Raw genomic sequence first — 57,671 nt, 5'->3', positions numbered from 1 at the left:
TGCACCCGAGCGACATGTGTATTGCGTTGGTAGCATTGGATGCGACGGTTGTAGTGGCCGGTCCAAAAGGAGAAAGACGCATCCCGTTTGAAACATTTCACCGGCTTCCGGGAAACCAGCCCGAAAAGGACAATACGCTGCAAAGCAACGAAATGATCATTTCGGTTGAGATTCCGGATAATGCATTCAGCAAAAACAGCCACTATATGAAGATCCGCGACCGTGCTTCGTATGCTTTTGCATTGGTATCGGTGGCGGCGGCTTTGAACATGGACGGAAAGGTGATCAAGGATGCCCGGCTTGCAATGGGCGGTGTGGCGCACAAGCCCTGGCGGTTGAAAGAGGCGGAAAAAGCTTTGGTGGGCAAGCAAGCGACTGAGGAAACTTTCAGGCAGGTTGCGGAAATACCCATGCAAGGTGCGAAGGCTTACAAGCACAATGCATTTAAACTGAAACTTGGCCCGAATGTAATTGTGGAAGCATTGAAAAATGCGGCCGGCCTGGTGTAATTCCTAACCCTGAACGAAAAGATCATGAACGAAGCATTTTTTGATAAAAAAGAATATAAGCCGCTCGACCGCGTGGACGGCCGACTGAAAGTAACCGGGGCAGCCAGATACTCTGCGGAATATCCAATGCCCAATATGGCCTACGCCGTGCTGGTGGGCAGCCGGATTGCGAAAGGCACCATTAAAAGCATTGACTCCAAAGCAGCCGAGCGTGCGCCGGGTGTGCTCGCAGTAATTTCGCATTTGAATGCAATCAAAGTGCCTGGTTACCAGTCCAAAGGCGAGCACCCTTCTGAGCCGCCCACGAATGGTCAGCCGCTGCGGGTGTTTTTTGATAATAAAATTTATTCTAATGATCAGCCTGTTGTTGCAGTCGTTGCCACGAGCCTGGAAAAGGCTCAATACGGCGCGTCTTTGGTAAAAATTCAATATAACAAAGAGCAGCACCAAACGAATCTGGAAGCGAATGCGGGCAACGCGGTGCTGCCAGCAGCTGCAAAGAAAAATCCCAAATCGCCAACCGCGGATTATGATCGCGGGCAAAAAGATGCCTTTGAAAGCGCTCCGGTGAAGATTGAGGCAGAATATGTGCTGCCTACCGAAGTGCATAACCCCATGGAGTTGCAGGCGATCACCGCACACTGGGAAGCAGACGACCGGCTTATGGTGTATGACAAAGTGCAGGGCACGAAAATGGCTCAGAAAAATTTTGCAAAAGAGTGGAATATCCCTGAGCAGAATGTGAAGGTAATTTCCACTTTCGTTGGAGGTGCATTTGGGAACGGGCTGCATAACTGGCCGCACGAAACAGCGGCTATCATTGCCGCGAAACAGGTGAAAAGGCCTGTCAAACTGGTTTTGACACGGGAGCAAATGTTTACGATGGTGGGTTACAGGCCGCGGACCTGGCAAAAAATCCAAATGGGTGCGACCAAAGATGGAAAGCTCGTCGCGATTAACCACCAATCCATCGGCCAGACATCGAGCTATGAGGAGTTCACCGAATCGACCTTACAGCAGACGCGGATGATGTATGCCTCGCCGAGTATAAGCACGCGTTACCGTATTTTGCCGCTCGATGTAGCCACGCCGATCTGGATGCGCGGGCCGGGCGAGGCTACCGGCGCATTTGGGCTAGAATCCGCGATGGACGAGATGGCACATGCCATTGGCATGGACCCGGTTGATTTCCGGCTGGCAAATTATACCGAATCCGACCCGGACAAGAATGTGCCATGGTCGACCAAATACATGCGTGAATGTTACGAAGAAGGTAAAAAACGCATTGGCTGGGAAAACAGGAAGCTGAAACCGGGCGAAGTCCGTGACGGAGAATGGCTGGTCGGCTATGGAATGGGGACCGGCACATTTGGCGCAAACCGGAATTCGGCGACGGTTCACGCGGAGCTCGACAAGGAAGGCAATCTGGTAATGCATTGTGCGATCACCGATATTGGCCCCGGAACAGGAACGGCCATGGTGCAGATCGCGTCCAATACTACTGGAATCCCAACCGAGAAAATAACATTTCACCTCGGGAGTTCGGAGTTCCCGAATGCAGGCTTACAGGGAGGTTCGTCGACTGTGAATAGCGTGGGGCCTGCGGTGCAGGCAGCTTGTAATGCGTTGAAAGGACAGCTCATTACGATGGCAGCCGGTAAGGGGAATGCTGCTTTTACGTCTGCAAAGCCGGATGATTTAATGTTTGATAAGGCTGAAATACAGCTTGGAGGGAAGTCCTCGAAAACGACAATTGCTGATTTATTCAAACAAAATAACATTGAAAAAATAGAGACCACCAACGAATCAAAACCCGACGAAAACCGGAACAAATATTCGATGTATGCATTCTCGATGCATTTTGCCAAAGTGCATGTGCATCCGTTTACGGGGCAGGTGCGGGTGATGAAAATCGTTTGCTGCGCGGATGCCGGCACCATTGTAAGCCCGAAAACCGCAGCAAGTCAAATGATCGGCGGCGCAACGGGCGGAATTGGGATGGCATTAACGGAGGATGCAGTAATGGACCACCGGTTTGGCCGATATGTTACCAAAGACCTGGCGGATTACCACATGCCGGTGCATGCCGATGTGCCAGACATTGATGTCTATTTTGTAGATAAGCCCGATCTGTTGGCGGATCCGGTAGGAAGCAAGGGGTTGGGCGAAATTGCCATCATTGGCGTGGCGCCTGCGATAGCGAATGCCGTTTTTAATGCGACCGGAAAGCGGATTAGGGGGCTGCCGATTACGCCGGATAAGCTGATTTAAGCCGGCGCACATCATGGCTCATGCCATTAAACAATAACGGATATGCCCTAGCGCATATCCGTTATTGTTTAATGCTAACTGGTAAATCGGTTATGGTGCGATTCCAGGTAAGTATCCCTGCTCATTGCGATGGAATTGGCTTCATCCAATCTTATCGGCTCATATTTCCCTGTCTTTTTGTAAATGTTATCCATACCCACATCCAGCGATTTGCCGACATTATTAAACGAGCCGTGAACGTGGCCGTAAAACAATGGCACGTCGTGATGGGACTGATGCCAGATGGACATGGGGTAATGCGCACAGACGAACCGCAGTCCCTGAATGCTGTAAAACCCGATCTGGGTAAATTCCGTAAATAACCCTTCATATACCTGGTTTTGGGTGATCTTGTGATCGTGGTTGCCTTGCAGTAACATGATGTGCTCGCAGTTGATGCGGTATCTGAATTCAGCTATTTTGGGTTCTCCGCCGAAAGACCAATCCCCGCAATGGATGAGCAGATCCGTCTTTTTGACTTGCCGGTTGATGCCGTCAACAATGGCGTCATTCATTTCTTCCATCGTATCGAACTTTCTGCATCCTTCATTTTGCGGCGGCTCCCATTCGCTCGTTCCTGAACAAATATTTTTATGTCCATAATGCGTGTCAGAGGTGAGGAACACCTGGTCGATTTTGAATGGTAAGGCAGTAAATTTTATCATGTCCAGTGGGAACTACAAAGCAATTAAAAGTATAAAAGACCGGTCAACATTTAGTCGTTAGTCAGGCTTTAATAGATAACGAACTGTTTCCACAACGACGGATAGCAAGGCAAAAAGATTCGTTCATTTCCGTAAGCCAATGTCCGCTTTCGGACAAAATATCTTCTGAATTTGAGCTTTAATATATTGATTATCAGCTTGATAAATATGCAATGGTGTTTCGGCACATTATTTGTTTAGCAAATATTAATATAATCAACCTCTCTAAAATGGGAAGATCCTACTTGGGCGAATTTGAAGAGCTTGTCTTGCTCGCAGTAACCGTCCTCAACAGCGGCGCATACGGCGTGAGCATTGCAGAAGAGCTCCGTCAGCGCGCCAACCGCACCATCAGCCTCAGCGCCGTGCACATTGCATTGTACCGGCTCGAAGAAAAAGGCTACGTCACATCCGAAATGGGCGGGGCCACATTGAGCAGGGGAGGAAGAAGAAAACGACTTTTCAGCGTCACCATCGCTGGCCGTGAAATGCTGGCCGAAATACAACAGGTTCGTAACCAGTTCTGGAACGCAATCATAACCCCGGCGCAATCATGAAAAACGAAAAGCACATTTCGCCGCCACGCTGGGCAGATAAGTTGTTTAAAATCCTTTGCCCACCCGAGCTTTTCGAGGAACTGCAAGGTGATTTGCACGAACAGTTCGAGCTAGATGTAAAAAGAGTAGGAGTAAAGGCCGCAAAGAGCATATATGCATCAGAAACCCTAAAATTCGCCAAACCCTATTTCCTAAAAAAACGAATCCTAACCCCAAAAAAGGCCGACCGCCGACCGCTGACTGCCGACCGCCCAAAAATGCCGATTGCCGACAGCCGACAGCAGACAGCCAAACTCGCCATGCTCCAAAACTACCTCACCACCGCCCGGCGCACCCTTGCCCGCCACAAATCCTATACGCTCATCAACGTCCTTGGCTTGGTGTTGGGAATGAGCTGCGGGATACTTATTTTTTCACTTGTCAATTACCACCTTGGTTTTGACAGCTTTCACGAAAAAAGCGACCGCATTTACCGCGTCACTTCTGAGCTGCGCAATGAAACCGTCAGCAAATACGGCACTATTCCTCAGCCGATAGCAGCGGCCATGCGGAACGATTTTTCCTTCGTGGAAAAAGCATCAATGCTCATCAATTTTGGTGCGACTATTTCAATCCCTGCGGTCAGGAACAACCCCAAGTTCAGTGACGGTATTGCATATACGGAGCCTTCGTTTTTTGAGATCATGGATTTTCCCCTCGTCGCCGGAGACAAGAAAACCATGCTCTCGCAGCCCAACACTGCCGTTATTACCGAACAGCTCGCCGAGAAATATTTTCACAGCGAAGAGGCGATCGGTAAAACCTTCCGGGTAGATAACAAGACCGATTTCACCGTCACGGGCGTCATTAAAAACCTGCCCGAGAACACCGACATCCGCCAGGAAATCTTTCTTTCATACGTCACCATCAGCCAAACCCAGCCCTGGCTCAACAACTGGGGAGGTATTTATAGCGGCACCCAGGCTTTTGTCCTGCTGAAACCTGGCACAGACTTTGGTAAAGCCCAGGAAGCAATGGCTGGAATTTCAAAGAAATATTACGATGCGAAAGACGCAAAAGAATTTCGGTTCTTTTTACAGCCACTTCCGGACATGCATCTAAACGAAGAGCTGGGAGGCGCCATTGCGCAAAGTCAGCTCGTGGCGCTCTCACTTGTCGCCATTTTCCTGATCATTACCGCCTGCGTCAATTTCATCAACCTCGCCACCGCGCAGGCATTGGGCCGGAGCAAGGAAATCGGCGTTCGGAAAGTGATGGGAAGTATGAAATCACAGCTTTTCTGGCAGTTTATCATCGAAACGGCCCTCATTACCGTCATCGCGTTCGTCTTCGCGATCGCCCTGGCTTACATCGCGCTCCCGTATATGAACGAAATGCTGTCGACCCGGGTCACGCTGGATTTGTTGCAGGATTTCAATCAACCACTTTTCATTATCTGCCTGCTCGTCATAGTCACTTTCATTTCCGGCTCTTATCCGGGACTGGTACTCGCAGGTTTTCAGCCGATTACCGCGTTAAAAGGGAAGTTAACCCAAAATCAGATCGGCGGTTTTTCCATTCGCAAAGGTCTTGTTATTACGCAGTTCGCCATTTCGCAGACGCTCCTAATCGGTACCATTGTAGTGGCCAGCCAGATGCGGTTCAATAATGAGGCCGATATGGGTTTTAAAAAGGATGCCATCGTGATGCTGCCTGTACCCGAGACTTCACCTGCCAAAACCAGCGCGATGCGCGCCCGGCTTTCACAATTGCCCGAGGTAGAAAAGATCGCTTTCTGTGAAGCGCCGCCTGCCTCGCCAGATGGTAATTTTAATACCGGCATACGCTACGCATCGCGCGCCGAGGATGAGAAATTTACAATTTACCTCAAATCCGGCGATCCTGAATACATTTCCATGTTTGGGTTGCAACTGGTAGCGGGGCGAAATCTCGCGCAATCAGATACAGTTCGGGAATATCTGCTAAATGAAACGGCCGTGAAAAAGCTGGGTGTAAAACCGGAGGAGGCGATCGGTAAAAATGTGAATATCAATAACGCCGACGGCATCATTGTGGGTGTGATGAAAGACTTTCATAATTTCTCTTTCCGCTCCAAGATCGAGCCGGTTTGCCTCACCACCCGGTCCGACCATTATGGCCGCGTGGCGCTCAAAATCAGCGGACAAAATGTGCCCAAAGCCCTCGCTTCCCTCGAAAAGATCTGGAACGAAACCAATGCAGAGTACATCTATTCCTACCAGTTTCTGGACGATCACCTGACCTATTTTTACGGAAACGACGAGCTGATGCTGAAACTCATGTGGATCTTCGCCGCCATCGCGATCTTCATCGGCTGCCTCGGCCTGTACGGTCTGATTTCCTTCATGGCCGCCCAAAAAACCAAAGAAATTGGCGTTCGCAAAACCCTAGGCGCCGGCGTAGGAAGCATCGTCTGGCTCTTCGGCAAACAATTCGCCCAGCTCCTCGTCATCGCCTTCCTCATCGCCGCCCCCATCGGCTGGTGGCTGATGAACAAATACTTAGCTGATTTTCAGTATCACATCGATTTGAATGCTACTATTTTCTTAGCGGCGATTGGGATAACTTTTTTGATTGCGATTGTGACGGTTGGGTATCGGTCGATGAAGGCGGCGTTGATGAATCCGGTGAAGGCGCTTAGGAGTGAGTGAATGAGTGCCGCGGTGGAACCGAATGAGTGCCGCGGTGGAGCCGAATGATTGAATGATTGAATGAGTGCCGTGGTGGAACGGGATGAGTGCTGCGGTGGAATGGAATGAGTTGGGTGTATTAAATCTCTGCCTCAATCATCCAAATGTGCCCAAATGGGTCCCTAATCTTGCCCTGGCGGTAGCCGTAGTCATAATCCTGAGCGGGCGAAATGACTTCTCCGCCAGCGGCACTTGCCTGATTCATAACTGCATCCACATCCGCAACAAAGAGCCCGATCGTTACAGTGGTCCCATCGTGGCGTTTCGGGCAAAAAGCTTTCGGGTCAGCGGTTTCTTCATGTAGATGGAAAATAGCACCGCCGATTGACAACTCCGAAACGTGTATACTCCCGTCGCTGTTAGAGACTCTCCGCAGTTCAATAGCTCCGAACGCTTGTATGTAAAAATCAACATTCGTGATTCCATTCGGAATAACAAGTTGCGGCGCGAAGTAGTTTGAGCAGACATCTTACACCTTTGTTTTGATTGTTAAGTTAATCAATTTCGTGCAAGCTGGTTTGAATATAATTCTTACTCGCCTATCTGAATGCTTCTGCTAAATCTATGTAAGGATGGATTAAGATAGCTGATAAAGTACGGGTACCAGAGAGATTACAGAATATCTGCTCATATGTTTTTGAGGTCGCGGATGGAAGTCACTCTTCCAGCCTTAACATCCTCAATACCTTCCTTAGTGGCATTCAGAATTTGCGGGTTGGCGAAAAAGATGTCGGTTTCAGTATTTTCAATTGCTATGTTCAGGAGTTAAACGCTTTCTTGTAACAAAATTTCAGGCATTTCGTCATATGTTCTGCCGTTTAATAGTCTTCCACTCTCCTTTTTGTTCTTTCCGCCCCATTGTTTAAAGAAAAATGCTACATCGCTATCTTTACATTGTTGTTGTATATCCAAAACCCAATCTATATTCATTGCTCTAGGCTTGTGCCCGCTTTCACCGCCAACAATGACCCAATCAATCCCGGTAAGGTTTAAATTGGATAAAGGACCTAATAAAGGTTCGCAAGATAGAAATTTCACTTTTGCTCTTGTTTCCCGCAAATAATCGATCCTGCTCGTAACATTTTCATTTTCAACTGAAACTCCCATCCAAATGTTATGACTCCATTTCAATTCTTTATGAAGTTCTAACAACCTGTCCGCTCTTTTGGTTAAAACCTGAAATACGTGCTGCGGATTCTCGTTCATCACTTCAAAAACTTTCTTAATAAAATTGAGGGGAATTTCTTTGTGAAACAAGTCGCTCATTGAATTCACAAATACAACTTTCGAGTTTTTCCATGTGTATGGAGTCGAGAGAGAATCTTCATGCGTCCTAACTTCAAAATTGTCTTTATATTTTTCAATTCCCATTGCTTGCAATCTCTTGGACATGATTTCCGCATAACAAAATTTGCATCCAGTAGAGATTTTCGTGCATCCAGTTGTAGGATTCCAGGTCATTTCTGTCCATTCAATACTTGATTGTGCCATGTTATTTCAGTTTAACTTGTGTTAATGGAAACTTAGTTTTGCAAACCTCTGTCGTTAGGTTTAAGTTACATTTTTGTATCTTATCGTCCCTAATCATGCTTGAAACGACCTTCCTGGCATGGTATGGCAAAAAGCCATTAGACAATGTAAAAAGATAAATGTCTTTATCAGTTACAAGAATTTTTGTCATGATCTTCTCCCGCAATTCTCGTTCAAATAAATCTACTTTTTTTGGTTTTTGAATGTCGTTTGTGAAGATATTGTATTGCCCTTTTTGAATTTTGTCGTCATCGATATCAAAATTAGCTTCTCCACGTTCAGGATCTGCATTCCAACAAGTTTTAAGAAACTTTTCAAACCCAAGCACATGCCCACTTCCAAATATTAATCCATATAAACCTGCATTTTTTTCAACGAAAACGAAGCGAGATAATAATCCTTATTTCTTGGTATAAGGCTTTTATAGTATTCTAACACCAAACGATGTATCTTATGATACGGTGTTCTTTCAATGTCTTCACTACTTAGCTTTATGTACTGTGATATCGAAGGATGATCAACAAATCTTTTTATGGTAGAAGAGGATATAAAAAATAAAAAGTCTGTCTGCCTCAAATGAATAATCTTTGAGAAAACTTCTTCATTAATGTGCTTAACTCCGGTTTGATCCAGAAAGAGTAAATTAACACTTTTACTACGACACATAGTTGGGTACTCGAAGTCAAATGCGATTTTAAAATCCAGATTAGTAATCTTACAAGAATAAGGAGGCACCTCTCCGTTTTCAGTCAAAACAATATCGCGTAATGATTTGTATTTATCCTTATCATACTCGTTAAAATATAAGTTGACTATCAGTTGTTTATCAATTATCGTCTGAAAGTATGGACTAAGTTCGTCCAGTATTATCAATGGTGTTCCTTTGTTTCCATAGTTATCCGAACCGGGACCAGAAAAGAAATCATAAATATTAATGGTATGCCAAATAGTCTCTTTTCGAGCAAAAAAAACTGGTAACCACTCCCTCAGGTAATCTCGAAAAATTGCTAGTTTAGATCTTGTTCCTTCATCAAAGGGCTTTGCATGTAAATCTCTTTGCATTTTTTATGAGTAAGGTTTATTTGCTAGAATCATCTCTTTTTATCAGCGTTTGCAAGATTTGAGCGTAAGAAATTAGGTAACCCTCACCTTAGGATGAAATTTCCGAAAATGTCAAAATTTTCCTAGAATAAACCTAATCGCTTGAATAAATGGCATTATTTTAAACACTCACTTATTTAACGGCAACGGTTATGTTTTTATGAATTTACAAAGTGTCTGTAATGATGAACACAATCTCCTTCAAATTTGCATTTCTCCAAATTTCTTCCGAACCTTCAAGCTCCTAATCAAATGTAACATATGAAGAATCTTGCAAGAAATGCCCTGTTATGGTGGGGGTCGGCGAAAGCTCCCCGAGCGGTGTTACATCTGCTAGGACACCTAAAACAGGGCACCCCTGTTTTCCATCCTAATAATGTAACATTATGCAAACACAACCAAATTCCGACGAATCCCTGGATTCGAGGCACCTGTCTTATGGCCGGGAAGTCGCGGAGTTGCTTAGTCAAAGCAGCCCTGCTAGCTGGATGAATGACCTTTGGGACATTTACAGCGGTTACATGGCGGCGCAGACTGAGCTGGGCCACAGCCGCCGTGCGAATGACATTTTTACTTCCTTTAAGGAGTTGCTGTTCTTTTTTCAGCGGGTTGGAGAAATGAAGAAATGACCGGGTTGCCGGCGCGATGAATGGGTGACTTTTAAGCTGATTTCAACAACAAAGCCAGATAATTTAGATTGATTGTCTGGCTTTGTTGTTGATAATTACTAGAGTGATTGCATCAGCCGCAGAAACATGCTAGATGTTTTTATCAAACCTACTTTTTCCAGTTTGTCAAGAACCGCACATGCTGTTAGAGATGGTTTTCTCAAATTCCCGACCTGATTTTCAAATGCTTTCAAAGTATTATCCGGGTTTAATTCGATCAGGTTTGAAATAAAAACATCCGGGTGTTGTGGCTCAATATCAAATTGTTGCAGGTATTCCTTTGGAAAGTCTTTTATATTGGCAGTTACAAGGACATCGGCATTACAGCGCACAGCTGCGGCAAGGACATGTGCGTCATTGGGATCTGGCAACTCAAGCGATTTCATTAGCGACTGGTAGTTCAATACATTGGCATCGGGAAAGGCATTATGCATAGCGGCGATCGTTTTTCGCAGTTGTTCGGATGAAATATCCGACCTCTTCTTCAGCAAGCTCTGCGTCCATTCTTCGTGAATTTTGTCAGTCCATTTTGGAGTGTACAATTCCGCATCTGCAAGGTATAGCAGCAAGTCCCGTATTGGTGCTGGATAAAGCACGCAGGCGTCGAGGATTGCTACAAACCTCGCGGAATGAATCATTCGTAACCCAGATTTAAATCCTGCGCCTGTTCGACAAGAAATTTAAGGCTTTTTCTTGTTGTTTCTTTTTGCATTGCGGCATGTTTCATGAGGTCTTCCAGCAAAATCCTCCTGTGACTGCCTGCTTTTTTGAATGGAATAACTCCTTGTTCGAGCAGCTTCACAATATGTGGCCGGGACACATGGAGAATGTCGGCAGCTTGCTGCGTACTAAGTTCAGATTCAGATGGGAATACTGAAATCGCCTTCCCCTCTGCCATTATAGACAGGATATGTGAAAGAAATTCGAGCGCTCTCCTGGGTATCGTAAACAATTCCTCACTTTCCTGAATCCTAATGTTGACAGTATCGGACTTTCGCCTCGATATCGCAGAAGTAAAGTTTGTTACCGATTCGCTTGCCATTTTCTGTTCTCGTTTTGTTGGCCTTTCTAATACAGTTTCCATCTCGTGAGTAAATTTCCATAAAGGTAGCAAACGAAATAAACGAAACAAAGTTCTAACATAACTCACGCATCCCAATCGCTTTGAGCGAGATAATTACCCCCGTTACCGCAGAATTATAAAAATAAATCGCATAAACAGGGAAGCGAGGAGCAGGAGTATTCCGATGACGATGATGGCCCGGTCTAAATTTTTACTTGAAATATATTTATTGCTCAAATCGTAGAGTTGAAGTCCGAGAAATCCACCCAAAGTATTTGTGATTAAGTCGGTTATATCCGTTGCCCCAATTCCGAATATGTATTGAAGCAGCTCCACTATGAAGCTGAATGCAAGTATAAAACCGAGCTTTGGTAGGAATTTGGCTTTTTTAAAACTGGCGCTCAAAAGCAAACCGAATGGAATGAAGATCACACAATTCATAATCATTTCTCCATAATTGACTCGGCCATTTTTGATGGCAGGCGCAGCAAATGGAATCAGGTTGAGTGTTCTGTTTGCACCGGCAAGCAGGGACGGAATACTGAATGTCAACTTGAAGAGCACAAACCATATCAATATCACTAAATATATTACCAGCAATCCCCTGGATACTGTTTTTTCCATATAATCCTCTTTGGTTAACCGGCGTCTCCGCGATTTAGCGATTGCATTGTTTATCCCTTTAGCATAATCACGCCCGTCGCCGATTCATGCTCAGTCATTTCAACCTTACCAGCGGGTGGTTCAGGCCGTTTACATCATTTTTGACGATTTTATATTTCGCCAGACTTTTAAATAGTGAGGTCAATGTCTTGAATCCGTAGGTGCGGGAGTCGAAGCTGGGGTCGATTTTTCGAAGTGAGGTGCCGATTTTGGAAATGAATGCTTCTTCTTCCTCATTGGCCGAAATCTCGAATGCCCTATCGATAATGTTCATGTCGATCTTTGGGAACTTGTGTTTGGTTTCCGGCTTTTTTGGCTCCTTTTTTACAATTTCCTTTGGGGTAACATCCACTTTCAGCGGCTCAGGTTCCTCAACATTCGTTTCCAGCTCGGCCACGAGGTTTTCGCTGAATGTGAAGATCTCGCAGGAATTTACGAATGCAATGGGTGTATTTTTCCGCCCGATTCCCATCACGAAAAGCCCTTCTTCGCGGATTCTTTTGGCAAGCCCGGTGTAATCGCTGTCGCTCGACACAATGCAAAATCCTTCCACACTTTTGCTGTGCAGAATGTCCATGGCATCAATAATGAGCGAACTGTCGGTGGAGTTTTTGCCTGTCGTGTAAGAAAATTTCTGGATCGGACTGATCGAATGCTGGTTCACAATGTCCTTCCAGCTGTTCATTTGAGACGTGGTCCAGTCGCCATATATGCGTCGGATGGTCGCTTTTCCGTATTTGGAAACTTCTTCCAATGTTTCCTTCATCAATTTGGCCTGCGCATTGTCCCCGTCGATCAATACGGCAATGTTGAATTTGGTTTCACTCATGGTTGAATCGTTTTCGGATTCCAACTTACATAATATATTTCAACAGGTCGCAATGTGCGATTGCCGAAATGGTCGGCAAACGAGCGCCTGAACCTGCGCTATCCATGCATTACTGTCGGTCCATCTGCTTATCAATCTCTAACGCCGCACTGATTAAAGCCAAATGTGTAAATGCCTGCGGGAAATTTCCCAGGTGCTCGGCCTTGTGTCCGATCTGCTCGCTAAACAGGCCCAGGTGGTTGGCATATCCTATCATTTTTTCAAAACTATCCAGCGCTTTGGCTACTTCTCCACTTTTGGCAAGGGACTCTATATACCAGAACGAGCACATATTGAATGTGCCTTCTTCCCCTTCCAGGCCGTCGAATGACGTTTCGCCGTTTTTATAACGGTACAAAAGGACGTCCACACCCAATTGTTCTTCCACGACTTTCAATGTGGACAGCCAGCGCGGTTCGCGGGGTGCGATAAAATGCATCAGCGACATGAGTAACACACTGGCGTCAACACTTTTTGCGCCTTTGTGCTGCACCCAGGCCCCGATTTCGTCGTTCCAGAAATTGTCATAAATGTCTGTATAAATATCGTCGCGCACCTTTTTCCAGTCATTTTCCGGGAAAGGGAAGGAGCGGTGCTGGCCAATTTTGATTGCGCGGTCCATCGCCACCCAGCACATAAGCCGGCTGTGCAGAAAGTGCTTTTCGGTATTGCGTATCTCCCAAATTCCGTGATCGGCCGTTTTCCACTGTTTGATAACCACATTAACCTGTTTCACAATGGTTTCCCAGAACTCAAAAGTGATCGCGGAATGCTGCTTATTATAAATGTAAATGGTGTCGATCAGCTCACCGTAAATATCGAGCTGATACTGGTCCTGCGCCCCATTGCCGATCCTTACGGGTTTTGAATTCTGATAACCGCTCAAATGTTCAAGCGCTTGTTCCGTCATATCATGCCCGCCATCGATTGTGTACATGAGGTAAAGCTTGTCTTCCTGGCAGCGATCGTGGATCCATTCCAGAAATGCCGTGGCCTCATCTGTATAACCGAGCCGGAGGAATGCGTACATCGTGAAAGCCGCGTCCCTGATCCACATGAAACGGTAATCCCAGTTGCGCCCGCCACCGATCAACTCCGGCAAACTGAATGTCGGGGCCGCCACCATGGAACCCTGCTCGCGGGAAGTGAGCAATTTGAGTGTAATCGCCGAGCGGTTCACAGTGCCGGTCCAGCGACCTTTGTAACTGGATTTTTTGGACCATTTCCGCCAGAAGTCGACCGTATCCTGGTAAGTATTTTTCTTATAATCTTCAATCGGGTTTTCGTCTTCGACCTGCGTTTTGCCGCATTCCAGCACCAGGTAAGCAGTTTTACCCTGTTCAAGCGTAAACTCGGCGTAACCAGTGTTTTGCTTGATCTGCAAAGGGACATCTGCGATCAGGCGCATCACTGTCCCATCCGCATCATTTGCATTGAAATACACCCCTGCGTCACGCATCTCACACGTATGCGAAGCATTGGCGTAGTTAAAAGCAGGCGCACACTTCGCCCGGAAAGTGATATTCCCCCGAACCGTTTTCACCTGCCGCACAATCGCATTTGATTTATCCATCCGGTCATCGACCGGCATGTAGTCGGTGACTTCGGCTATGCCCTCTTCTGAGAAAAATCGGGTGAGCAGCACTGCTGTGGCCGGCAGGTAAAGCTGCTTGGTGTTGTATCCGTCCATTTGCGGAAAAATGGCAAAACTGCCGCCACTTTTGTTGTCCAGTAGTTTTGCAAAAACAGTCGGCGAATCGAAAGCGGGATAACACATAAAATCGATTGAGCCTTCCACGGAAACAAGGGCAACGGTTTTGAGGTTTCCAATTAGCCCATAATCCTCAATCCGGGCGTGTTCAGGGTTCTTTTTGGGCATTTTTCTTCTTTGTAAGTGTAAGCATTCAGAGGCGTAAATTATCACGCCAGGAAAAAAAATGGCGGCGTTGCCATCGGAAGCTGGTTGCCGTTAGAGCTCCGGTTTGAGAACAAAATCCCCAACTTCCAGCTTTGCAACAAATTCCAAGCGAAGCCTATCCAAAAATTTACCGTTTAATCAACCAGCCCCGCCGCAGGGAAATCCTGGGGCGTTTTGGACGCGTAAAGGCATGAGATTCGATGCTGGTTTTGAAATTTAGTTTACACCTTTTCACTTAACTATGAATAGTTATGAAAACGAACAGATCAATTTATGTTATAGCTGCTTTAATAACAGCGTTGGGCTCGTGTAAGCAGAAGGACATTACCGCATTTAGTCCACTTTCTGACACGCCGGCCCCTGGGCATCAACTTCGGCCCCCGGCCCCTAAAGGGGTGGTGAACATCCAAGTAAAACGCAAAGTCCCCTTTAGGGGATTTGGGGGCAAAGCAACTCACAACCGCTTGCCTTTTGCAGCAACGCCACATTCTCTCTGGTTAGCCCTCTGAAAACGGCCCTAACCAGTTAATCACCATTTTCACCACGCATTCAAGCGGAATCGCTAAACCTCTTGTTCAGGCAATTCGGAGCAACGGAGCTGGTTTGCCTGAACTTAAAAACCCGCGTGTCCCTGAATGCAATAAGTTTGAAATTTTATGAGAATAAACATCATAATTGCCTTATGCATGGCTTCAATGTCGGTTTTTGGGCAAAAACGTATAACCATCAGCGGTTTTGTGAAAGAAAAGGGAAGCCAGGAGTTGGTGACCGGTGCAAACGTTTACATTCAGGGCTCCTCCAGTGGAGCAGTGACGAACAATTACGCATTTTATTCTCTGACCGTCCCCGCTGCTGATTCGGTGACCATTGCTTATTCGCTGGTGGGTTACGAGACCGCATGGCGTACGATTGGGGCACGGCAGGATACCGAACTTAACGTCAGTTTATCTTCCATACGTCAATTGGATGAAGTAACTATATCTGCCCGCAAGCAGGAGGATAATGTCAGCGGCTCGGCGCAGATGAGCGTGCTCGAAATCCCGATTGAACAGATCAAAAAAATTCCTTCGCTCCTGGGTGAGAAGGATGTATTGCGGGGATTACAACTCATGCCTGGTGTGCAAAAAGGCACCGAGGGACAGACCGGATTATATGTGCGCGGCGGCGGCCCCGATCAAAACCTGATTATTTTGGACGATGCGGTGGTTTACAATGCCAGTCATTTGTTCGGGTTCTTTTCGGTGTTCAATAGCGACGCCATCAAGCGTGTGGAATTGACAAAAGGCGGCTTTCCTGCGCGTTATGGCGGGCGGCTTTCTTCGGTTGTGGAAATGGACATGAAAGAAGGAAGTAAAGAAAAACTGCATGGCGAGGGAGGAATCGGGCTAATAGCTTCAAGGCTGACTTTGGAAGGGCCGCTATCAAAAGGCAAATCCTCGTTTTTGATCTCCGGACGACGGACTTATATCGACGTGCTGGCTGCTCCGGTCTTGGCATTCACGGCGAAGAGAGAAGGAGAAAATGGGTTCCGGCCGGGCTACTATTTCTACGATTTGAATGCCAAGATCAATTACGACCTTGGCTCAAAAAACAAGCTTTTTGTCAGCGGCTATCTGGGACAAGATAAATTTTCTATCAAAGAAGAGCATGGGACATTTAAAATGAAAGCCGGCCTGGATTGGGGGAATGCAACGGGCACTATGCGCTGGAACCACGTTTTCAACCGTAAGCTTTTTGCAAATACGGCCTTCGTTTTTACCAGTTTCAACTTTACCACAACAAGTTATTTCAGGGAAGCCGTTGGTCAGGGAGATGCTACAAGCGAGTCGCGGCTGCGTTATGATTCCCGAATTCAGGATTTAAGTCTTAAAAGTGATTTTGATTTTTATCCCAATGCGTCGCATGCTATCAAGTTTGGCGTGCAGGCCACGCGCCACAAATCCACTCCTTCTGCTTTGGCCCTTTCCGGTACATATAGTGAGGACGACATTGATCCTAATGAAGAGCCGGTTTATTCCTTGGAAGGCGGGGCTTACTTTGAAGACACCTGGCAGCCTTTTGAAGTATTGAAAATGAATCTGGGCTTTCGGTTGAGTTATTTCAAGTCAGACAAAAAACAATACATCAATCCCGAGCCGCGTTTTTCGGCAGCATTAAGGCTGGCGCCTGACTTTTCTGCAAAGGCTTCCTATGCGCGAATGAATCAATATGTTCATTTATTGTCGAACACCGGCCTGGGCTTACCGACCGATTTATGGGTAACCAGCACGGACCGCATTGCGCCGCAGCAATCGAGCCAGGTGGCATTCGGGTTTGCGAATGATTTGCAGGACAGAGGCTTAACTGTCACATTGGAAGGATTTTACAAGGATATGAAACGAATTCTCAGTTACCGCGAAGGAGCCAGTTTTCTTGGAATAAGCGGAGAAAATGCAAATGATGTAGACTGGCAGGATAATGTTACATCAGGAAAAGGCTGGTCCTATGGTTCTGAATTCCTGGTCCAGAAAAAGAGCGGCAAGCTTTCCGGCTGGGTAGGCTATACATTATCCTGGATTTACTGGAAATTCCCGGAACTGAACAATGGGCAGACATTCCATCCGCGCTATGACCGGCGGCATGACCTGTCTGTTGTGGGTATTTATGAGTTCAATAAGCGCATTACTATGTCTGCCAGCTGGGTTTATGGAACCGGAAATGCGCTTACGGTGCCTGCTGCCGCTTTTTATCCTGTTAGTGATAAATTTTTTAGCAGGTTTGACCCGAAAGAAAATATGCTGAACAGCCATTACAAAGAATTCGGGGCTTCTGAATTTCCGGCCAAAAACAATTTTCGCGCAGAAGCATTTCACCGGATGGATCTTTCAATTCAGTTTCATAAAAAAAAGAAACGCCACGAACGAACCTGGGAGTTCAGCGTTTATAATGCCTACAATCGAAAAAATCCGTTTTTCTACGATCGCTCGGAAGAAAAGCTGGATAATGGCGAATGGAAAACGGTGCTAAAAAAATACTCCCTGTTTCCCGTATTGCCCTCATTCAGTTACAACTTTAAATTTTAGCCATGAAACTTACAAAATTCATTTTCGGCATAGTGCTGCTGACCGTTATAATTTCTGCTTGCGAAACTCCTTTAACCAACATCCCGCCTTCTAAGCTCCCGCAGACGGAATCTAAACTGGTTGTGAACTCAATGATCTCGCCCCAGTTGCCCTATATCAATGTGGTGGTTACAGAATCTATCCCATTATTTTCACAAACTGACGCAACCGAAAGACGTATAGATAATGCCACCGTCCGGATCTCGGACGGTGTGAATGAAATGGTTGTTCCTTATGACAAGGAGAATAAACTTTACAGCATTCCACAGTCTAAATTCCCCATCAAGGAGTCAAAAACGTATTATTTATCTGTGTCCGACAAGACCAGAAGCGTTTCGGCACAATGTACGGTTCCCGGCAAGAAGCCGGTGATTAAATCTTATGAGTTTGACACCATGCTGGTCGACAATCCATACATGCAGGATACGGTCTTGACGTTGCGGATGAGCTGGCAGGACATTCCTGGAGACACGAATTATTACAAAGTCGATGCAGGCATTGATTTGGAATATGCTGTTGGAATAAAGACAGACAATAATGAAATCCGGGAGAAGATGCTTAGAGATCATTTCCATTTTTACTGGCAAGGCCAGGAGGGAAGAAGTGAGTTCATCAGTGACAAACACCTCGATGGCAGTATCATGAACTCGCTGCTTGGAAAATTTAACTATTTCAATCCAACGCAGTTAACGATGGCTGATAACAAAAATGTCACTATTTATCCCAAAACTAAGGTTCTGGGAGTATTGCTGGAAGTTTTTAATGTGGATGTAAATTATTACAAATACCAGCGATCAATTGAAATCAAGAGCAATTCAGACAGCCCGCTTGCAGAACCTGCACCGCTTTACTCGAATGTTAAAGCCGGGCTAGGGTGTTTTTCTGCGTATAATGCGGCACAAGTAAAGGTTTCTTTTCCTAATAAATGAATGATTGAGCGGGTGCTGCTGACTACAAGGTTCGAGCCGCATATCACTTCACCAATAAAAACACAGCAAAACGGCCATCAAAGTATGCGCGGTGGTAGTTTTCAATATCGGGATCTGACGGGAGCGGGAAGAACTTTTCCTGATTAAACTGGTAATCCATCAAAATGAAACCTGCATTGTTCGCCTTTGCCCAGTGCCCAAATCCATCAGGGGTCATATTTGATCTTATGGCAATACAGCTTATAGTTTTCATGCGTCCGTAAGGTTTTAAACTTGTCGTATTCGTTAAAAAAGAATGTCAGCGGCACAACACCGGTTTCGTCCTTGGGTAGTATTTTCTCTAAACTTTGGTAGGTTTTTGGTAAATACGGATCACAACGGCCCCAAATCCCAGAAAAAGTTTATGGCTGACCAAAATTTGATCCTCCCATCCTACAATTCCCCGGAAAAACTCTGACCTTATAATGCCTTCTTTATGAAGCCAATAAGATTGTTCGCCGAACCATGCGTCGTCTCCGGTGGGGAAACGATTGATATAAGTGGATACGGTAAGGATAATGAAAATAGACAGTAAGCCGGCCAGATGCGTCTTGCGGAGCTGAGGAACGGGAATCATTTAATTTATTTTCAGGAAGTTTAACGGAAAAATGCCTTTTTGCATAATGGATCGGATAGGGTGCGGATTATGCTTGTGATCAGCATCCTGTTAGTTCCGTTCAAGCCATGAATCATAAAAATTACAAACTATGTCCCAGGAATTTATTGAAATCCGCGGTGCCCGTGAAAACAATCTCAAAAATGTATCATTGCGCATTCCCAAGCGCAAAATTACAATTTTCACCGGCGTTTCCGGCTCCGGAAAATCTTCTATCGTTTTTGACACCATAGCCACCGAGGCGCAACGCCAGCTGAATGAAAATTTCAGCATGTTTATCCGGAATTTTCTGCCAAAGTATGCGCAGCCTCATGCCGATGCCATCGAAAACCTCAGTATGGCCATTGTGGTGGACCAGAGAAGGTTGGGAGGGAATTCGCACTCTACATTGGGCACGATCACGGATATTTCGCCGGTTTTGCGGCTTTTATTTTCAAGGATCGGGCATCCGCATATTGGGAATTCCAATGCGTTCTCATTCAATGATCCACAGGGAATGTGCCCGGAATGCAATGGTATAGGGAAGAAAATGGGCGTCGTGGCGGATTCATTCCTGGATATGTCCAAGTCACTGAATGAGGGAGCTGTCCAGGTTCCGGTGTTCGCAACCTGGGAAAAAAGCAGCTATGCCAGCTCAGGATTTTTTGATAATGACAAAAAGCTCTGTGATTTCACCGACGAAGAAATGAATCTGCTGCTTTACGGCAAAGACCTTAAATACAAGCTCCAGGTCGGTGGCGGAACCATGAATGCAACCTATCTCGGTGTTATTGAAAAATTTGAAAAAGCATACATTAAGAGGGATATTAAGACATTATCGGAAAGGACGCAGAAAACGGTAGCGCCTTACATTGCCCTGAAACCTTGTCCGTCCTGCCATGGTGCCCGGCTGAGCCAGGCAGCATTAGGCTGTAAGATTGATGGCAGGAATATAGCGGAAATGTCTGCTATGGAAGTTTCGGAACTGGTGTCGTTGATCAGGAAAATAAAAGATCCCCTGGCTGCGTCTATGGTGGCAACGTTATCCGAGAGATTGCAGCATTTGGTGGACATTGGACTCGAATATCTCAGCCTCGACCGGGAAACAACCACATTGTCGGGAGGCGAATCGCAGCGCGTTAAAATGGTCAAGCACCTGAGCAGCAGCCTCATTGACGTGATGTATATTTTTGACGAGCCAAGTGTGGGTTTACATCCCAGAGATGTGCACCGGCTCAATGCACTGCTCGGAAAGCTGCGCGACAAGGGTAACACGGTGATTGTGGTAGAGCACGATCCGGACGTGATTAAAGTGGCAGATCATATCGTCGATGTGGGCCCGCACGCGGGAAGCAAAGGCGGAAACATTGTCTTTGAAGGGAGCTTTGCCGAACTGGTCAAATCGGATACGCTTACCGGCCGCCACGTCAAACAATCATTACCGTTGAAAGAAAAATCACGGAAGCATTCGGGCAAGCTTTCGGTAAAAAATGCAAATATCAATAACCTGCACAATGTGAGCGTAGACATTCCCACCGGCGTGCTGACCGTAGTAACGGGCGTTGCGGGTTCAGGAAAAAGCTCGTTGATTAATCATGTATTTTTGAAACAACATCCGAAGGCGATCGTCATTGACCAGTCGGCCGTTGGCACATCTACACGTTCGAACCCAGCGACTTATACGGGTGTGATGGATGATGTGCGCAAGGCGTTTGCGAAGGAAAACGCCGTTAGCGCGTCTTTATTCAGTTTCAATTCGCAGGGTGCTTGTCCAAATTGCCAGGGGCTTGGGGTAATCTACACGGATCTTGCTTTTCTGGACGGCATTAAAACACCTTGTGAAATTTGCGAAGGGAAGCGTTTTAAGGAAGAGGTTTTGGCTTACAAGTTGGACGGTAAATCGATTTCAGATATTTTAGAAATGACCGTCTCGCAAGCACTGGACTATTTTACCCAAAAAGAGATCCTGCATAAATTGCAGGCCATGAGCGATGTAGGAATTGATTATCTAACCCTCGGTCAGCCGCTGAGCACATTGTCGGGAGGCGAATGTCAACGCATTAAGCTTGCGAGCGAATTGCACAAAAGTGGCAGTGTATATGTCCTGGATGAGCCTACGACCGGGCTGCATATGTCTGATATTACGCATTTGCTGTCTATCATGAACCGCCTGGTGGATGCCGGGAACACGATGATCGTAATTGAGCATAACCTGGATGTGATCAAAAATGCAGATTGGATCATTGATATGGGCCCGGATGGAGGCACGAAAGGAGGAAAGGTCGTTTTTGAGGGCACACCTCTGGCGCTGCTGGGCGCCGAAGGATCCATTACGAGCTCGTATCTTAAAGCTGCAAGTGGCATGTAGCTTTCAAAGCGGGATAATGGTCTGTTCGTACACAATCCCCAGCCTTAATGCATGAAGCCCGCTCAATCCTTGCAGATCTTCCAGTTCCAGGCGTTCCGTTTCGGAAGTGAGTGCATTTGTTTCCTGTAAAAAGCGGATAAACGGCAGGTAATCTTCAATGTCCCTATCGTTGAGGAATATCAACGCAATTTTGTCCGGCTGGGTAAGTCGTTGGTTGGTATTGCGGATATGCACTTTGTCGATTCGCTTTTTAATCATTTGATAGCGAATGTTATACGCGCCTTCAACATCAAATTTTCGTTCGTCTGCACGAAAACTAATGTCGATCATGTGGTTATGGATAAAAATGAGCTGCGTTGTCGAAAGCGCTTTTGGCATATCTGTTAAAAGCGCTTTCGTCGTTTTCGCAATCGCGATCATGGAAGACAATTGCCACAATCTCAAATTTTTAAGGTGAAAATTGTTAAATGGCTTTTCGGGACTTATGGATTGCCCGATGTAAATGTCATACTCCACACCGTCCGTCCTGAATTTCTCGAAGTAACATGGAAACGGCTGTTGCAACTTATCTTTTTCAATTTCAAAATAGTTGTTTACAGCATCGTTGATCATTTTCATAGACGCCTCAAATGCACGGCGGTTACTGAAAACCTCACCGGTTTCCAACTGCGTGGCATTCAAATACGCTGCAATGATCGGATTGGTTTCGGGGTGCTGGTCGGCTAAATGCGACAGGTAATCCCGACTTTCGAGATTTAAAAATTGGTTCAGGTTATTTTCTCCTGCGCTGCTCCACGCCTCGGATTCCAATGCGCCCTGCCACTTTTTGCACGTGTAGGAAAATTCTTGCATAAGTGACGAATTGTCCCATCGCTGTAATGTTGCGAGGGCGTTGCTTAGCAATGTAAGGTGTGTATTAAGGTCTTTGGTAATGGCTGCATTTCTTTCCAGCGTCGAATTTCTGATGTCGATCGCGCCATAAAGGGGATATACTTTTTGAAAAGTGATCGGCTCCGTCTCTACCGGCAGTTTCCTCTTTTTCCTATGCAAATAATGCCAGGCTGCCTCATTAAATTTCCACTGTACAGACGGTTGAATGGACGTAAATTTTTCCTTAATAATGTTTTCCAGTTCCAGATTGAACTCATCGATATAAATTTGCAGAAGCTGGCCAACCGGCTCAAATGCCGGCTCGAGCATAGACAATGTCTTTTCATCAAAAACCTCGTCTTGCCAGGTGTGCATGCATAAAACGCCAACCAGGATTTCGTCAAAAAAGACGGGCAGCAAAGCCAGCGAACGAACGCCTTCCTTCCTGAAAGGTTCGAGAAAGGCAATTTGCATCTCCTTTATGCCGCTGATATCCGGGGAATAAAATGAAATGGGTTTGGCTGCATAACTCTCAGCTTGCTTGGAAAACGCTTCCGGTGTCAGCCGGTCCTGGCCCCAGACCCTGAACATGATACCCGTCCCTGCGGTTTCGTAGCCATAAACTGCCCGCTTATTAACCCGCACAAAAGGGAACATATCAAACTCGATCCGATTATTCTGTACGAGCGTTTTGAGCGAATGGATAATGTTGTGATAGCGCTCCGCTTCCTGCCCTGGAATGCGGTTGAGCCTTATTTTTCTGATATTTTCAACGGCTGTTCTACTGGTAATGTCAGAAACGGTCAGCACCGAAAAACCCCGGAATTTAAATAAGCTCAGCGGCAGCACGTTTTCCAGCAGCAAGTGACCGTTTTCTTCACTGAATCTTGCATATAGCTCGCTGAAATCGAGTACTGGCAATTCGCTTTTGGGCGTGATTTCTACGAAATCGGTGTTTACGAAAACCTCAAAATAGCGTAAAAGGCCGGTCTCCGGGTTTGTCCAGGTATAATACTGCTGAATTTTTGAAGGCACCTGGAAATCGTAGAGTCGCTGCATGATCAGCGCGTAAATGACACGCAGCCGCTCTTTGGCAAATTCAGCGGGCGATTTTGTGTCGATATTCCCATCGTCCAAAGGTTTCTGCGCCAGCATTTCATAGAACAGGTCGGTCCCGTAGAAAATTTTCGGGTTTAACGGAAAGCTGAGGGCCCATACAACTTCCTTCTCCAATGCGAGCACCGGTGACACACTTGAGTATATATGTTCCAAAAACCGTTCATACTGGCCGATATCTTCGATCGGAATGTCCGTTGCGGGAATGTTGTACTGCTGGAAACAGGCCAGGATCTGATTGTAAAAAACTGCTTTAGGCGTGGTTTCTTCGGCGGCGCGTCGGGCCACAAACCTGATAAACGGCATAAACGAAATGGCGGCGTCTACATCCAGTTCCTGTGTCTGAAGCCCGGAAAAGTCCAGTATTTTTACTTTCATGCTGATATACGTGCCAAGAATGAAAACCGAGAGACATTTGATTCCTAAAATTAATCTATCCCCACGAGAAGTCGGTCATGGGAGCATTCACAGCAAACGGCATCAGCCTTTTTCCGGGCCGGAGCTTGCCCAGATGTGCTGGGGCAGATCCCTTATCGGCACGCCACGATACATTCGTACAAACCTGCGCTGCGCCGTGAAACCGTTTTCCAAAGCCCAGTTCATAGCATGCACATTGGCAGCCGGAATATCGATAAATAAAGGTTTTTCACTAAAACGGGCAGTGATCGCATTCAGTAACTTCTCACCCGCAACAACATTCAATGCACCCACAGGCCCGATTTGCGTTGCCTTGTTTCCTTCACGGTAACCGGCATAACCATCCACTTTGCCGGTTGCGGTGCGCGTGCAGTAAAAACGACATTCCGCTGCATTTATGAAATCAAGAATAAAATCCTTCCTGCCGGTCCCGGTAATGTGCTGATCGAGATACAAAATCTCCTGAACAAACTGATCGTCAGGCAGCACCTCATGGAGCTCATATGCGCTTGGTTTCTGATGAAAGATATTCCCTGTAAAACGAATTAATTCATACTCAGGCTGGAAACCTAATTTATGATATAAACCTTGCCCCAGTGAAGTCGCGTCCAGGCGGATTGTAGTGATGCCTTTTTGTTCCAGAAAGCCAATCGCATGCTCCACCAAATGCTTTCCAATGCCTTGATTTCTGTTTCTTTTATCAACCAGGACCATTGCGATCCAGGCGATATGCTCAAAGCAGCAAACCGTGGTTGTACCAACCGGCTGACCATTTATTACAGCAACAAAACAACCATCCGGTTCCAATAGCATAGCCCGCAACCAATGGCTATCCTGCTGGTTCCAGCCTGCTTCCGCGACAAGATGCCGGCAAAAAAGCAGATCTCCGCGTTGCATAAGCCTGACCGATATGGGAAATGGGTTGATCACGGCGTTTTCCATCAGTTAGGTCTGCACAGGAGAAAGTTTTTGATCACCAGTAGGAAGGTTTTTCCAAAGTCCCGCCCTGTGTCCGGCAATCTGTACATTCCGGAGGCGCTCCTAACAGAAATTCTCCCCGGAGGCCCGCATAGGACATAAGTAATGAAGTTGTTTCCAGGCCGCACTGTCTGTTACTGAGTGGATTGCACACCACGTCAAACGTGTCGGGCATCATGCAGGTTGGATATCGTCCCAGCCTCGGCGTTACGGTAAGCCTTTTTGTTTCTTCCGTTGACGCGCTGAAATAGCCGAAAACAAGATCTTGTCCGTTCGTTGTGCCCCTGATATTGCCCGTAACCTGTGAGGGCTGGGGGTCAAAGAGCGTTCCGGTGCCCTGCGTCGTTTTGGAGAGGCTGGTCCAGTATTCAAAAGCAGGCCGGGAAAGTCCATATTGCTTTACCAGCACGCTATATTTCATGAAAAGCTTGTTGGTAGGAACCGGCACTTTAAATAATGGAAGGTCTTTGATAATGTCGCTGGAAAGCTTGACGGTTGTTCCGAGCAGGATGCTGCCGGATTTTTGATTTCCCCAGCATCGGTTAATGTCCACCTGCCTCCCGACATATTTTTTATCGATCACCTCGATTGCCGTCTGGTAGGCCGCGCGGTATTCCCAGGTTTCTTCAAATTTCCAGCGATAAAATTGCGTTTTGCCCTGCGTATCATGCGTATTGACGTAAAATACCATCGCATCCTGAAAACTGTCGAATTTTGTCGTTAAGCTGTCAATGGTGGGCGTTACGCTTACTTCTACATAATCGGATAAATATTCCTTCGCGTCGCGGGTTTTAATGCGGAGGCGGTATTTTCCTGCCTTGTCGTACTGTCGGGGCGGAAGGATATAATGCCCGGGTTTTGATTCGGTAAATACATTGATCTCTCCCGATTCGGCTTCCACGGACATTTCTGCTCCCGTTTCAGTGATCGGGCCAGCCGTTTGATTGACATTTTGCGTTCTTCTCAGTTCGATCCTGCTCGTGTCCCGGCCTACATTAAGAAACCCGTCCACAACCAGGTGATTTTCCAGAGAATTAACCTCCGGCGGAGAGAACGGCTCAATACAGCTGTCCACAAAGAACAACAGAACAAAGGAAACAAACTTCAGTAAACGATATTTCATAGCCACTTTTGTTACTAAGATCTGAAATTGTAAGTAAATCCAGAAACAATAGCCCAAATTTATCATCAGACGGTTACTTAGTTTGGAGAAAGCGTTATCATAATTGTATATGAAGTTTCTAAATTTGGAAACTTTATATACATTTGCAAAAAGCATTTGACTTGCAGTATTTTCACACACTATTTTTAGAAGAAGCAGAAAAATTTCTTGCTACGCTTTCGCCCAAAGCGGCCCGAAAGGTGATCTATAATGTTGAACTTGCCCAAAAAACAAATGATCCGAGACTGTTCAAGAAGTTAGGAGATGACATTTGGGAATTCAGGACCAATTATAGCGGGGACTGCATTAGATTGCTTGCGTTTTGGGATAAAACGGATGGTAAAAACACCCTGGTGGTTGCGACAAACGGATTTGTAAAAAAAAACGAACAAGGTTTCAGGTAATGAGATTGACAAAGCTTCAAAAATCAGGACCAGATATTTTCAGAGTAAATCTTAATTAACGTTATGGAAAAGCCGGCAATAAAATCCTACACGCTTGCCGAAATGAAAGACAAATATGTCGGTGAAGCTGGCAGTGCTGAGCGGGAAGCGTATGAATATGAGCTGAGTATGGATGTTTTGGGGCGAATGATAAAGGCAGCCAGACAAGAACAAAACCTTACCCAGGAACAATTGGGAAAGCTTGTTGGTGTACAAAAAGCACAGATATCCAAAATCGAGAGCAGCAGCAACAGCGCCACCATTGACACAATTCTAAAAGTTTTCAGGGCTTTGGAGGCAGAACTTCATTTCAATGTGCGATTTAAAAACAAATTTATCCAGCTCAGATAATCCATCACTTCCCCATCCACTTCTTGAAATCATTCGTTTTTTCCCTGCTTACGATCGATTCTTTGTCGAAAGCTGGTTTTAATGTCAGGGCGAGGCGGTTGTTGTAGTAGGGCTGGATGTGGGTTACGGATTGATGGGTGACGATGAGGCCCCGGTTGATGCGAAAAAAGCGATCGGGGTCGAGGAAAAGCTCCATTTCATCCATTCGATAATCCACGACAAACTTTTGCCCTTGCAGGTTTTTGAAAAAACTGACGCCGTCTTCAATGTAGAAATAAGCAATTTCCGAAATCTCAACCGACAGCATTCTGGCGCCTTGCTTTACCAAAAAACGTTTGCGATAATCGCTCGCAGGCTGCTGCAATTGCAGGTTTTTGAGGATGTTTTCCAGGTTCGCAGGCAATGTTGGAATTTCGGATTTCCGCTGACTTCCCGTGAGGTCGTAAAACTTTTTAATGCTGCGTTGCAAATCTTCCTGTTGCACGGGTTTCAGCAGATAATCAATGCTGTTCACCTTGAATGCTTGCAATGCATATTCATCATAAGATGTGGTGAAAATCACTGTGCTCCTGATTTCTATGCGGTTGAAGATCTCGAAACTCTGCCCGTCTGCCAGCTCGATATCCAGAAATACAATGTCAGGCTCCGGGTTGCCATTTTTCCGGTTTTCCGAAATCCACTCTACGGTGGCTTCAATGCTGGGCGTGATCCCTTTGATGACAAACTCGGGAGCAGTTTCTTCAAGCAATTTCGTGAGTTTGCGCACGGCAAGCTTCTCGTCTTCGACAATTAAAATATTCATTGGTTTTCAGGATTTTGTGTGAGCAGTGGCAGTAATACCGTAAAATGATCGTCACCCAGGCCGATAATAGGCTGCCTGTCAGAAAGCAACTTGTATTTAGCCTCAATGTTGGCCAACCCCAGCTTGGTTGACTTCACAGGTGTTGATTTCTCCAACAGGTTATTTCGCACTTGCAGCTGATCGTCTTCGAGCGATGTAATCTCGATTAAAAGCGGTTTTTTTTCCAAAATCGTGTTGTGCTTCACCGCATTTTCTACTAATAATTGCAATGTCAATGGCGGAATGTATTTGTTCAATGCGCTGTCACTCACCTGAATGACGAGTTCCAGGCCGGAATCGTATCTCGTTCGCAGGAGGTGATAGTAGGATTTGATGAAGCGGATCTCTGTCGATAATGTTGTCAGCTCGTGTTGATTGGTTTGCAGCAAATAGCGGTAAACTTTTGCCATTTCATCCACAAATTGCTCTGCCCTGGCCGGCTCGTCATGGATGAGGGCAGATAGTGTATTCAGACTATTAAACAAAAAATGCGGGTTAACCTGGCTTTTCAGACTTTGCAGTTGGCCCTGTAACCCGGCTTTCTTGATCGCTTCTTTGTTGGTTTTAATCTCTTTCCATTTACGCAGGGAATAATTGACTTCATACAAACACGTCAAAAGCAGGATTGCCAGGAGCTCGAACAAATACACGTTAACCATCTTTTCGGCATCCAGCTGTGCATTCAGCGGCCGGAAACGGATGATCAGCAAGCCATAAGCTGTTACATAAACGCCGGTGAGAACGCAAAAGGAGAGCGCAGTGTAAGCGGCCCGTTTCAGCGAGGAATGGATGGAAGGATATTTTTGGGCAATGTACTGCGCCGCCCAATCGTGCGGGATAAAAGCCAGAATGGTCATGGACAGGACCATTAATGTGCCCAAAATGAAATTGGAAATGCTCGCAAAATAAGGATCACCGATCAGCAGGTAACTGATCGTGGGCACAAACCAAGGAACTAGCAGGACAAACATCCACCTGCCAAAAAGGCTTAGCCATATCAGCTGGCCAATGTGCTGAAATCTGTAAGTCTGTATCATGTATAAATCAAAGGCAAAAGCACTGTAAACTCCGACCCTTCTTCCTTGATCTGAATGGTTCCTGCCTGGTTAAAAAGCATTTTATAGCGTGATATCAAAGTGGCAAGCCCGGCGTTGCTAAATGGCGTACGCACAGTCCTTTTTTGCAGATTATTGATTACTTCCAGCTGGCCGGTCGCAGTGGTGCGAATGTCTATTCGCAACGGATGATCGGTCGAAACAATGTTGTGTCGGATAGCATTATCGATCAGCGTTTGCAATGTTAATGGGGCCATTTGTCCATTCAGATACAGATCTGCGGCTTGAATGGAAATGCTTATGCCGTTTTCAAAACGGGTTTCCAGCAAATAAATATAGGAACGGATGTAGCGCAGCTCGGCGTCGAGGGTTACCATGCTCGTTTCACGGTCGGGGCCGTTGACACTCAGCAGGTAACGGTAAACTTTCGACATTTCATCTACAAATTTTTCCGCCGTTGCAGGCGATTCAGAGATCAAAACGGAGAGGGAATTAAGGCAATTGAACAAAAAATGCGGGTTAACCTGCTGTTTTACCACTTCCAGTTCAGACAGCAATTGCCGCTGCTCCATTTGCTGCAACTCGTCCTGATTGGTTTTCCATTGCACAAAAGTGTACGCTAATTCGGTGAGCCCGGCACCAATGAGCGAAGCCGCCAGCAGCAAAAATACAGACCAGATCGCCCGCTCACGCTGCAAGGAAAAGCCAAATAAATGAACCTGGTCATAGGCCAGCAAAACGAGGATCAGGATGGAGACATTGATAATGGAATAAAGCACAAACCAGAAAAGCACCCGGAAAACGGATTGGTGTGTGTCGGGATAAGCTTTTGCGACCAGAATGGCAATGATCTGATTAATGTGATTGGCTATCAGGCAGAGAATCAGGTTGATAAGGCTCCCGCCCAGGAAAACTTGCGGATCTGAAAAGTAAATGTTTCCCCACATTAAATAACCGACCACCGGGACCAGCCAGGGGATGACCAACACGAGAATAAAGAAGTTGAGGCGGTTTTTTCGGAGTGTACCAAAATACTTGTCGAAATACCTGAACCGGATTTGCATCATAGCGAAAAACTGAACGACAAAAATAGGAATGCCGCCACATGCACAGAAACGATCGTCTGTGAATTGTATGAAAAAGGGGCTGAAATGTCGGAAATGTTCGTCCAAGCTGCTTACCGGGACTTGGATATTCATTTTTCGTCAAAAATGGCTTACATACAGGTCATCCGCCAAAAAGTGTATTACAGATACCAAATCTGACAATACGGATAATATGTGTTTCCTACCGCAACGATTGCGAACCAATTTTGTGTCATTCTAAAAGCCAGGGCACATCCCAAAATCAATTAACTTTTTATCTGTTAAGCCATGAAAACAACATTAATGAACCCATTCTCCTGGATCGTCAATCCAGCAAACATTGAAAACGCCAACCTCATTGCTGTGCATATGAACGGCAAGATCTTGTGGGTCTCGGCGCATGAGATTACGCACCTGGAAGGCGAGGGCAATTATACTTACATCCACACCCGTCAAGGCAAAAAACACCTTGTTTCGAAAACGTTGAAAGTGGTGATGGAAATTTTGAACGTGAATTTTATCCGTATCCACAAGTCTTACATTGTTAATCCGATGTATGTTGTGGCGCAAATCGAGCCGGACACGCTTTTGCTAAGCTGCGGCCGCAAAGTGCCCATTGCAAGAAGAAGAATGCGTGAGATCCAGGAAATGCTTGTGGGTGAATGTGCCGCAGCATAAGGGATTAGATATCAGTAAGCCCCGGGTCGCTCAGATCAGGGGCTTTTTTTGTGCCTGGGTTCACCGGGCACGGATATTTAAGGTTTTGCCCAAACACTTAACACGGCATCAATTATGGCTAAGAAAGCGAAGAAAAAAGGGCATGATAAAGCAAAAACCAGCGGCAAGAAAAAGAACAAATTAGGCGTCAAAAACTCACTCGTCAACAACATCAATGCCCGTAAGAAAAAAGGCACCTCCCGCCCAAAAGCCAAGAAAACGGTTAGCAAGAAGTCTTATACCAAAATGAAGAAGAACTGGGGGAAGGGGAAGAAGACGCGGAATTAGGGTTACTGGATCTACATTTCTAATACAAAGAGATTTCCGTTGAATAATTCAATTGTGACGATAAATAATCGGATGCTAGCATTTTTTGAATAAAAATGCTTCTTGAACTCATCGATTATAACCATAGTAATATGGAAAACATACTGTCGCAAATTAAATGGAAATGAAGCGCGTATTAGTGACGTTTGACTCTATGAAAGATCTGAATTGTGGATACTTCTCATTTGGAAAGGGTCTTGGAGATGCCATTGTTGACTGCAATGAAGCTAAATTTGAATTATCGTACTATATTTTCAAACAAAATCCCTATCTGTTTGAAAATAGAGTACGATTTATTTATTTTTCAAAGTTGCATAAATTTCATTTTTCTGCTAAGAATCAATTTGATATAGTACATCTAACTGATCAGACCTGTCGGTTAAGACCAACAAATGTGAATGCGAAGCGTATTCTCACAATTCATGATCTTAATAAAATACATTTGGGTTTCAGTAATAATAGCAGTATCCAAAGATATTTGTCAAGGTTAAAGTATCGTATTGATTCTTGTGATAAAATTGTGGCAATATCAAATTTTGTTGCAAATGATATTAAAACTATTTTCCCGGAAGCACAAAACAAATTAAGCGTTATTTATAATGGCGTGGACAAACTTATTTCTGCTCATGCCCATGTTCCGGTGTTTTGTCCCCCTAACGAATTTATTTTCACAATTGGCCTATTGTCAATTCAGAAGGGGTTTCATTATCTCCCAGCTTTACTAAGAAATAATAATTACGACCTGATTATATCGGGTATCGAAACACCTCATAAAGAAGTTATACTCCGTGTTGCCGCTAAATATAATGTCAAAAGCAGGGTTCACATTACCGGACCTATATCCGAAAAGGACAAAGCATGGTACTATAAAAATTGTTCAGCATTTGTTTTTCCATCTCGGGCAGAAGGCTTTGGATTGCCTGTGATTGAGGCAATGCAATTTGGAAAGCCAGTATTTTTATCAAAGTTCACGTCTTTGCCGGAAATTGGAGGAAAGCATGCCTATTATTTTGACAACTTCGAAGATAAACACATGGAAGAAGTTTTCAATGTTGGAATGGCGGATTTTGTGCGGCGGAATTGCGCTGACGAGGTAAAGAATTATGCAGACAGCTTCACGTGGAATAAGGCTGCTAGTGCATACCTATCCCTTTATGAAAGCCTCTTATAATATGACGATCTAGCCAAGGTTAATGGTTAAAGATTGTGTCGCCATTTAAGGTATTCTCTATCCCTTTTTCCTTGCCCTTCCTGATCCGATTCTAATGATGAGATTTTCCTGTCAATATTTGTACGTTCTGGATTTGACTTGCAATTTGATTGGCGAGTAATACTAGCAAGTCTTTTAGTGAGTTTTTTATATATGGTGTCTAGCATGTGTTGTGAATTAATTGATTAGCACTTACTATAATTTGTAAATAGATTAATATATATTGATAATATTAAGGCTTTCGCATATCTTTTTTATCAAATGTTTGTTGAAGAATTATTTTCAGGTGTAGTATAATTATTAATTGGAAAACTAGTCAAGTATTACCATACATAACTGATTTTTCAAATAGAAAGTCGGTGAAGAAAATTAATTATGCTTGACTTGCATATGTTATGAAGCACACTAAATTATCAATATGAATAAATGAAAAAGACTTTATACTTTTTCCCGGATGACGTGGGCATAACTACTTCTGGAAATAAGACTAGGGTAAGATGTTTGTTAGATTATTTTAAAACACGCTCGTTTGAAGTGCATTTTGTAAGCTTAAAGCATGAGAGGGATACTGCTTTGCAGCATCAACACACATCTGATATTTTATATAACGAAGGCCTGGCGAGCCGTACATATTTGTTGACCAGAAAAGCCTCTAAAAAGAATTTGTTGCAATATTTTTTTAAATATAAAATTTGGGACTTACTATATTATTATAGAAAGCTTCCGTTGAGAACATCGATTCCAACAGTTGTTACTACTAATCTGTTGCGGGAATTTGAAGAAATTTTGAAGGCTAATACTTATGATTATATAATAATCAGTTATGTATACTACTCAGATCTTGTGTCAAAGGCGGGGCTTTTAGGAAATGCGAAAGTAATTATTGACACACACGATTTTATCACTGCGCAGTACAAGAATAGAAGCAATTTCCGCTTAGGTGTGACGATAGAAGATGAAATTAATCGATTAAATAGTTTTCATGAGATATGGGCGATATCTCCCGAGGAGCAGTACATTTTCAGGCAGTTCTGCAAGTCGAATGTGCGATTAGTGCCATTTACAATGAAACCCCCGGTGATTAATGCGGCTCTGGTTGGAAGACAATACCATATAATCTATGTAGCAAGCGATAACAGCCATAATATACGCGCGTCGAGCTGGTTCTTCTCGGAGGTTTATCCATTGTTACCAGTAAACTTCAAAATATGTGTTGTAGGGAAGATATGCAGTTATATCAGTGAGGGAGTGGCCATACAACGGGTTATATACTGCAGTGATCTTAGCACTTATTACAATGATTCATACGTAGCTATATGCCCAATGTTTAGCGGGTCAGGTGTCAAAATTAAAGTTATCGAGGCGTTGTCGTATGGGCTACCGGTAATTTGTACTGATTATGGCGCTGACGGATTACCTAATAAAGTTAGTAATGGATGTATTGTGCATAATGACGCTGTTTCGTTTGCGAACTCGATAGTCGAGCTTTTGAAGGACGAATCGCTGTATGAATATTATAGCAACCAGGCTAAATCTTTGTTTCAACGATATTTTAGTAGTGAAAATATAGATAACGTGCTGGATCCTGTATTTAATGATTGAGAGCCCTTTGTTCTATTCACTTCGTAGGTAGAGAAGGTCGTAAGTTCCTTCAAATATTGTGAGCATATCTTGTGTTTTATAGGCAAATATGACATTATTAACGCTCATAGTGTTATTGTGTATGCTGAGCTGACGAAATTACGAAACCACATTCTTTGCCTCCCCATTCATGAAACTTTCCAGATTATCGGCGACCATTTGCAGCAACCGTTTTCTGGCTTCGAATGTGGCCCAGGCTACGTGGGGAGTGATGATGCAGTTGGACGCGGAGAGTAGGGGGTTATCGGCTTTTGGTGGCTCGGTGGAGAGGACGTCAAGTCCGGCTCCTGCTATGATCCCGTTTTTTAGTGCTTCTGCGAGGTCGTTTTCCTGGATTAGCGGGCCACGCCCGGTGTTAAGGATAATGGCATTTCGCCTCATGCGGGCGAGCCGCTCCTTGTTGACGATTTCCTTCGTTTCGTCGGTTAACGGGCAATGCAGGCTGATGACATCGCTTTTTTCAAATACATCTTCCAAGGAAACCATTTCAATTCCTGCGGTTGGCATTGGGTGCTTCCTATACGCGATCACTTTCATCCCGAAAGCCAGCGCAATTTTCGCAACCTGCGATCCGATGTCACCCAGGCCGATCAACCCCATTGTTTTCCCCGCCAGCTCGGTCAGTGGTGTTTTCCAATAACAAAAATCCGGTGAAGCAACCCAATCGCCTGCAAAGACGCTCTGGCTGTGCAGCTCGGCATGGTTCACAACTGCCAGCAACAATGCAAACGTCTGCTGCGCTACGGAAGCCGGCCCATATGCCTTCACATTAGTAACCGTTATGTTGTGTTTTCTGGCAGCATTAATGTCAATGTTATTGAAACCGGTTGCCATTATACCAATGTATTTCACTTTCGGCAACTCATCTAAAATCGCTTCGGTCAGCACCACTTTATTCACAAGCAGCACTTCCGCATCTTTCGCACGAGTGACAATTTCCTCAGAAGCCGAGCGATCATAAATGGTCACATTGCCAAATTCCTGAATCGGCGCCCAGTCCAGGTCGCCAGGATTTAATGTGTAGCCGTCGAGGATTACGATGTTCATAAGTTGTTGATTTATAAATTCTTATGATCTGAATTTTGAAATTACATAGAATCTATTTTGAAATTACATATGATCTGTTTTGAAATAACATAAAAAACCTCCCCAAAGCAAGGCTCGGGGAGGTTTCGTTTTACTGGAAAGTTTTTCTAATTCTTAGGGTCTGTGGTGATCTTCCCGGCTCCGGCACCTTGCATTTGCATCGGATTAGGCGCTTTTTTGAGTTGCTGCTGTTTGAAGATCTGAAACCTTGTTGGCGCGGCAATGCGTGGGAAGGCGTTGTTTTCTGTGTCAATGTCTGCAATCTGTTGGTATGGGTCTAACGTCCATTGTACCACTTTCTTTTTGGTCGAAATCACTTTGTTGATCTGTGCATCGTTGAAGCGCCAGATTTCGGCTGGGAAAACCGCCACAGAATCTGTGCCGTCTTCAAAGCCCATTTTTACAATGACCGGCATAGGCAGGCCACCTTTGTTTTTAATAGAAAGGGTGTAAAAATTGCTGTTTTCCTGGATAAGCGCCTTTTCGTTTTCCGTAAGCGATGCCATATATTGCTCATATTTCTGCTTATCTGCTTCCGTCACTTTAAACGGATCATAGCGGTTATAGAAATCGGCCATGGTGGAATCCTGCGCAACGACCGTTTCGCCTTTTGTTTTCGCATCCTGCATTTTACTCATTGTTTCCTGCTTGCGTGCTGCTTCTTTGCGTGCGATCTCTTTTTCAATCGCAGGATTTTGTGTATCAATGCTAAACCAATCTACGCTTACAAGATCCTGGTCCACAGGCTCTGTTCCATAAAACCAGCCTTTCCAGAACCAATCCAGATCCACGCCCGACGCGTCTTCCATTGTTCGGAAAAAGTCGGCCGGGGATGGGCTTTTGAATCTCCATCTGGTTGCATATTCCTTAAATGCGTGGTCGAACAGCTCACGGCCCATTACGGTTTCGCGGAGAATGTTCAATGCTGTTGCTGGTTTGGCATAAGCATTGGGTCCCAGGCCGATTACATTTTCGGCCGAGGCCATAATAGGCGTTAACACCGATTTGTCGGACGACATATAGTCTGTGATCTGATTAGGCTCGCCCCGGCGGGTTGGGAAGTTGTAATCCCACTCTTTCTCAGCGAGATATTGACAGAACGTGTTCAAACCTTCATCCATCCAGGCCCATTGACGCTCATCGGAATTGACAATCATGGGGAAGAAATTGTGTCCCACTTCATGGATAATCACCCCGATCATGCCATATTTCACGGCTTCGCTGTAAGTCCCGTCTTCTTCCGGCCGACCGCCGTTGAAGCTGATCATCGGATATTCCATTCCGCCGCCAGCTACTGAATGACAAGAAATGGCAACCGGATAAGGATATTCAAATGTGCGCGCTCCGTAAGATTTCAATGTGTGGGCAACCGCTCTCGTCGAATATTGTTCCCAAAGCGGGTTTCCTTCTTTTGGATAAATAGACATGCACCAGATTTTGCGGCCGCTTTTGTAAACATCACTTTGCATAGCGTCCCAAATGAATTTCCGGCTGCTGGCAAAGGCGAAGTCACGTACATTATCTGCTTTGTAAATCCACGTTTTTTTGCCTGGATTTTTGTTTTCCCGCTTTTCCGCTTTTTCTGCTTCGGCCTGTGTAACGATCAGAACGGGTGTTTTAGAAGTCTCAGCTTGCTTCAAACGTTGCTTTTGCGTTGCCGTAAGCACTTGTGCATAGTTCTGGCACTCGCCGCTGGCTGCCACCACGTGGTCGGCGGGAGCGGTGATAGCGACTTTGTAATTTCCAAAAATCAATGCAAACTCACCTTGTCCCAGAAATTGCTTATGGTTCCAGCCGTTGATGTCGTCGTAAGGTGCCAGGCGCGGGAACCAGTGGGCGATGAAATAGTTAGCATTGCCGTCTTTTGGAAAAAACTCATAACCGCTGCGGCCGTAATATTCGGTGACATAATAACTCCAATCCACGCCGAAAACGAAGCTTGTTCCCGGCTTCATGGTCATGGGCAGATCAATGCGCATCATGGTTCCGTTGATCGTGTAAGGCAATGCTTTTCCTGCCTTGTCCTTTACTGCGCCGATTTTATAACCATATTCTGTTTTTGGATCCAGTGATGAGCCTCGGCCATTGTTTAATGCGGCCAGCTGAGCCGGACTCATGCCTTTTTCATTCACCGAGCCAGTTCGGGAAGTGGCTCCTATGCCGTCTTTTTTGAAAAGGTTTTGGTCTAATTGCAGCCAGATGTATTTCAGATCATCCGGGGAATTGTTGAAAAATGTGATGGTTTCGGAGCCGATGATCTGTCGTTTGTCGTCGTCCAGTTCCACTTTAATGTCATAATCAGCGCGTTGCTGCCAATACTCACGCCCCGGCGCACCCGAAGCGGCGCGGGTGGAATTGGGCGTTGGAAGTATGGTTCCCAATTGCTCAAAGCGGTCGTTGGCTTTGTAGTTGGGATTCGTTGGAAGTTGCTGCGCCATTGCAGAAACCGTAATAAGCAGGATCAGTAACGGGAGAAGTGCTTTTTTCATAAATAGTAGGTTGTTGGGGGAATAATGCAATGTTATAGTCAGGCAAGAAGATTTTGAAGAAATTCGTTGTTAATGATCAGCGAAAGCGACATGCCTACGATAATGCCGGACAAAATATGGATCCAGCTAAGGCGCTGCACACGAAGCAGTTCTATCATTACAAAAGCAATGGAAAGAATGATAAAAACAATGATCAGCTGACCCAGTTCCAGTCCGATATTAAACCCTAATAATGGATTCACAATATCCGCTTCTTTGCCTAATAATGTTCTCAGGTAGTTCGAAAACCCCAAGCCATGAATCAGCCCGAAGAACAACGCTATGGGATAGCGGATTTGGGATGATTTTTCATTTGGACTAAAAGAAGCCTTAGGGACTTTATAAAAAAAGTTCAGAACGGCAGTAATCACAATGGTAACCGGGATCAGGAGCTCAATCCAGTCCGGATTAACATTCACAAATCCCATGGTTGAAAGCGCTAGCGTGATGGAATGCCCGATTGTGAAAGCAGTAACCAGGACGATCACTTTTTTCCAGTCGATCAATGTGTATACTGTGCAGAGCGCCATAATAAAAAGGATATGGTCGTAGCCGAGGGAATCGGTAATGTGGTTGAAACCTAGTTGTAGGTAAGCCTGGAATTCGGACATTAATTGTATTTAGATTTGATTGGCATTCAATTTACTTGTCAAGACAAAAAAGAATTCGAATATATTCTATTCAGCCCACGAAACCAATTTATAGTCTGTAAAGCAGCATTTACATGGCGTAAAGCAGCACTATTTAGGGAAGGTTGCCAAATATTGTATTCACAATCACGCAGTTACGTTTTCTGACAGTTAACAATTAGATAACATTAAGAAAATCTGGGAGTAATGTAGCCACCCTAGTTTTGTGTCGGAAATCATTCTGACACAATATGAAATCAAGATTTTTAGCATTTATCCTCCTATTTTTCTCGGCCTCCGCGGCCTTTGCGCAGACAGGTTCCATTAAAGGAACGATCGTAGACGCCCAATCCAAAGAACCTGTTATCGGTGCAAGTGTAGTCCTGAAAGGCAGTACACCACCAGTCGGCGCTTCTTCCGACATTGAAGGCAAGTTTGACTTGCCAGGTATTCCAACCGGAAAACAAACTGTGATCGTAACCTACGTTTCTTACAAAGCTAAGGAGATTGAGGTTACAGTTTATCCAAATCAGACCGTATTAATCAACACTACATTAGAAGAAGATGTTGCCAATCTGACGGAAGTAAAAATCGTAGGGCAGCGCCAGACATTCACGGACGTTTCGGTCATCACGGAAATCAAACAAGCAGAACAGATCGCAGTCGGAATTTCGGCGCAGCAAATCCAGAGGTCGCAGGACCGGGATGCTTCGCAGGTAATCCGCCGCGTTCCGGGTGTATCTATCCAGGACGACCGGTTTGTCATTATACGTGGATTGAACGAGCGTTATAATACAGTAATGCTGAATGACGCGATCACGCCTTCTACCGAAGTTGATGTGAAATCTTTTTCCTTTGACCTTATTCCAAGCACAGCGATCGACCGGATGTTGATCTTCAAATCGGGAGCACCTGAACTTCCGGGCGAATTTGCCGGTGGGGTTATCAAGATCTATACCAAAACCATCCCTGATGCAAATGGTTTTACAGTGGCTATTTCTCCGGGTTTTAGAGCTGGGACGACTTTCAGCAGTGTGCTGGATCACAAAGGTTCGTCACTGGACTGGATTGGCTTTGGCGCAGGAGACCGGAAACTTCCCTCTTCATTTCCTTCGGCGGGACTTGTCAATGCAAATCAGCCAACGGAAGCAACATTCAATGCATTCCGCAATCTGCCCACTTTTGTTGATACCTACACAAAGACCGTTGCCCCGGATTTGCGCGTGTCGCTGGGTTATAACAACAGCATGGATCTTGGGCGTTTGCGCTTGACCACGTTTAATAACCTTAGTTATACCAACGCAAACCAGGTTACACCAACGCTGCAATCACGTTATCTGGCGTTCAACAACGATTTGCAGGAATCGCAGATCGAGACTAGCTATAATGACCAGTTTTACGGACAGAACACACGGTTAGGCGTCATGTCCAACTGGGCTTTGATTTTCAATCCGCAGCACAAAATTGAGTTTAGAAACCTTTTCAACCAGCTTAGCAGCAAGGAAACAACATTCCGCCAGGGTTTCAGCAGGGATAATGAGCGAGATGTACAGAACTATGCATACCGTTACGAATCAAAAAGCATTTACACAGGCCAATTAAGCGGTACGCACGAAGTTTCAGGAGCATCCACATTGAAATGGACCGGTGCATTTGGTTATACCAATCGCGACGAGCCGGATTTCAGACGCTATGTAACAAGTCGTAACATTGGCACGAATGATCCATTTACTGTGGAAGTTGTTCCCGGTAACAACGCGAGTTTAACACGTGGCGCACGTTTTTATTCTAATCTGAGAGAGCTTGCATCTTCTTTCCGGGTTGACGGCGAGCACCGCATCGAGCGCGGCGGATATGAGGGAGAGGAAAATATGCAGATCAAACTTCGCGCAGGACTGTTTGGAGAATACAAAGACAGGAATTTTGCAGCGCGGTGGTTCAATATAAACAATCCGGGTGGCATTCCTGCGGAGATCATGCGATTGCCGGCAGATCAATTGTTCAGTAATGAGAACATTGCGGCAAACAGATTGCATTATGGAGAAAGAACCAACACAGATGACAAATATGACGCGCAAAACACGCTTCTGGCTGCTTATATAGGTTCTTACATTCCCTTTACAACAAAATTCAATGGCTCGTTTGGTGTCCGGGCAGAGCATAACCGCCAGCAATTGCAAAGCCAGCTTCGTGGCAGTGGTGCACGTATAGACGTGAACAACCCGATTTTACGCTTCCTGCCATCGGCTAACCTGGCGTATAACTTCACTGAAAAATCATTGCTGCGTGTGGCATACACCATGTCGCTTAACCGACCTGAGTTCCGTGAGCTGGCTCCGTTCACTTATTATGACTTTGCATTCGATGTTTCCCGTGTAGGTAACCCGAACTTAAAAACGCCAACGATCCAGAATGTCGATCTTCGTTATGAATTTTATCCAAGTGAAGGAGAAGTGATTTCGGTTGCCGGATTCTACAAACATTTTAAAAACCCGATCGAAACAAGAGTGCGCTATTCGGGATCAGGGGTGACTTTCTCGGTAGACAATGCAAAAGAGGCGTATGCAGTAGGAGGGGAAGTTGAAGTGAGAAAATCGCTGAAAAACCTGACAACATCTTCTCTGGTGGATAACCTGACACTTATCCTGAATGCTTCGGTGATTAAGAGTGACGTGCTTACAGGTTTTGCCGGACAGGAAGAGAATCGCCAGTTACAAGGACAATCTCCTTATCTAATCAATACAGGACTTTACTACAATGATGTCAACAGAGGATGGCAGGTTAACGTGCTGTACAATGTGGTAGGAAGAAGAATCTTCCTCGTGGGCGACAAGGAAGTGCAGCCTACCGTTTACGAACAACCTCGCAATGTGCTTGATTTCAACATTATCAAAGCACTTGGACCTCATCTCGAACTCAAAGCCGGTATCCAGGACATTCTTAACCAAAAATTCAGACTGGTGCAGGATAGTAACCTCGACGGGAAAATCACAGACATAGACGATTCCTACCAGTCTTTCCGCCGCGGGTCGTACACCACAGTAGGTATCTCTTACAAATTTTAAACACAGTACAGTACCAATTAATTAAGTTAATCAAACCAGACGTTCTATGAAAAATTTAGGTAAGCTATTTAATATCCTGATGATCGGATTATTGTTGACAGGATTCTCTGCCTGTAATGACGACGATCCAGATCCGGTGGTAGAACCGCCCGTAGCAAATGAAATCGTAAAAGTATCAGGCAGTATTACAGCTAATACCAACTGGACAGCAGACAAGCAATATTTAATTACTGGATTTGTATATGTAAAAAGCGGTGCAACATTGACTATCGCTCCAGGAACTATCATTAAAGGTGACAAAGATTCAAAAGGTGCGCTTTTTATTGAAAGAGGTGGTAAAATTATGGCAGTAGGAACTGCAACACAGCCTATCATTTTCACTTCTAATCAAGCAGCAGGTCAGAGAAAAGCAGGTGACTGGGGAGGATTGGTAATCCTTGGAAAAGCGCCTGTAAACAAAACGCCGGCTGTGGTTGAAGGAGAAGAACTTACTGAGTTTGGCGGCACTGAGGTTGCAGACAACTCTGGCGAGCTGAAATATGTTCGTATCGAATTTGCTGGTATCGCTTATGCTTCCAATAAAGAAATCAACAGCCTTACAATGGGTGGTGTTGGTTCAGGAACAAAGATTGAATATGTACAATGCTCATACGGCGGTGATGATTCTTTTGAATGGTTTGGTGGAGCAGTAAATGCTAAACACCTGATCTCTTACCGCGGTCTTGATGACGATTTCGATACAGATAACGGATTCAGCGGATTGGTGCAATATGGTTTGATCCTCCGTGACCCGGCAATTGCTGACCAGGCTGGTGATTCCAACGGATTTGAATCAGATAACGATGCAAACGGAACCGCTACATTGCCTCAGACTACTGCGAAATTTGCGAACATTACAGTTGCTATGGCTGCCGGTGAACCGGATGGTAAATTCGCTTCTGGCGCAAGGATTCGTCGTAACTCTGCCATTTCTATTTATAACAGCGTATTTACAGGCTCATGGCCTCGCTCAGGTGTTCGTGTTGAAGCAGCTTCTTTGCCTAACTTCACAAGCGGCCTGTTGAAACTTGATGGTGTACATGTGGCATTGTCAGGAACGCAGTCAAATGGTGCAGTAGAAGGACTTACAACTGCTCAGTTCGCAACGGGTGCTAAAAATAGTGTTGCAACGATTGCAAGCCTTCTGTTGCCAGATGGATACAATTCAATCACTGCGAAACCAGGTGTATTGCCAAAAGCAGGTTCTCCACTTTTGACTGGCGGAGCTACTTTGCCAGCAGGATTTGAAGCAACTACTTACGCAGGTGCATTCAGCACGACAGACTGGACTGAGGGATGGGCTAACTTCGATCCTCAGAATGCTGATTACACATTGAAAAAATAATAGTCTTATATAATTGGTGTCAGAATTTAAAAAGGCCGGAAACGTATGTTTCTGGTCTTTTTTGTTGATCTAGCTTCTGGGTTTACTCAATTATCCCATTCCCGTCACCGGCTTCAAAATCGTCCAGATCATACACAAAACCATTAATAACCGCATACTTCACAACGCGGCCTTTTTTGAGGATAAATGTGGCCGTATTTCCTAATCCGGGCGTTCCGGAAGGTGCAGCCTGGCCGCTTCTGAGCACGTGTAATGGCGTTGTTGTAAAATAAAGTCCAAGCGCCCGCGTGTTGGAATCTGACGTCAAGCGGACGTAGGTGTAACCCTGTTTAAGCAGGCTTAATGCATTGAGCTTGCTGACTTCGCTGACATTCTTATAGGTTGTGGGATAGACTTTTCCTTTTTCAATGGTCAAGCCCTTTGCATCAATTTCTTCACTGCCGAATTGCGGATGCAGGTCGCCGAAATCTTCTATTTTGCTGTAATAAAAGAACTTGGTTGCATTGGAATAACTTACTTCATTACGGTTGATCCCCAGATCTGCCAAAAACGATTTTCCTGACTGCTTAACCGTTGCATTGCGGACCACAAGATCGTAGACCCATTTGCCGTTTTCAGGGATTTTGTAATAATCGTCACGTTTTTCTTTGGTCAGGGAGTTGTCTGCAATTTTATTCAGCGCAGACAGGATCGCCATGAAATTGAGCTTCCTGATGTATTGTTTCTCAGGATCGCCCACATAACCGCCCGATTCGATCAAAACCAATGTTGTGCCCCATTTCTGCACATTGTCCCCAAATCCACGTGGTTCATGATCGTCCGCGTAACGTGCCACCTGGCCCGGGATGTATTTTTGTAAAACCTTATTCATGCCCACGATCAGCTGCATGGATCGCTCGCGGACAGGGTTAATGGAAAGTTCGTAATCATAGGAAGTCGCCAGGAAGGAAATCGTCGCAACTTTGGCGCTTCTGCCAGCCGAATAGCGTGGACTCTGGTCGTGCAAATTAAATCCGTAGTCGGGCTTTAATTTATCTACCAACCCTTTCAGAACAACAGCTTCCGGCGTTTGCCGTGACGCTGCATCGCGGTTCATGTCGATGCCCTGCATGGTGCGGCGCTGGTAACGTTCGGCGCCGTCGGGGTTGAGCATGGGGACAAAATATAATGTTGTGTTTTCAAGCAGATCTTTGCGGAAATCGTCGAATCCATCGTTTTTGCCTTCCAGAAAATTGAATATGTCAAAGCTCGCCATGGTGGCAGTTGGCTCATCGCCATGCATTTGCGTCCATAGGAGCACTTTTTTCTTGCCTGTCCCTACTTTGATCATTTGTAATGTCCTGCCTTCGAAGGACTGACCAACGGTTTCGATGTTGTAAAGCGGGTTGCCCTGGCGTTTGGCAAGGAGCGGGAGAATGTCTTTTTGTTTGAAGCGACGCTGCGTTAATGTGGTTTCGCGGTAAGTGTCGTGAATCTTGAAAAGCCGGTCCGGCAGCTCATCTTTTTGTGCCTGGGAAGTAACAGTGGTCAAGGTAATAAAGAAGAAAAATAGTTGTGAAATGAAAATTCGCATGATCATACAAAGCCGTTTTGTAATCGCAATGTACAAGAAATTTCTAAGCAAATTTTAATGTAATATTTGTACGTATGGTTTCTAGTTATGGCAATTATTATTACATTTGTGCATGTTTAAAGCTGAAACAAATCATCATTTTCATCAAGGCCATCTGGCTTTCGGACGTCTTGGGTGATGTGTTTTTGCAAGTAGTGTTGTAATAAGGTTGAATACATAGTATCCCAGAAGCCCGATTTTCAAAAATCGGGCTTTTTTTGTTTTGCCTCAAACCACATGGAATGAAAACAGTAATAATCAAATATAACGCTGGCAATGTGCAGTCTGTCATGTACGCGCTGGACCGCATTGGCGCAAGTTACTTGTACACGGACGACGAGGAAGAAATCCGTTCGGCGGACAAGGTGATCTTTCCGGGCGTTGGAGAGGCGAGTACGACGATGAATTACCTCCGGAAAGTCGGGCTCGATAAAGTCATCCCAACATTAAAGCAGCCTTTCTTTGGCACTTGCATCGGTATGCAGCTCATGTGCCGTTTTTCAGAAGAAAATAACACAGAATGCATGGGGATTTTTGATGTAGACGTAAAGCGGTTCCCTGCGACTCCCGACCTGAAAGTGCCGCATATGGGCTGGAATAATATTACCGATTATCAAACTCCGCTCACGGCCGGTTTGCCCGACAATGCGTATGTTTACTTCGTGCACAGTTACGCCGCGCCGGTTTGTAAATACACTGTGGCGAGCTGCGAATACGTGCTGCCGTTCAGTGCAATGCTGCATAAGGATAATTTTTATGCCGCCCAATTCCATTGCGAGATCAGTGGCGACGCAGGCCAGCAGATCATCAAGAACTTTTTAGACACCGTATAAAACCGTTGAAATGATTGAAATAATACCAGCCATTGACCTGATCGAGGGAAAGTGTGTGCGCCTTACCCAGGGAGATTACGGACAAAAAACCATTTATAATGAAAATCCGTTAGAAGTTGCCATGCAATTTCAGGATGCCGGACTGAGACGCTTGCACCTGGTGGATCTCGACGGCGCGAAGGCCAAGAAGGTGGTGAACTGGAAAGTTTTGGAGAAAATAGCTTCAAAAACTTCACTCAATGTTGATTTCGGGGGCGGTGTGCAATCGGATGCTGATTTGAAAGCGGTTTTTGAAAGCGGTGCAAAACAGGTTACCGGCGGAAGCATTGCTGTGAAAAATCCCGAAGTTTTCCTGAACTGGCTTTCTGTTTATGGAGGTGAAAAGATCATTCTGGGGGCCGATGCGAAAAAAGAAAAAGTGGCGGTAAGCGGCTGGGAAGAGGGAACGGAGATCTGGGTTTATGATTTTGTTGAAAATTATGTTGATAAAGGCGTAAAGTACACGATAAGCACGGATGTGGCGAAGGACGGGCTGTTGCAAGGGCCTTCATTTGATTTGTACAAAAATTTGCAGGATAAATGTCCTGACCTGAAAATCATCGCCAGCGGCGGCATAAGTGGTTTGGAAGATGTGGAAAAGCTGGCAGAAATGAACATTTACGGCGTTATCATCGGGAAAGCGATTTACGAAAACCGGATCAAGCTGAGTGAGTTACAGCGTTTTTTAAATTAATTATGCTAACAAAACGAATCATTCCATGCCTGGACGTGAAAGACGGGCGGACGGTTAAGGGAGTCAATTTCGTCAATCTGCGCGATGCGGGAGATGCGGTTGAGTTAGGCGCGTTATACGCAGCCCACGGCGCGGATGAGCTTGTTTATCTGGACATTACGGCCACGGTTGACGGTCGTTCCACATTCATTGATCTGGTCAGGAAAGTTGCGCACACCATTAACATTCCATTTACCGTAGGCGGCGGGATTTCTTCGATAGCGGACGTTTCTGCATTGCTGCACGCCGGGGCGGATAAAGTATCGATTAATTCGGCAGCGGTTAAAAATCCGGATCTGATCAATGAGCTTTCGCTCGAATTTGGGAGCCAATGCATTGTGGTGGCCATTGATACGCGTTACATTGAAACCGGGAGTGGATATGAGCACATTGTGCATACACATGGCGGTCGCAAACCAACCGAACTTCGAACCATTCCATGGGCTAAGGAAGTGGAAGACCGAGGCGCAGGTGAAATTTTGTTCACTTCCATGGACACCGATGGCACGAAGGCAGGATTTGCATTGGAACTTACGGCCATGATCAGTGGCAACGCCAACATCCCGGTAATCGCTTCTGGCGGAGCGGGCAATATGGAGCATTTTTACGATGTTTTCACAACCGGAAAAGCCGATGCCGGCCTTGCAGCAAGCATTTTCCATTTCCGGGAAATTGATATTCCAGACTTGAAAAAATTCCTTTACGACAAAAATATTCCGATGCGCATGACGCGTTAGCGGCTGGTTTTGTTAACTATTACCGGTGTTATGGATTAAAATAGCCGGAAACAATGCAACTTTGTCCAAATGACTGATTTAAGATGAGCGATACATTTTCAACAATTGAATTCGATAAATCCCCGGACGGGCTCGTGCCGGCCATTATTCAGGATTCTAATACAAACAAAGTGCTGATGCTCGGTTATATGAGCGATAAAGCCCTGGAAAAAACCAAAGAGCTCGGCACAGTGACATTTTTCAGTCGCAGCAAGCAAAGGCTATGGACGAAAGGTGAAACCTCGGGGAACTTCCTATTTGTCAATGAAATATCAGCAGATTGCGATGGAGATACGATCCTGATCAAGGCGACTCCTGCTGGTCCCACGTGTCACACTGGAGCAGATACATGTTTTGGGGAAAAAAATAGTCAGGATACCCGAATCGGGGAAGCGTCTTTTCTCAATTATCTGCAAAAGGAAGTGATTCGCGAAAGAAAATTAAATCCCCAGGAGGAGTCATACACAAGCAGCCTGTTTCGCAAGGGAATCAATAAAATCGCGCAAAAGGTTGGAGAGGAAGCAGTGGAGGTTGTGATTGAATCCAAGGATGACGATGACGAGCTTTTTAAAAACGAAGTGTCTGATTTGCTTTTCCACCTTCTGGTGCTTTTGGAACAGAAAAACATTGACTTAGATGAGGTAATTGGCGTACTTCGTAGCCGTCACCAATAAAAACGGACACATTATGAGACTAATAATACGACTATTAATCAGCACATTAGCAATCCTCATAGCGGCTAATCTGATTCCAGGTGTTGTTGTGGCGAGCACCACTACGGCCATTATCGTTGCGATCGTGTTGGGAATTCTGAACACCTTTTTAAAACCGGTGTTGCAGATTCTGGCCCTGCCGATCACCATTATGACGCTGGGCCTTTTCTATTTCATAGTCAACGTTTTTATAATTTACATTGCCACTTACCTGGTTTCAGGGTTCTCCATAGACGGATTTATTCCTGCGTTGCTATTCGGTCTTGTTGTTTCTATTATTTCCGGAATTCTTGGTATGTTTTTGGATTAGTGTATAATTCCAGCTCCGTAAGAGCCTTAAATTGATACACATGAATGAAAAATACTGCTTATGCTTAGTCAACTAGAGGAAATTAAGGACACGCTTTTTAAGTATTTCGAGACCCGTATCGATTTATTTAAAATTGAAACGAGAGATAAGATCGAACGCGGAGTCGTAATGGCGTTATATGGAGCTATTTTGCTTTGTATCGCCCTTACCGTACTGATCCTGCTGGTAATTCTTCTGGGAACTTTTCTGAACAAATGGCTTGACAGCGACTATCTGGGATACCTGATCCTACTTGGCGTCTTTGTTTTGAAACTGGTAATCTGGATTGTTTTCAGAGACAAGCTCATCGAGTTTATCCGCGGAATTATTGTTCGTTTTGTTAAGGTTAAAGAGGATTAACACTTTTGAAGTAGTATTTTGGGAAAAAATTCACTCAAATTGCTATTTTTGGGTTCCTTTTGAAAAATTCTCAGGTCATCATTAAACTAAAAATGAAATGAGTTCTTCAATAGATTCGTCCGTAAAGATCACTAAGCCGTTCTCTTCCGATACGGATAAGGATAAGCAAGACTTATTGCTCGATGCAGATCTTTATAAGGATAAGCTGGAATTGCAATGGAGCGGTTTAAAAACGGATGCGACCGAATATGGAAAAAAAGCGTTGATCATTGGTGGTGTGGTGGCAACCACATATGTCATTATGAATGCTATTTTACCAAAAAACAAAAAGGAGAAAAGGGCAGAGGCTGAGGCATTTGCAGAAGCGCAGGCTTTCAAAGCAGGTCAAGCGGAACAAAAGAGTAAATTTGCGGTTGGAGCAGTGGTTCAAAGTTTAGCCTGGACATTGGCTGTGGGTTGGGCGCGCCAGAAGCTAAAACATTTAATTGCAGATGAAAGAAAAACCGAATGAAAACAGCGAATCATAAAATCGCAGACCTCCTTTCAGTAAGAAAAATAGAGAAAAGGAAATCGTTTGCTGTTCTCTTGGATCCTGACAAAGTTAATTTATCTACTTTCCCGAAATTCCTGGAATATGCGGCCGGGCATGGCGTTGACTTTTTTTTTGTTGGAGGAAGCCTGATTACCAATTACGCAATTGACCAGCTCATTGCAGCTATACACGAGCATACAGACATTCCTGCTATCCTTTTTCCCGGAAGCAGCTTACACATTGACCCTTCCGCAGATGCGGTTCTGCTGTTATCATTAATTTCAGGCCGTAATCCTGAGCTGCTTATAGGTCAGCACGTTATCGCGGCACCGTTACTAAAGAGGAGTGGGATTGAGGTGTTACCGACAGGCTATCTTTTAATTGAAAGCGGAAGGCTTACCACCGTTTCATACATCAGTAATACTACACCTCTTCCCAGAGACAAACCAGGCATCGTAGCATGCACGGCACTTGCAGGTGAATTTCTAGGTCTTAAACACATTTTTCTGGATGCCGGCAGCGGCGCGCAGTTCCCCGTAACATCGGAAATTATACGGGCTGTTCGCGAGACGGTGGACACTCCCATTATCGTAGGCGGAGGCATTGACTCCTATGAAAAAGCCGATGCAGCCTTAGGTGCTGGCGCGGATGTAATTGTAGTGGGTAACGGAATAGAACAAAACCCGGATCTGCTTCCCGAGGTCGCGGCATGCGTAAAGGCTTTCAATAGAAAAACAGAAAGCGTTTAAGGAAACAATAGGAGATTTTATTGTACAAAATAAAGGGATTTGGGTGTTTTCTAAGGAAATTTTAAGTTCTTGGAAAAATACAATAGCAAACGTTGGGAATATTCGATTTAATCCTGCTACATTTGTATCGAACCTTAATTACACCCAAGAAATGAAAAAAATATTTGCACTTGCGTTTGTTGCCGGGATGGTAACTTTCGCTGCTTGTACTAGCAAACCAGCTGACGAATCTGCTGATACTACTGCTGTAACTGTTGAAACTCCTGCAATTGATACAACTGCGGTTGATACAATTGCTGTTGATTCAGCTGCTGCTGATTCAGTGAAGTAATTAGACGTACAAGTCGAAATTGGTGAAAAGCGCTATGAAAATAGCGCTTTTCTTTTTTTATTTAAGGAATGAAAAACATATCCTTCGGCCTCCATGTTCCACAGGCGGCGGTCGCATATTGCGAGGAGTTACACCAAATTTATAAGTTCGATTTCTTTCTATCGCGTCCCCGGCGCACCAGACTGGGTGATTTCACGGTAAAGCCCGGATACGTTCCCAGGATCACCGTTAATGCTAATCTCAATACATATAATTTTCTGATCACCTATCTGCACGAAGTGGCCCATTGCGTGGTGCATTTGAACTATAAAGTGCGGCTTAGAAAGCGCGTTGCGCCGCATGGAGCGGAATGGAAGCGGGAGTTTGGAAAATTATTGCAACCGGTGTTGAACGAAAATCATTTTCCGGCAGATATTCTCGAAGCATTAACTCGTTATGCTAAGAACCCGAAGGCGTCTACCGGCGGCGACCAGATTCTTTTTAATGCGATTCGCAAATACGATGATCAGGAACTGAATGCGTCCAGGGTAGCATTGGTCCAACTTCATGAAGGAAGCAATTTCGTATTTCAGAACAGGTTATTCGTCCGTGGGTCGCTTAGAAGGACACGTGTGCTTTGCACGGACAAAGCTTCCCAGCGTCTTTACACCATTCCAGCCCATGCATTGGTTGAAGCATGTTAGTTTGTGTAGTTATATAGCCAGGGCAGCGTTTTGCTGTTTGGCAATCATCATTTCTTTTTCTTCAAAAGCACAGGAAAAATCAGTGCTTTCAACGGGCAGCTGGTATAAACTTGCGGTAAGTGAAACAGGCATTCATCGCATTGATCCTGCTTTTTTTCAGAAAATGGGTGTCAATCCAGCCGACATTGATCCGCGGCAAATTCAGCTTTACAGCCAGAGGCCCGGCATGTTGCCGCAGCAAAATAATGCATGGCAATCCAATGGAATAACCGAAAATGCTATATGGGTTCTTGGTGAAGAGGATGGCAAATTTGACGGAAGTGACGCGGTTTACTTCTATGCCGAAAGTCCGCATGAAGTTGCTTATGATTCTGTAAAAGCGGAATTGAAGCATCAGATCAACATTTACACAGATTCGAGTTATTATTTTCTAACTTACGGTCAGCGAAATGGTTTGAGAGTAAAGCCGTTAGTGACCATTACGTCGCAAAAATCCAGATTGATCAACCAGTTTGATGACTACTGGTTTCATGAAACGGAAACCAGTAATTTGTTAAAATCGGGGAGAGAGTGGTGGGGTGAATATCTGAGTAATTCGCTCACATTCACTGTTAATATTCCCGGCATTGTTCCCGCTTCTCAAATCAAACTGCGCACTTCCGCAATCGCCGCAGCGCAGATTGCCACCAGATTTCTATGGCAGCTGAATGGTAAGCAAGTTGCTGAATCTCCTATCGGGACAGTTAGCGCCGGAACGTACGATGTCAAATCTTTGCGGTCTGACGCAACATTTACAATTGGTGCTGACAGTGCTCCCTCTGATGCAATTACAGTCGGGGTGACTTATGAGCGAAACGCGCAAAGTTCGGCGCAGGGTTATTTGAATTACATGGCGCTGCATGTAAAGCGTCGGTTACAGGAGTATGATAATCAGCAGGTTTACCGCTTTTTGCCTGAGGTTTCGGACACGGTGACATATTTATTTAGCAATGCAAGTTCGGATTGGCTGCTTTGGAATGTAAGTAATGCTCAAAATCCTGCAATTGTTCATCAGAATATTCAGAACAACACTTCATCATTTACTACAACTGGAGGAAAAGCCATCAGGCATTATATAGGCTTCAAGACTGGTCAGGCGATAGTCCCTGTTTTTCTGCAAAAAATTGATCCTCAGAACATTGTCAGTTATGCCGCGCCGGATTTGCTCATTGTAACACCGGGCGCGTGGAGGCATGAAGCGGAAAGACTGGCTGCGTTCAGGGAAAGCAATGATGGGCTGGAAGCGCTGGTTGTCACTACGGACCAGATTTATAATGAATTCGGGGGCGGAAAGCCGGATCTGACTTCAATCAGAGATTTTACAAAACATTTATACAATCAGGAGCCGGGCAAACTTAAATACTTGCTTTTGTTCGGGGATGCATCGTTTGATTACAAAAACAACTTGAAAAATCAGTCGGCGTCTCAGCAAAAAAGCTGGGTGCCCGTTTACGAAAGCAGGGAATCGCTCAATCCGGTTTACACTTATTCTTCTGACGATTATTATGGGTTCATGAAGGATAAGGAAGGAGCCTGGCCGGAATCGCCTGCCGGGGACCATACGGTTGACATTGGCGTGGGGAGGCTGCCGGTAAAATCGTTGTCCGAGGCACAGCTCATAGTGGATAAGCTCATCCGATATGGATCGTCCGGGCGCACACTAGGAAACTGGAAGAACAATGTCCAGTTTGTGGCCGACGATGGCGATGGTAACATTCACCAGCGCCATGCAGACGAGCTGGCCAGTATGATACAAAGCGATTTTATGTCTTCCCGGGTGTTCATTGATGCATTTCCGCAAATCACTGGCTCTGAGGGACAAAAAGCGCCGGCCGTGAATCAGATTATTAATAAGAAAATAGACGAAGGAACATTGATTCTCAACTATACAGGTCACGGCGGCGTCAGCGGCTGGGCAGAAGAGCAGGTGCTGACATTGGCTGATATGCAGTCGGCGCGTGGCATGGATAATTTGCCGTTGCTATTCACCGCAACCTGCGATTTTGGACGTTATGATGATCCTGGTTTGGTTTCCGGAGCAGAATTGATGGTTTTGAGCCCGAGAGGTGCAGCGATAGGCGCGATCAGCACCACAAGGCCGGTTTATTCCAGCACAAATTTTACCCTTAGCAAGGCATTTTACGAAGCATTGATACAAAAAAATCCGCATAGGAGGTTGGGCGATATTTTCATAGAAACTAAAAACAAAGCCCTGGTAGGCAGCTTGAACCGGAATTTTACATTGCTGGCGGACCCGTCCATGCAGCTCGTTAGGGCCGAAAAAAGCGTCAGATGGGCCGGAAAGCCTGATACATTGCGGGCCTTACAGAAAGTCCAGCTGAAAGGGCAGATTTATGATGCGGTTACGACATTAAAGGACAGCAGGTTCGAGGGCGTGGCGCATGTCATATTATATGATAAGCAGACAACATTCAAGACACTTGGCAATGAAGGCAAAGCAGAAACTTATTCCGAATTTCGCAGCAAATTGTTCGATGGACGGGTAAAGGTGAAAGAAGGAGAATTTATTTGTGAATTTGTGATGCCGAAGGATATCGATTACCGGGTGGGAGTGGGCAGAGCAAATGTCTATGCTGTTCAGGCAGACAGTCTTGGGGATGCAAGCGCGCAGCTCAATGTCACGATAGGCGGCAGTGCAGCTCCGGAAACGGACAACACGCCCCCTAAGCTGACAGCATACATGAATGATGAGTCATTTAAAGATGGCGATCTGATCGAGCCGTCTGCTACATTATATGTAAAGGCCAGTGATGAGAACGGGATCAGCATTTCCAATGCCGGGATCGGACATAATATCACATTGGTTTTGAATGACACAGCCACAATCAACCTGAACGACTACTACACAGCAGATGCCGACGATTATCGGAACGGAGTGATCACTTACCCGTTAGAAAACTTACCAACCGGTAAATATGTAATTCGAGTAAAAGTCTGGGATACTTATACTAACTTTTCAGAAATTGCGTTCGGTTTTCAAGTAGGTGCATTCAAGGGCATCCGGCTCAACACGCTGAAAGTATTTCCAAACCCATTTGAAAAAGATCTGTCATTTGAACTTACCCAAAACAGAGTGAATGACGATGTAGAAATAGTTTTCAATTTATTTTTAAACAATGGGCAGTCCCTGGGGCAATTCCGAAGACAGTATTACAATACGGAGACAACCGTCCGGGAGACTTTTGATATCGCTCAATCCGGATTTTGGATACCAAACCTTACTTCGCTTGTGTATCAATTAAGCATCAGGTCGTTAAAGGATAATTCCAGGGACCAGCGATCGGGTAAGCTCATCCGTTCTCCATAGTTTAATAAAACTTATCATTTTTTTAGTAATAACTATCTTTCATTGTATTTTTGACCCTTTAAAGAAGCTGATTCAAAGCACTTCCTATCGCAAATCCAATTTCTATGAGACTTTTTTTTGTTAGTTTATCTTCTCTCTTTATTCTATCAACGGGTGTAATTTTGGCCCAAACCCCACTTACAAGCACACAAAGAATACCACATTCTCCGCTTTCATTTTTAACATTTGCCCCTGATGCCAGAAGTGCTGCCATGGGGGAAGTAGGTGTAGCGATCAGCCCCGACGCGAATTCAACCTATTGGAATGCAGCCAAGCTACCTTATAATACAAAAGACATAGGCGTTTCTGCTTCTTACACACCGTGGCTCAGAAATCTTGTAGACGATATGTGGCTGGGTTACCTGACAGGTTATAAGAAACTGGGCGACAAACAGGCAGTTGCTTTTTCGGTTAACTATTTCAATAATGGCGAGCTGGATTTAAGAACTTCAACAGGCGCTCAAAACGGATATTACAATTCGCGGGAATTTGCTTTCAGCGGGACTTACTCGCGTCAGTTAGGTAAAAATTTCTCGATGGGTTTAACCCTGAAATACATTTCTTCCAACCTGGCAGCATCCGGGGTTGTGGGGGGAGCTTCACTTTCACCAGCCCGTACTGCTGCGGGTGATATCAGTGCATTTTATAGAAAGGAACTGAAAAATGAAGATACAGGCGGTGAATTCGTATGGACACTTGGTGCAGTGCTTTCTAATTTGGGTGGTAAAGTTAGCTACTCTTCGGTGGAAGGCTCGGAAAATTTCATTCCTACCAACCTGAAACTAGGTGGCGGGATTTCATTTACGGCCGACGGACGTAATCGTTTCAATTTCGGACTTGATGCAAGAAAACTAATGGTTCCTACGCCGGACGGAATAAAAGATGTTAATGCACTTCCGCTTTTGAAAGGTGTATTTGGATCATTCTCTGATGCCCCGGACGGATTTAAAGAAGAAATGCAGGAGATCGGGTTGGCTGTTGGCGCTGAGTATGTTTACAATAATATCTTTGCTTTACGCGCCGGATACAACGCAGAACACAAAAATAAAGGCGACCTTAAATATTTCACAGCGGGTGCGGGAGCTCATTTCATGGACAAATATTCCGTCGATTTTGCGTATCTTTTCCCTGTGACACAAGGAAGCCCATTGGCTCAAACGCTTCGGATCACACTTTCTTTGGGCTTGAACAAGTCGGAGAAACTGGATGTGAACGATACGGAGAACTAACAGAATCCATAAAAAACTTACTTTTCAGAACGAATGGCGTAATTATAACGTCATTCGTTTTTTATTACTCAACATTGCACATGACCATTGACCGCACCATCGCTCCGGAATTTCGGGTTATCCATTCTGTACACCTGCCAGACCCACAAACTTACAACCTGGATAACGGCACTGCGCTGCACGTCATCAACATTGGCGATCAGCCGGTGATCAGGTTAGAATGTATTTTTGAAGCTGGGAATTGGTATGAGAAGGAAATCGGCGCGTCGTTTTTTGCAATTAAAATGCTTTCTGAGGGGACGCTTACCAAAACATCCGCCGAGATAAGCGAGGCATTTGAGAGAATTGGTGCATTCACCGAGATGACGCACACGGCCGACCGTATAGGAATCGTCGTTTATGCACTTTCCAGATTTTTGCCGGACGTTTTGCCACTGGTTAGTGAACTGATCCACGACGCCGTTTTCCCTGAAAAGGAATTCCAGGATCTAAAAAATATCAACATTCAGAACTTGCGGGTTAACAAAGAAAAAAATGCCTACCTGGCTACGACCGCATTCAAGGCGAAGCTTTTTGGCACTAATCATCCTTATGGCCAAAGTCAGGAAGAGGAAAATATGGAGTCCCTTGCTATTGATTCGATCAAGGAGCATTATCAACAGTTTGTCAAAAACGGCAGATTCACGGTTGTCCTTGCAGGGCAGGTTGGTGAAAATGATATTAAAGTTGTAAATGAGCATCTTGGAAAAGTGCATACGGAGAGCCGCAACGCACCGGTGAAAGATGCTCAGCAGCCCGTGTATGCAAATGTGGAAGTGCTTGTTGAAAGGCCGGATAGCGTGCAGTCATCGATCCGGATGGGCAGAAGGCTTTTTAACCGTCATCACCCGGATTACTTTAAGATGCTGGTTACCAACGAAATTCTGGGTGGGTATTTCGGGTCCAGGTTGATGAAAAATATCAGGGAAGAAAAGGGCCTCACTTACGGCATATCTTCGCATTTGGTTACCTTACGTAAAGAAGGGTATTATATGATCGGAACGGACGTTAAAAAGGAGTTTACACAACAGACCATCGACGAGATCAGAAAAGAAATTTACCGCCTGCAAACCGAGCGCGTAGAAGAGGAAGAACTTCAAACGGTTAAAAACTTTATGGCCGGGGAGTTCGCCGGCTCACTAAACACCGCATTTGAAGTGGCTGATCGGCAGAAAATTTTGCTTTTGGATGGCCTTCCAGCGGATTTTTTCAAACATTACATCGATCGGATCCACGCAACAACGAGTGACGACGTGCTTTCCATGGCCACGCAATACTTGCAACCCGAAGATATGCTCACTGTTATTGCGGGTGGGAGATAATTAAGATTTGTCCAATGCCTTTTTATATTCTCTGAGGCATCTTTCTCTTGCCATTTTGTGGTCTACCATGGGTTCCGGATATTCGGCTGTGCCAATTTCCGGAACCCATTTCTTAATGTATTCACCTTTTGGATCAAATTTTTTTGCCTGCGCTTCCGGGTTGAAAATCCTAAAATACGGTGCGGCATCTGTGCCGGACCCCACAGCCCATTGCCAGCCGCCGTTATTTGCTGCAAGGTCATAATCTAATAATTTTTCGGCGAAATAGGCTTCTCCCAACCGCCAGTTCAGCAGTAAATGTTTAGCCAGAAAGCTCGCTACAACCATTCTGACCCGGTTATGCATAAAACCGATGGCATTCATCTGTCGCATTCCTGCATCCACCAACGGATAACCGGTTTTCCCGTCACACCATTTTTGAAACGCTTCTTTGTCGTAGCCCCAGTTAATGTCGTCATAAGCTGCCCTGAAAGCCTTACCCTTTCCTACATGTGGGAAATTGGCAAGTATTTGCTGATAAAACTCACGCCAGATCAGTTCATTGAGATACAAGCTGCTGTGTTCCATCGCATGTCTGGCCAGTTCGCGAATGCTCACTGTGCCAAACCTCAAATGAATGCCAATGCGGCTGGTGGCTTCCATAGCAGGGAAATCTCTTCCCTTTTCGTAGTTTTCGAGCAGCTCGGATGAAACGTGGGTGGAAGGAAAGTCGGTATTTGTGGGCTTGAAACCCATCTCTTCAAGCGTAGGAATTGTGCTACCTTCCCATTTTAAGAAGTTTTTGAAATACTTTTTATTGGGGTAAGAGGACAAATAAAAGTCGTCGCATTTTTGCCTCCACATTCGGCTGTACGGTGTGAAAACAGTGTAGGGCGTGTTTTGACCCGTGAGAATTTCCTTCTTTTCAAAAATAACCTGATCCTTATAAGCTTTCAGTTCAGCGTTTTTTTTATGCAAGATCTTCGCTACTGCGGTGTCCCTTTCCGTTGCGTAAGGTTCATAATCTGTATTGGTGTAGGCCTCTGCAATGTCATATTCCTCACTAAGTTCTTTCCAGACATCCGTTGGGTGACCGTAAAAAACCAGCATGTCAGAGCCAAACATATGCAGTTCTTTTTGAATTTCAATAATGTTCTGATGAATGAATGTCAGGCGCTTATCTTCCTTATTATCAATGTCATCCAAGATTGTTTTGTCGAAAATAAATACAGGAACAACCGGGTTGCCAGATCGCAATGCATAGTATAGTCCGGCGTTGTCGTGCAATCTTAAATCGCGCCGAAACCAGAACAGCGTTATCTTTTCTTTTGTTTTTAAGCTCATGTTTTACAAATGCAAGAATAGTATGCCAAATTGCTAATGGCGTGATATAAATACGGTGTAAAGTTTTTTTTGGATGCCCCGGATTTGTAACGATCGTCTGTTTAAT

The 57,671-nt window shown here is 45.1% G+C and carries 53 protein-coding genes (1 of these 53 only partly in view); 29 read left to right on the top strand and 24 right to left on the bottom strand.

Annotated elements, in window-relative coordinates:
• On the top strand, positions 1 to 509 hold the 3' portion of the coding sequence (locus MUK70_RS21140) for an FAD binding domain-containing protein (protein ID WP_234655013.1). Its footprint begins 475 nt before the window's first position; the window shows 509 of its 984 coding nt (coding positions 476-984); its start codon lies off the left edge, out of view; the stop codon is at positions 507 to 509.
• 24 nt (positions 510 to 533) lie between these two features.
• Positions 534 to 2,780 (top strand): xanthine dehydrogenase family protein molybdopterin-binding subunit, encoded by a 2,247-nt coding sequence (locus tag MUK70_RS21135; RefSeq protein ID WP_234655012.1) that lies wholly within the window; start codon positions 534 to 536, stop codon positions 2,778 to 2,780.
• Between the two features lie 74 nt (positions 2,781 to 2,854).
• Here the strand turns inward: MUK70_RS21135 and MUK70_RS21130 are convergent, their stop codons facing one another.
• Positions 2,855 to 3,484: a metallophosphoesterase gene (locus MUK70_RS21130; protein ID WP_234655011.1), complete on the bottom strand. Its 630-nt coding sequence runs from the start codon at positions 3,482 to 3,484 to the stop codon at positions 2,855 to 2,857.
• 269 nt (positions 3,485 to 3,753) lie between these two features.
• Between MUK70_RS21130 and MUK70_RS21125 the strand changes: the two genes are divergently transcribed.
• Together MUK70_RS21125 and MUK70_RS21120 are read left to right on the top strand one after the other, a co-directional pair.
• On the top strand, positions 3,754 to 4,080 hold the full coding sequence (locus MUK70_RS21125) for a PadR family transcriptional regulator (RefSeq protein WP_234655010.1): 327 nt from the start codon (positions 3,754 to 3,756) through the stop codon (positions 4,078 to 4,080).
• Complete coding sequence (locus MUK70_RS21120; RefSeq protein ID WP_234655009.1) at positions 4,077 to 6,749, top strand: ABC transporter permease; 2,673 nt, start codon at positions 4,077 to 4,079, stop codon at positions 6,747 to 6,749. Before MUK70_RS21125 ends, MUK70_RS21120 begins: the two co-directional genes overlap by 4 nt.
• Before the next feature lie 118 nt (positions 6,750 to 6,867).
• Here the strand turns inward: MUK70_RS21120 and MUK70_RS21115 are convergent, their stop codons facing one another.
• The 4 genes from MUK70_RS21115 to tcmP form a co-directional block, all read right to left on the bottom strand.
• Positions 6,868 to 7,209, bottom strand: coding sequence for a VOC family protein (locus MUK70_RS21115; RefSeq protein ID WP_256464080.1), 342 nt, complete (start codon positions 7,207 to 7,209; stop codon positions 6,868 to 6,870).
• A 344-nt stretch (positions 7,210 to 7,553) separates the two neighbouring features.
• The gene (locus MUK70_RS21110; RefSeq protein WP_234655008.1) at positions 7,554 to 8,279 is read right to left on the bottom strand and encodes a DUF5131 family protein; all 726 of its coding nucleotides are present in this window, start codon (positions 8,277 to 8,279) and stop codon (positions 7,554 to 7,556) included.
• A gap of 1 nt (position 8,280) precedes the next feature.
• Positions 8,281 to 8,646, bottom strand: a complete 366-nt coding sequence (locus MUK70_RS21105; protein WP_234655007.1) for a hypothetical protein — start codon at positions 8,644 to 8,646, stop codon at positions 8,281 to 8,283.
• A 17-nt stretch (positions 8,647 to 8,663) separates the two neighbouring features.
• A complete protein-coding gene (tcmP, locus tag MUK70_RS21100) occupies positions 8,664 to 9,380 on the bottom strand; it encodes a three-Cys-motif partner protein TcmP (RefSeq protein ID WP_234655006.1) in 717 nt (238 codons plus the stop codon).
• Between the two features lie 425 nt (positions 9,381 to 9,805).
• On the opposite strand from tcmP, the gene MUK70_RS21095 reads away from it, so the two are divergent.
• Complete coding sequence (locus MUK70_RS21095; protein ID WP_234655005.1) at positions 9,806 to 10,048, top strand: hypothetical protein; 243 nt, start codon at positions 9,806 to 9,808, stop codon at positions 10,046 to 10,048.
• Between the two features lie 98 nt (positions 10,049 to 10,146).
• Here the strand turns inward: MUK70_RS21095 and MUK70_RS21090 are convergent, their stop codons facing one another.
• The 5 genes from MUK70_RS21090 to MUK70_RS21070 all read right to left on the bottom strand — a co-directional run bounded on the left by MUK70_RS21090 (position 10,147) and on the right by MUK70_RS21070 (position 14,560).
• Positions 10,147 to 10,725: a PIN domain-containing protein gene (locus MUK70_RS21090; RefSeq protein ID WP_255716338.1), complete on the bottom strand. Its 579-nt coding sequence runs from the start codon at positions 10,723 to 10,725 to the stop codon at positions 10,147 to 10,149.
• Entirely contained in the window at positions 10,722 to 11,171 is a 450-nt protein-coding gene (locus MUK70_RS21085; RefSeq protein ID WP_234655003.1) for a helix-turn-helix domain-containing protein, read from the bottom strand. The genes MUK70_RS21090 and MUK70_RS21085 overlap by 4 nt, the downstream gene beginning before the upstream one ends.
• 102 nt (positions 11,172 to 11,273) lie before the next feature.
• Positions 11,274 to 11,774: a VanZ family protein gene (locus tag MUK70_RS21080; protein WP_234655002.1), complete on the bottom strand. Its 501-nt coding sequence runs from the start codon at positions 11,772 to 11,774 to the stop codon at positions 11,274 to 11,276.
• Positions 11,775 to 11,868: 94 nt separating this feature from the next.
• Positions 11,869 to 12,642 (bottom strand): NYN domain-containing protein, encoded by a 774-nt coding sequence (locus MUK70_RS21075; RefSeq protein ID WP_234602795.1) that lies wholly within the window; start codon positions 12,640 to 12,642, stop codon positions 11,869 to 11,871.
• A 109-nt stretch (positions 12,643 to 12,751) separates the two neighbouring features.
• Positions 12,752 to 14,560: a glycoside hydrolase family 15 protein gene (locus MUK70_RS21070; RefSeq protein ID WP_234655001.1), complete on the bottom strand. Its 1,809-nt coding sequence runs from the start codon at positions 14,558 to 14,560 to the stop codon at positions 12,752 to 12,754.
• Between the two features lie 695 nt (positions 14,561 to 15,255).
• On the opposite strand from MUK70_RS21070, the gene MUK70_RS21065 reads away from it, so the two are divergent.
• Positions 15,256 to 17,661 carry a TonB-dependent receptor gene (locus MUK70_RS21065; RefSeq protein ID WP_234655000.1) on the top strand — a complete coding sequence of 802 codons (2,406 nt, stop codon included), beginning with the start codon at positions 15,256 to 15,258 and terminating at the stop codon, positions 17,659 to 17,661.
• 2 nt (positions 17,662 to 17,663) lie between these two features.
• Positions 17,664 to 18,629: a DUF4249 domain-containing protein gene (locus MUK70_RS21060; protein ID WP_234654999.1), complete on the top strand. Its 966-nt coding sequence runs from the start codon at positions 17,664 to 17,666 to the stop codon at positions 18,627 to 18,629.
• A gap of 43 nt (positions 18,630 to 18,672) precedes the next feature.
• Here MUK70_RS21060 and MUK70_RS21055 read toward each other — a convergent pair whose 3' ends face one another.
• Both MUK70_RS21055 and MUK70_RS21050 read right to left on the bottom strand, forming a co-directional pair.
• Entirely contained in the window at positions 18,673 to 18,882 is a 210-nt protein-coding gene (locus MUK70_RS21055; protein WP_234654998.1) for a hypothetical protein, read from the bottom strand.
• An 87-nt stretch (positions 18,883 to 18,969) separates the two neighbouring features.
• Positions 18,970 to 19,245, bottom strand: a complete 276-nt coding sequence (locus tag MUK70_RS21050) for a hypothetical protein (RefSeq protein ID WP_234654997.1) — start codon at positions 19,243 to 19,245, stop codon at positions 18,970 to 18,972.
• Between the two features lie 130 nt (positions 19,246 to 19,375).
• Between MUK70_RS21050 and MUK70_RS21045 the strand changes: the two genes are divergently transcribed.
• Positions 19,376 to 21,631 carry an ATP-binding cassette domain-containing protein gene (locus MUK70_RS21045; RefSeq protein WP_234654996.1) on the top strand — a complete coding sequence of 752 codons (2,256 nt, stop codon included), beginning with the start codon at positions 19,376 to 19,378 and terminating at the stop codon, positions 21,629 to 21,631.
• A gap of 3 nt (positions 21,632 to 21,634) precedes the next feature.
• Here the strand turns inward: MUK70_RS21045 and MUK70_RS21040 are convergent, their stop codons facing one another.
• The 3 genes from MUK70_RS21040 to MUK70_RS21030 form a co-directional block, all read right to left on the bottom strand.
• Entirely contained in the window at positions 21,635 to 23,995 is a 2,361-nt protein-coding gene (locus MUK70_RS21040) for a GAF domain-containing protein (RefSeq protein ID WP_234654995.1), read from the bottom strand.
• Positions 23,996 to 24,097: 102 nt separating this feature from the next.
• Positions 24,098 to 24,976 (bottom strand): GNAT family N-acetyltransferase, encoded by an 879-nt coding sequence (locus MUK70_RS21035; RefSeq protein WP_234654994.1) that lies wholly within the window; start codon positions 24,974 to 24,976, stop codon positions 24,098 to 24,100.
• A gap of 31 nt (positions 24,977 to 25,007) precedes the next feature.
• On the bottom strand, positions 25,008 to 26,135 hold the full coding sequence (locus MUK70_RS21030) for a DUF4249 domain-containing protein (RefSeq protein ID WP_234654993.1): 1,128 nt from the start codon (positions 26,133 to 26,135) through the stop codon (positions 25,008 to 25,010).
• 143 nt (positions 26,136 to 26,278) lie between these two features.
• On the opposite strand from MUK70_RS21030, the gene MUK70_RS21025 reads away from it, so the two are divergent.
• A complete protein-coding gene (locus MUK70_RS21025) occupies positions 26,279 to 26,578 on the top strand; it encodes a type II toxin-antitoxin system RelE/ParE family toxin (protein WP_234654992.1) in 300 nt (99 codons plus the stop codon).
• 63 nt (positions 26,579 to 26,641) lie between these two features.
• Positions 26,642 to 26,968 (top strand): helix-turn-helix domain-containing protein, encoded by a 327-nt coding sequence (locus tag MUK70_RS21020; RefSeq protein ID WP_234602784.1) that lies wholly within the window; start codon positions 26,642 to 26,644, stop codon positions 26,966 to 26,968.
• A 4-nt stretch (positions 26,969 to 26,972) separates the two neighbouring features.
• Here the strand turns inward: MUK70_RS21020 and MUK70_RS21015 are convergent, their stop codons facing one another.
• The 3 genes from MUK70_RS21015 to MUK70_RS21005 are packed head-to-tail and all read right to left on the bottom strand — an operon-like array spanning position 26,973 to position 30,063.
• Entirely contained in the window at positions 26,973 to 27,770 is a 798-nt protein-coding gene (locus MUK70_RS21015; protein ID WP_234602783.1) for a LytR/AlgR family response regulator transcription factor, read from the bottom strand.
• Positions 27,767 to 28,846, bottom strand: coding sequence for a sensor histidine kinase (locus MUK70_RS21010; protein ID WP_234654991.1), 1,080 nt, complete (start codon positions 28,844 to 28,846; stop codon positions 27,767 to 27,769). The genes MUK70_RS21015 and MUK70_RS21010 overlap by 4 nt, the downstream gene beginning before the upstream one ends.
• Positions 28,843 to 30,063: a sensor histidine kinase gene (locus tag MUK70_RS21005; RefSeq protein WP_234654990.1), complete on the bottom strand. Its 1,221-nt coding sequence runs from the start codon at positions 30,061 to 30,063 to the stop codon at positions 28,843 to 28,845. Before MUK70_RS21005 ends, MUK70_RS21010 begins: the two co-directional genes overlap by 4 nt.
• 174 nt (positions 30,064 to 30,237) lie before the next feature.
• Between MUK70_RS21005 and MUK70_RS21000 the strand changes: the two genes are divergently transcribed.
• From MUK70_RS21000 to MUK70_RS20985, 4 genes are all read left to right on the top strand, one after another.
• On the top strand, positions 30,238 to 30,627 hold the full coding sequence (locus MUK70_RS21000; RefSeq protein ID WP_234602780.1) for a LytR/AlgR family response regulator transcription factor: 390 nt from the start codon (positions 30,238 to 30,240) through the stop codon (positions 30,625 to 30,627).
• Positions 30,628 to 30,741: 114 nt separating this feature from the next.
• Entirely contained in the window at positions 30,742 to 30,954 is a 213-nt protein-coding gene (locus tag MUK70_RS20995; protein WP_234602779.1) for a hypothetical protein, read from the top strand.
• Positions 30,955 to 31,117: 163 nt separating this feature from the next.
• Entirely contained in the window at positions 31,118 to 32,164 is a 1,047-nt protein-coding gene (locus MUK70_RS20990) for a glycosyltransferase family 4 protein (protein WP_234654989.1), read from the top strand.
• A 465-nt stretch (positions 32,165 to 32,629) separates the two neighbouring features.
• Entirely contained in the window at positions 32,630 to 33,805 is a 1,176-nt protein-coding gene (locus tag MUK70_RS20985; protein ID WP_234654988.1) for a glycosyltransferase, read from the top strand.
• A gap of 138 nt (positions 33,806 to 33,943) precedes the next feature.
• On the opposite strand, the gene MUK70_RS20980 is transcribed toward MUK70_RS20985, so the two are convergent.
• The 3 genes from MUK70_RS20980 to MUK70_RS20970 form a co-directional block, all read right to left on the bottom strand.
• Positions 33,944 to 34,891, bottom strand: coding sequence for a D-2-hydroxyacid dehydrogenase (locus MUK70_RS20980; protein WP_234654987.1), 948 nt, complete (start codon positions 34,889 to 34,891; stop codon positions 33,944 to 33,946).
• A 146-nt stretch (positions 34,892 to 35,037) separates the two neighbouring features.
• Positions 35,038 to 37,419, bottom strand: a complete 2,382-nt coding sequence (locus tag MUK70_RS20975) for a M1 family metallopeptidase (RefSeq protein WP_234654986.1) — start codon at positions 37,417 to 37,419, stop codon at positions 35,038 to 35,040.
• A gap of 38 nt (positions 37,420 to 37,457) precedes the next feature.
• Positions 37,458 to 38,069: a HupE/UreJ family protein gene (locus MUK70_RS20970; RefSeq protein WP_234602776.1), complete on the bottom strand. Its 612-nt coding sequence runs from the start codon at positions 38,067 to 38,069 to the stop codon at positions 37,458 to 37,460.
• Positions 38,070 to 38,338: 269 nt separating this feature from the next.
• Between MUK70_RS20970 and MUK70_RS20965 the strand changes: the two genes are divergently transcribed.
• Positions 38,339 to 41,152: a TonB-dependent receptor gene (locus MUK70_RS20965; RefSeq protein ID WP_234654985.1), complete on the top strand. Its 2,814-nt coding sequence runs from the start codon at positions 38,339 to 38,341 to the stop codon at positions 41,150 to 41,152.
• A gap of 46 nt (positions 41,153 to 41,198) precedes the next feature.
• Complete coding sequence (locus MUK70_RS20960) at positions 41,199 to 42,536, top strand: beta-helix domain-containing protein (protein ID WP_234602772.1); 1,338 nt, start codon at positions 41,199 to 41,201, stop codon at positions 42,534 to 42,536.
• A gap of 82 nt (positions 42,537 to 42,618) precedes the next feature.
• Here the strand turns inward: MUK70_RS20960 and MUK70_RS20955 are convergent, their stop codons facing one another.
• Complete coding sequence (locus MUK70_RS20955; RefSeq protein ID WP_234654984.1) at positions 42,619 to 44,115, bottom strand: M14 family zinc carboxypeptidase; 1,497 nt, start codon at positions 44,113 to 44,115, stop codon at positions 42,619 to 42,621.
• A gap of 275 nt (positions 44,116 to 44,390) precedes the next feature.
• Here MUK70_RS20955 and hisH point away from each other — a divergent pair, with 275 nt between their 5' ends.
• From hisH to porU, 11 genes are all read left to right on the top strand, one after another.
• Positions 44,391 to 44,981, top strand: a complete 591-nt coding sequence (gene hisH, locus MUK70_RS20950; protein WP_234654983.1) for an imidazole glycerol phosphate synthase subunit HisH — start codon at positions 44,391 to 44,393, stop codon at positions 44,979 to 44,981.
• A gap of 10 nt (positions 44,982 to 44,991) precedes the next feature.
• The gene (gene hisA / locus MUK70_RS20945; RefSeq protein ID WP_234654982.1) at positions 44,992 to 45,714 is read left to right on the top strand and encodes a 1-(5-phosphoribosyl)-5-[(5-phosphoribosylamino)methylideneamino]imidazole-4-carboxamide isomerase; all 723 of its coding nucleotides are present in this window, start codon (positions 44,992 to 44,994) and stop codon (positions 45,712 to 45,714) included.
• 2 nt (positions 45,715 to 45,716) lie between these two features.
• Complete coding sequence (hisF, locus tag MUK70_RS20940; protein ID WP_234654981.1) at positions 45,717 to 46,490, top strand: imidazole glycerol phosphate synthase subunit HisF; 774 nt, start codon at positions 45,717 to 45,719, stop codon at positions 46,488 to 46,490.
• 83 nt (positions 46,491 to 46,573) lie between these two features.
• Positions 46,574 to 47,203 (top strand): bifunctional phosphoribosyl-AMP cyclohydrolase/phosphoribosyl-ATP diphosphatase HisIE, encoded by a 630-nt coding sequence (gene hisIE, locus MUK70_RS20935; RefSeq protein WP_234654980.1) that lies wholly within the window; start codon positions 46,574 to 46,576, stop codon positions 47,201 to 47,203.
• A gap of 13 nt (positions 47,204 to 47,216) precedes the next feature.
• Positions 47,217 to 47,552 carry a phage holin family protein gene (locus MUK70_RS20930; RefSeq protein WP_234602766.1) on the top strand — a complete coding sequence of 112 codons (336 nt, stop codon included), beginning with the start codon at positions 47,217 to 47,219 and terminating at the stop codon, positions 47,550 to 47,552.
• Between the two features lie 60 nt (positions 47,553 to 47,612).
• Positions 47,613 to 47,951, top strand: a complete 339-nt coding sequence (locus MUK70_RS20925) for a phage holin family protein (protein ID WP_234654979.1) — start codon at positions 47,613 to 47,615, stop codon at positions 47,949 to 47,951.
• 97 nt (positions 47,952 to 48,048) lie between these two features.
• Positions 48,049 to 48,462 carry a hypothetical protein gene (locus MUK70_RS20920; protein ID WP_234602764.1) on the top strand — a complete coding sequence of 138 codons (414 nt, stop codon included), beginning with the start codon at positions 48,049 to 48,051 and terminating at the stop codon, positions 48,460 to 48,462.
• Positions 48,459 to 49,232: a phosphoglycerol geranylgeranyltransferase gene (locus MUK70_RS20915; RefSeq protein ID WP_234654978.1), complete on the top strand. Its 774-nt coding sequence runs from the start codon at positions 48,459 to 48,461 to the stop codon at positions 49,230 to 49,232. Before MUK70_RS20920 ends, MUK70_RS20915 begins: the two co-directional genes overlap by 4 nt.
• Positions 49,233 to 49,275: 43 nt before the next feature.
• Positions 49,276 to 49,563: a hypothetical protein gene (locus MUK70_RS20910; RefSeq protein WP_234602762.1), complete on the top strand. Its 288-nt coding sequence runs from the start codon at positions 49,276 to 49,278 to the stop codon at positions 49,561 to 49,563.
• 68 nt (positions 49,564 to 49,631) lie between these two features.
• Entirely contained in the window at positions 49,632 to 50,246 is a 615-nt protein-coding gene (locus MUK70_RS20905; RefSeq protein WP_234654977.1) for a SprT family zinc-dependent metalloprotease, read from the top strand.
• Positions 50,247 to 50,283: 37 nt separating this feature from the next.
• The gene (gene porU, locus MUK70_RS20900; protein ID WP_234654976.1) at positions 50,284 to 53,613 is read left to right on the top strand and encodes a type IX secretion system sortase PorU; all 3,330 of its coding nucleotides are present in this window, start codon (positions 50,284 to 50,286) and stop codon (positions 53,611 to 53,613) included.
• Positions 53,614 to 53,671: 58 nt separating this feature from the next.
• On the opposite strand, the gene MUK70_RS20895 is transcribed toward porU, so the two are convergent.
• Positions 53,672 to 53,866, bottom strand: coding sequence for a hypothetical protein (locus MUK70_RS20895; protein ID WP_234603611.1), 195 nt, complete (start codon positions 53,864 to 53,866; stop codon positions 53,672 to 53,674).
• On the opposite strand from MUK70_RS20895, the gene porV reads away from it, so the two are divergent.
• On the top strand, positions 53,775 to 54,881 hold the full coding sequence (porV, locus tag MUK70_RS20890; protein ID WP_234603598.1) for a type IX secretion system outer membrane channel protein PorV: 1,107 nt from the start codon (positions 53,775 to 53,777) through the stop codon (positions 54,879 to 54,881). The two genes, MUK70_RS20895 and porV, sit on opposite strands and share 92 nt — an antisense overlap.
• Positions 54,882 to 54,961: 80 nt before the next feature.
• On the top strand, positions 54,962 to 56,242 hold the full coding sequence (locus tag MUK70_RS20885; RefSeq protein ID WP_234654975.1) for a M16 family metallopeptidase: 1,281 nt from the start codon (positions 54,962 to 54,964) through the stop codon (positions 56,240 to 56,242).
• Here the strand turns inward: MUK70_RS20885 and MUK70_RS20880 are convergent, their stop codons facing one another.
• Positions 56,243 to 57,565, bottom strand: coding sequence for a cryptochrome/photolyase family protein (locus MUK70_RS20880; RefSeq protein ID WP_234654974.1), 1,323 nt, complete (start codon positions 57,563 to 57,565; stop codon positions 56,243 to 56,245). It lies immediately after the preceding gene.
• Positions 57,566 to 57,671: the final 106 nt, after the last annotated feature.

The sequence above is a fragment of the Dyadobacter chenwenxiniae genome (assembly GCF_022869785.1).
Taxonomy (GTDB): Bacteria; Bacteroidota; Bacteroidia; order Cytophagales; family Spirosomataceae; genus Dyadobacter; species Dyadobacter chenwenxiniae.
The sequence above is the reverse complement of the archived record's forward strand: the minus strand, read 5'-3'. Positions and strand labels throughout refer to the sequence as shown.

What these genes read in the sequence shown, in the direction of transcription:
- MUK70_RS21135 (WP_234655012.1), top strand. Translation starts at nt 534, where the DNA reads ATGAACGAAGCATTTTTTGATAAAAAAGAATATAAGCCGCTCGACCGC.
- MUK70_RS21130 (WP_234655011.1), bottom strand. Translation starts at nt 3,484, where the DNA reads ATGATAAAATTTACTGCCTTACCATTCAAAATCGACCAGGTGTTCCTC.
- MUK70_RS21125 (WP_234655010.1), top strand. Translation starts at nt 3,754, where the DNA reads ATGGGAAGATCCTACTTGGGCGAATTTGAAGAGCTTGTCTTGCTCGCA.
- MUK70_RS21120 (WP_234655009.1), top strand. Translation starts at nt 4,077, where the DNA reads ATGAAAAACGAAAAGCACATTTCGCCGCCACGCTGGGCAGATAAGTTG.
- MUK70_RS21110 (WP_234655008.1), bottom strand. Translation starts at nt 8,279, where the DNA reads ATGGCACAATCAAGTATTGAATGGACAGAAATGACCTGGAATCCTACA.
- tcmP (WP_234655006.1), bottom strand. Translation starts at nt 9,380, where the DNA reads ATGCAAAGAGATTTACATGCAAAGCCCTTTGATGAAGGAACAAGATCT.
- MUK70_RS21095 (WP_234655005.1), top strand. Translation starts at nt 9,806, where the DNA reads ATGCAAACACAACCAAATTCCGACGAATCCCTGGATTCGAGGCACCTG.
- MUK70_RS21090 (WP_255716338.1), bottom strand. Translation starts at nt 10,725, where the DNA reads ATGATTCATTCCGCGAGGTTTGTAGCAATCCTCGACGCCTGCGTGCTT.
- MUK70_RS21085 (WP_234655003.1), bottom strand. Translation starts at nt 11,171, where the DNA reads ATGGAAACTGTATTAGAAAGGCCAACAAAACGAGAACAGAAAATGGCA.
- MUK70_RS21080 (WP_234655002.1), bottom strand. Translation starts at nt 11,774, where the DNA reads ATGGAAAAAACAGTATCCAGGGGATTGCTGGTAATATATTTAGTGATA.
- MUK70_RS21075 (WP_234602795.1), bottom strand. Translation starts at nt 12,642, where the DNA reads ATGAGTGAAACCAAATTCAACATTGCCGTATTGATCGACGGGGACAAT.
- MUK70_RS21070 (WP_234655001.1), bottom strand. Translation starts at nt 14,560, where the DNA reads ATGCCCAAAAAGAACCCTGAACACGCCCGGATTGAGGATTATGGGCTA.
- MUK70_RS21065 (WP_234655000.1), top strand. Translation starts at nt 15,256, where the DNA reads ATGAGAATAAACATCATAATTGCCTTATGCATGGCTTCAATGTCGGTT.
- MUK70_RS21060 (WP_234654999.1), top strand. Translation starts at nt 17,664, where the DNA reads ATGAAACTTACAAAATTCATTTTCGGCATAGTGCTGCTGACCGTTATA.
- MUK70_RS21055 (WP_234654998.1), bottom strand. Translation starts at nt 18,882, where the DNA reads ATGAAAACTATAAGCTGTATTGCCATAAGATCAAATATGACCCCTGAT.
- MUK70_RS21050 (WP_234654997.1), bottom strand. Translation starts at nt 19,245, where the DNA reads ATGATTCCCGTTCCTCAGCTCCGCAAGACGCATCTGGCCGGCTTACTG.
- MUK70_RS21045 (WP_234654996.1), top strand. Translation starts at nt 19,376, where the DNA reads ATGTCCCAGGAATTTATTGAAATCCGCGGTGCCCGTGAAAACAATCTC.
- MUK70_RS21040 (WP_234654995.1), bottom strand. Translation starts at nt 23,995, where the DNA reads ATGAAAGTAAAAATACTGGACTTTTCCGGGCTTCAGACACAGGAACTG.
- MUK70_RS21035 (WP_234654994.1), bottom strand. Translation starts at nt 24,976, where the DNA reads ATGGAAAACGCCGTGATCAACCCATTTCCCATATCGGTCAGGCTTATG.
- MUK70_RS21030 (WP_234654993.1), bottom strand. Translation starts at nt 26,135, where the DNA reads ATGAAATATCGTTTACTGAAGTTTGTTTCCTTTGTTCTGTTGTTCTTT.
- MUK70_RS21020 (WP_234602784.1), top strand. Translation starts at nt 26,642, where the DNA reads ATGGAAAAGCCGGCAATAAAATCCTACACGCTTGCCGAAATGAAAGAC.
- MUK70_RS21015 (WP_234602783.1), bottom strand. Translation starts at nt 27,770, where the DNA reads ATGAATATTTTAATTGTCGAAGACGAGAAGCTTGCCGTGCGCAAACTC.
- MUK70_RS21010 (WP_234654991.1), bottom strand. Translation starts at nt 28,846, where the DNA reads ATGATACAGACTTACAGATTTCAGCACATTGGCCAGCTGATATGGCTA.
- MUK70_RS21005 (WP_234654990.1), bottom strand. Translation starts at nt 30,063, where the DNA reads ATGAATATCCAAGTCCCGGTAAGCAGCTTGGACGAACATTTCCGACAT.
- MUK70_RS21000 (WP_234602780.1), top strand. Translation starts at nt 30,238, where the DNA reads ATGAAAACAACATTAATGAACCCATTCTCCTGGATCGTCAATCCAGCA.
- MUK70_RS20995 (WP_234602779.1), top strand. Translation starts at nt 30,742, where the DNA reads ATGGCTAAGAAAGCGAAGAAAAAAGGGCATGATAAAGCAAAAACCAGC.
- MUK70_RS20990 (WP_234654989.1), top strand. Translation starts at nt 31,118, where the DNA reads ATGAAGCGCGTATTAGTGACGTTTGACTCTATGAAAGATCTGAATTGT.
- MUK70_RS20985 (WP_234654988.1), top strand. Translation starts at nt 32,630, where the DNA reads ATGAAAAAGACTTTATACTTTTTCCCGGATGACGTGGGCATAACTACT.
- MUK70_RS20980 (WP_234654987.1), bottom strand. Translation starts at nt 34,891, where the DNA reads ATGAACATCGTAATCCTCGACGGCTACACATTAAATCCTGGCGACCTG.
- MUK70_RS20975 (WP_234654986.1), bottom strand. Translation starts at nt 37,419, where the DNA reads ATGAAAAAAGCACTTCTCCCGTTACTGATCCTGCTTATTACGGTTTCT.
- MUK70_RS20970 (WP_234602776.1), bottom strand. Translation starts at nt 38,069, where the DNA reads ATGTCCGAATTCCAGGCTTACCTACAACTAGGTTTCAACCACATTACC.
- MUK70_RS20965 (WP_234654985.1), top strand. Translation starts at nt 38,339, where the DNA reads ATGAAATCAAGATTTTTAGCATTTATCCTCCTATTTTTCTCGGCCTCC.
- MUK70_RS20960 (WP_234602772.1), top strand. Translation starts at nt 41,199, where the DNA reads ATGAAAAATTTAGGTAAGCTATTTAATATCCTGATGATCGGATTATTG.
- MUK70_RS20955 (WP_234654984.1), bottom strand. Translation starts at nt 44,115, where the DNA reads ATGATCATGCGAATTTTCATTTCACAACTATTTTTCTTCTTTATTACC.
- hisH (WP_234654983.1), top strand. Translation starts at nt 44,391, where the DNA reads ATGAAAACAGTAATAATCAAATATAACGCTGGCAATGTGCAGTCTGTC.
- hisA (WP_234654982.1), top strand. Translation starts at nt 44,992, where the DNA reads ATGATTGAAATAATACCAGCCATTGACCTGATCGAGGGAAAGTGTGTG.
- hisF (WP_234654981.1), top strand. Translation starts at nt 45,717, where the DNA reads ATGCTAACAAAACGAATCATTCCATGCCTGGACGTGAAAGACGGGCGG.
- hisIE (WP_234654980.1), top strand. Translation starts at nt 46,574, where the DNA reads ATGAGCGATACATTTTCAACAATTGAATTCGATAAATCCCCGGACGGG.
- MUK70_RS20930 (WP_234602766.1), top strand. Translation starts at nt 47,217, where the DNA reads ATGAGACTAATAATACGACTATTAATCAGCACATTAGCAATCCTCATA.
- MUK70_RS20925 (WP_234654979.1), top strand. Translation starts at nt 47,613, where the DNA reads ATGCTTAGTCAACTAGAGGAAATTAAGGACACGCTTTTTAAGTATTTC.
- MUK70_RS20920 (WP_234602764.1), top strand. Translation starts at nt 48,049, where the DNA reads ATGAGTTCTTCAATAGATTCGTCCGTAAAGATCACTAAGCCGTTCTCT.
- MUK70_RS20915 (WP_234654978.1), top strand. Translation starts at nt 48,459, where the DNA reads ATGAAAACAGCGAATCATAAAATCGCAGACCTCCTTTCAGTAAGAAAA.
- MUK70_RS20905 (WP_234654977.1), top strand. Translation starts at nt 49,632, where the DNA reads ATGAAAAACATATCCTTCGGCCTCCATGTTCCACAGGCGGCGGTCGCA.
- MUK70_RS20895 (WP_234603611.1), bottom strand. Translation starts at nt 53,866, where the DNA reads ATGGCAGCACTTCTGGCATCAGGGGCAAATGTTAAAAATGAAAGCGGA.
- MUK70_RS20885 (WP_234654975.1), top strand. Translation starts at nt 54,962, where the DNA reads ATGACCATTGACCGCACCATCGCTCCGGAATTTCGGGTTATCCATTCT.
- MUK70_RS20880 (WP_234654974.1), bottom strand. Translation starts at nt 57,565, where the DNA reads ATGAGCTTAAAAACAAAAGAAAAGATAACGCTGTTCTGGTTTCGGCGC.